Consider the following 57095-nt stretch of genomic DNA (forward strand, 5'->3'; position numbering starts at 1 on the left):
AGCTGCCAGAGAGGCTCCCGCTGAAACACCAATAAGTCCTGGATCCGCCAGTGGATTGCGAAACAAACCCTGCAGGATCGCGCCCGAAACAGCGAGGACTGCGCCTACCAGAAAACCAAGAACCAGGCGAGGGAGGCGCACATCCAAAAGCACCATGCTGGCAATCTCGTCCTCAAGATCACCCATCAGTACCGCCAGGATATCGGCTACAGAAAGCGGGTAGGCTCCGCTGCTGACTGAAACCACAGAGACCGCAAAAGCGGCCCCCAGGATCATCAGCAAAGCCGGCCCTTTCGCCATGCGCCCAGCGCCATCAATGACCATTTTGGGCAACTTGCCTCGCTTGCGCCAATACTCCCGCAACCTCTTCCATGGCTTGCGGTAGCCGTGGCCCAAAGCCCAGCAACAACATGCTGTCCCCCACGTAATGCTTGCCCTGCTTCCAGGCTTCCAGTGCTGACAGTTGAGGCCAGTCGGCAATATCAAACTGACCGGGTCGAGACTCGGCGATAACGATAGCGTCGGGTTCGGATGCCAGCAGTGCCTCACGGTTGGCGGGCTTATAACCGCTTACCTCGTCCATGGCATTGCTAGCCCCAAGGGCTTCAAGAAGCGCGTCAGCGGCAGTATCACGGCCAGCAATCATGACGCCATGATTCCCGGCAGCCATCAGAAACAGCACTCGCACTGACGAGGCTCCCGCCGTCGCGGCAATGCGTTCAACTCTGTGCTGCATGTCAGCAACCATAGCTTCAGCCGGCGCGCCCTTGCCAAGAATGCGACCAACCTCCCGAATACGCGCCATGGTATCCGCCGGGGACCGGGCTACGGGCAACTGAATGACCTCCACTCCAGCCTGTTTCAACCGCTCCAGGGTTTTATCTGGCGCAGCTTCTACAGTTGTCAGAAGCACGTCCGGCCGCAACGCCAGCACGCCTTCAAAAGGCAAAGCGCGCAAGTAACCCACCCTGGGCAGCGATTGAACTTCCGGAGGGTAGTTACTGGTAGTATCCACCCCCACCAGACTATCCTGTGCGCCCAAGGCGTAAACCGTTTCGGTTATGCTGCCATCGGCACTGACGATCCGGGGCTGTTCTGCTCGCGCCAGCATCGAAAACGACAAACAAGCGACACACAGGGCCCCCAGCAGACTCACTCGCATAGTGCGCTCTCCAGAGTCGCCACTTCACGCTGCCAGTCTGTAGACTCCGGCTGCCCTGGCTTACGTTTGCCAAACAAGGTGATCACTATGTCACCTTGTGCGTTATAACCCTCCAGAGATGTTACCGTGCCATCTGCCGACGGCCGACGCACAACGAACCAGTCGCGAATACCGTATGTATTGGCGTGCAGATTGAACCCTTTGTCCAGCACGTTCATCCATGGGCCAGTGCGCTTCAGGTTGCCCACCGTGCCGGTGAATATCTGGACAATTCCCGGGTTGCCCACAAACACCATAATCGGGCAATGGCTGGACTTAACCTGCTCCAGTATTGCGTCCAACGGCGAATGGGTTTCCAGTGTGGTGGCTTTCAGACGAGTAACCCACTCCTTACCAACAACCTCAACGGCCGTGAGGCGATCTACGTTGTTGCGCTTGAGCATGGCATGAAAGTGGTGAACATCTTTAAGTCCGGACCAGTCATTGCGTAAGGCAGCAACATCGACGGCCTCGGCATCAGCCCGCGGCTCACGAACGGGCGCAGCCAACAATTCTGGAAACGGCCGCTCCTTATCCAGGTAATTTCCCAGAAGACGGTCCCAGGCATCCCTGTTTGTCGTACTCGTTTTATAGATCTTGTGCAGGGCTTGCCCGTGGTCACTGAAAAACTGCAGACTTTCCCTGGTGATGTTTCCAACGGATTCCGTTACCAGATAGCCGTAGGCCCACTGGTTAAGAAACACCCGTATATCGATGTCACCCACCGCCAGCCCCATGGCCCCTTTCCCAGCGACGGTGAATTTCCTGAAACTAGCAGTGACTTCATGGACCACCTGGTCGTTGCGGGTAAGAATCATCACATCGCCCACATCATCCATTGCCGACAAGAGTCCGCCAAACACTGGCTTCAAGGGCTGAACGCCGTCTTCTCGACAGAGCAGTAGTTCCAGTTCACTGACACCAAGGACTTCAGCTGCATTGCGAATACGCAGTTTTGGCTGTTCCTCACGCAGGTGCTGCCAACGCTGGGCAAGAGACATTTCAGGTTGAGTCGCGAGTGCTTCCATCTCAATTCTCCCCGGTTGTCAGGTTGATTTCTTTCCAGCGGATTTCAGGCTGGCCACTGTTACCATCAGACCCGTAATAGTTGATGATCTGCATTGCGTATACCGGTGCTGAAGCATCTTCGGAATCACTGTCGATGAGGTATACCCGGAAGTTTGGCCATAGCTTGTGGGCACCCTGAAGGTTGTAGGCATACCAGCTACTGTCTGCAAACAGGCCACCTGTTGAGTCCGGGGCATACGCCCGTACAAGGGATTCACCAGTAGCATTATCAATCGTTGCGCTTGTGTAAGCTGACAGCTCTGCCCAGGGAATCGGGCCAAGCGCCCCGCCCTGGCCAGACCCGGACGGCCCACTGTTTGTCTTGAGGTACCACTCCCGGCCGGAAAAGCCGATCAGCACATCCCAGGTTTCAGAGGTAGCACAATCAACAGCGACACCGGCATCGAAATCGAAACAGGCATCGCCGCCATCGTATTCCGCAGGCTGCGTAAAGCTGACTGTTGAACCCGAAAGCTGGGTAGTGCCCGCAACTTGAACTTCAAACTCCAGGTTGAAGCTCTCAATGCCGCCCCCGGTTCTGGTCGGGAAATTAAAATCCAGAATTCGCATACGGGCATAGCTGTCCCCTTCAGCGGAACGAACCAGATAGCCTATATCGGGAACCTCAGAAATAACGCCTCCGTCGCCGTATACAGACCAGCCGTCGCCAAATGCATAGACCACATCATCGGAGGTCCAGCTTTCAGGGACAGGAAAAGAACTCTTCATATGATCCAGTTCCCCGTCGGCTGTCGCGCCAACAAACTTGTTCAGATCAGGATCCCCGGCCGCATCATAAAACTCAGCCTGTTCATCTCCTACCGCCCCCGCCACCCTGCCATTGCCAGAAGCCCCGGAGTTCAGCTGCACGCTGGTGCGGTTGAACGCCAGATCCCAGTCCCCGTCACTGGAGACCACCTCTCCTGTGGCCAGGTTCAGGTACTGGGTCTCGGCTCTGGCGTCAATCACTAGTTGGTTATAGTCGGTACCTGACTCTCCGCCATCATCCGCTTCTCCGTCTATCTGGTTATCACTGCCACCGCCACACGCGGCCATCACCAGGCCAAGAGCGGGAGCCAAATACTTCAGTTTGTGCTGATCCATGTCATGGTTCCTTATTGTTGAATTGAATATGGCTGTCATTGACTGCCAAGAGTCATAGAGAAGCCGGTATAGAGGAATCGCCCGGCAACTGGTTGGAAATCGTCAGGATCGGAGAAGTCACGCTGGGTATCGGCAAGGTTGTCTATGCCCGCAAACAGCTTCAGCTCTGGAAGTAGCCGGTAATTGAACTTCAAATCGATTGCGCTATAAGCGGGGGATTTGCTACCCAGAGAGGCATCCACGTACTCGGAGCTTTGGTGACGAGCCCTTACAGACCATGACAAACCCCGCAGGCCAGTATGACCATCGATAGAAGCCTGCAGCTGATGTCGGGGGCGGCGATTGAGGTCGTCCCCCGTTGCAACATCTTCCGTTTCAGTCCAGGTATACCCGGCAGAGACGCGCCAGTCTTCAGATATATCCCAGCCCACGGTGGACTCAAGCCCCCAGGTTCGGGCTTTATCAATGTTGCTGTAGTGGTAGACCTGAACATTATCCGAGCGGGCAGCCGTTGCATCCCGGTCTAAACTTGTCTGAATCAAGTCATCGATATCGTTGAAAAAACCGTTTACATCAAACCAGACCTTTTTCTCAAAATGACCGCCAATGCCAAGCTGATAACTAACAGATGATTCAGGCTCAAGCTCAGGATTACCGTTAACGATGTAGCCCAGCTGGCTGTGGTCAAAGCGATAATGGCGCTCTTTCAGGTTAGGTACGCGATAGCCCGAGCCAACGCCAACCCGAACGAAGCTGTCAAACCCCTCTCCATCCTCGAAATCGAGGCGGGCGTTGATCTTCGGGGCCAGGTGAGTACCAAAGTCTGAATCCCGTTGCCCGCGCAGGCCAGTGACCAGCTCCAGGTTGTCCAGAACAAACCAGGTATCCTGAACCCAGAGTTCATAACCCTCTCGGGAGAACTCTTCATTACCGGCGAGCTCGGAGATGCCATCCTTATACTGCTCAAGTGTTTCACGGCTCAGATCTGTGCCAACCTGGACGCTGTGGGCATCACCGATTGCTGCTTCAACATGCCCGGAAGCCTGGGAGAGGGAGCTATCTGCTTCTCGCTGGTCAAAGGTGCCTGCAACGGAAAATTTGGATGTATCATCACTCAATTGCTCGTGCAGCAACGCCCAGTGCCCACGCAACCCAGCACCGTTACCGTGATCCCCTGACAGGGTGGTTCTGAGCCGACGCACGTCTTCGTCTTTACCTTGATTAATGGTGCCCCCGGGAAGTGTACTGAAGCGGGAACCGGAGCTTTCATCAAACACTAACCCCGACCAGGTGAACTTGTTGCCCCCCTCCGGCCGCCAATCCAGACGCACCGTTGCATCGTTGCGATCGTACTCGTCCCCGGGGCGCGCCCAGGTTTCCGGCTCCGGATCGATGCCATCAGAGTGCTGGGATGACCCCGACAACCGCACACCCCAGCGTTCATTACCGGCAGAAACTGCCGCGCGGCCGCTATAACGTGCTGGGTCCCATTTATCACCAGAGGGGTTTTGGTCGCCGTAGGTACCGGCATCTGCGGAGAAGGTTCCTTTGATTCCTGAATCCACACGGCGGGTAATCACATTAACAACCCCACCCATGGCGGCACTGCCGTACTGTGCTGAAACGGCCCCTTTCACCACCTCAATCCGTTCGATGTCGAGTACCGCAAGCTGGCTCACATCGACGGCAGAGCCCGTGGTGGCGCTCAAAGGCATCCCATCCACCAGCACCAGCACACGGTCCGCATCAATGCCCTGCAACCACACTTCATAGCCCGGCTTGCCGTGTATTTCGCGCAATAGCAGGCCGGGTAAGTTTATAAGCGCTTCTTTGAGGTTCCGTGCATGAGTGTTTTCAATCTCCTTGGCGGTAACCACCTCCGTACGCACCGGGGTATCAAGAACCGTTCGTTCACTGCGGGTTCCAGTAACGACAAGCTCATCCAGATACCCGGCAGCATGGAGAGGTGTGGAGACTGCGATCACTGCAAGTATCGAGAGCGGATACAGCCCGGCATGTGGCCGACGACAAGCGGAAAATTCCAAAGCAAATCCTCGTAAGCGTTAATACGAATACGAGTAATTCTCATTCAATAGATAACTTAAATCAAGGACTTTGCGAATGAGATTCGTTTTTATTCCTGGATACCCATGAAAACGGTAGATTTTGGAGCGGTAGAAACGAAATAGCCCGGCGATTGCCGGGCTATTCGAAGAGCGGTTCAAAGGAAGGCAGGATCAGTGCGTCTTCTGCTCTTCCCCTGCTTCTCCAGTTGCCTCTTCCTGCTTGCGCTGGAGCGCCTGAGCATAAATGGCATCAAAGTTAACCGGTGCCAGCATCAATGCCGGGAAGCTGCCTTTGTTAACGACGCCATCGATAGCTTCGCGAGCATAAGGGAACAAAATCGTCGGGCAGTAAGCGCCCAGCATCTGGCCAAGCTGTGGCCCTTCGATGCCAGCCACGAGGAATACGCCCGCCTGCTGGATCTCAACAATATAAGCGACTTTTTCACCTATCTTCGCCGTAACCGTCAGAGAAAGTACAACCTCATACTGATTGTCACTGACTTTGTTGTGAGCGGTGTTCAAATCCAGGTTCACCTGAGGCTTCCACTGTTCCTGAAATACCACCGGCGAATTCGGCGACTCAAAAGACAGGTCCTTCACGTAGATACGCTGCAGGGCGAACTGCGCCTGGTTCTGGTTCTCACTGCCTGCGGCGGCTTGCTGATTCTCAGCCATGTTCAATCCTTTCCCTTTCGAAGAGTGGGCTCAAAGCCCATTATTATAGTTACATCTGCCGGAGCATTCTAATGCCTGGCGGCGCGCGGTTAGGTGAAACAGTGCGTCAGATCGGCGCTCAGATCAAGCTCCGTAGCTGCCCTTACTTTTTCACCAGCGGCAAGTTGCTGGCTTTCCAGTCACTGACTCCGCCGTTCAGGCGTACCACGTTAGCGTACCCTTCAGCGTTGAGCTGTTTAACTGCCATGGCGGAATGCTGGCCCATCTTGTCCGCGACGATAATCTGCTTGTCTTGATGCTTTTTCAATTCAGCGGCGCGACTTTTCAGACTATTCAGCGGGATATTGATCGAGCCAGTGATACGGCCCTCACCAAACTCTTTGCGGTCGCGTATATCAACCACTATCGCTTCGTCCCGGTTGATCAGGCTGACGGCGCCCTGAGCAGAAATCTTGGAGCCCCCGCGACGGGATTCCAGAATCAGGATGGCAACCAGAAAAGCCACAAAAAGCGACGCGAGAATGTAGTGGTTAACGACGAATTCAAACAACCGATCCATGAGGTTACCCTGACAATGAGTTTGGCGGGATTATACACAGCCTGCTCGTCAGACAGAAGGTAACGCGACAGGTGGCGACTGTGGCCTCTAAATGCGAAAATAGATAAGCTCGACTATTGGTTTCGTAAACTTACCAGCATTTTACTTCCGGATTGAATGATGACAGCAAAACGCAAGCCGACAGCATTGATTATTCTCGACGGCTGGGGCCATCGTGATCCCGCCGATGACAACGCCATCAGTAACGCAAAAACACCCTTCTGGGACAAGCTCTGGCAGTCCCGTCCAAAGGCGCTGATCAATACTTCAGGCATGTTCGTCGGGCTACCTCAGGGCCAGATGGGCAACTCGGAAGTCGGACACATGAATATCGGCGCGGGGCGAGTGGTTTACCAAAGCCTCACCCGCATTGATAAAGATCTGGAAACTGGTGCATTTAACGAGAACAAAGTTCTATGCTCGGCAATCGACAAAGCCGTAAGCAATGGTGGTGCGGTTCACCTGATGGGGCTGCTATCACCTGGCGGGGTTCACTGCCACGAAGACCACGTGCTTGCCGCCGCTGAGCTTGCCGCCTCGAGAGGCGCAAAGGAAGTGTATGTGCACGCATTTCTTGACGGCCGGGACATGCCGCCCCGCAGTGCACGCCCCTCTCTGGAGAAGGCTGCGGCAAAGCTTGAAAGCCTGGGTGTCGGCCGGGTGGCATCCATTGTTGGGCGCTATTTCGCGATGGACAGGGATAACCGCTGGGACCGGGTTGAAAGCGCCTATAACCTGATGACTCTGGGCGATTCCGAATTTACAGCAACCGACCCCATCGCCGGCCTCGAACAGGCGTATGAGCGTGGCGAAAACGATGAGTTTGTAAAACCGACCCGCATCCGGAATCCCGGCGAGCCTGAAGCTACAATCAACGATGGCGACGCAGTACTGTTCATGAACTTTCGCGCTGACCGCGCCAGGGAAATGACTCGCGCCTTTGTAGATGAGAGTTTCGACGAATTCGACCGCCGTAAGCACCCGAAACTGGCCGATTTTGTCATGCTTACCGAGTATGCGGCAGATATCAAAACCTCATGCGCCTACCCGCCAGAACAACTGGTCAATGGCCTTGGCGAGTATGTCGCCGGGCTTGGTAAAACCCAGCTTCGCATTTCAGAAACCGAGAAGTACGCGCACGTAACCTTCTTTTTCAATGGCGGGCTGGAAACACCCTTTGCCGGCGAAGACCGGATTCTGGTGCCCTCCCCAAAAGTAGCCACTTACGACCTGCAACCGGAGATGAGCGCGCCGGAAGTTACCGATAAACTGGTAGAAGCCATCAAGAGTGGCAAGTACGACCTTGTGGTGTGTAACTACGCCAACGGAGATATGGTCGGCCATACCGGAAAACTGGACGCAGCAGTCAAGGCGGCAGAATGCCTCGACGAGTGCGTGCGACGAGTCGTTGAGGCTCTGGATGAAGTTGGCGGCGAAGCACTTATCACCGCTGATCACGGCAACTGCGAGCAGATGGCCGATCCCGATTCGGGGCAAGCCCATACCGCCCACACTATTGGGCCTGTGCCACTGGTTTACACAGGCAATCGTAACGTAAGTCTGAAACAAGACGGCAGCCTGAGCGATGTGGCACCTTCGCTGCTGACGTTAATGGGCCTGGAACAACCGAAAGAAATGACCGGGCACAGCCTGGTCCAGATCGGTTGATTCAAAAGCAGGTCTTGCCATTGCGTCTGACTGCGCTACTGGCGCTCGCACTCATGCTTACACTGGGTGCAGCGCCGGCAGTATCCGAGCAAGAGGTTACACCAGCCCAGATTGAAGACCTCAAGGAACGCATTGAGGACATTGATGACTGGCTGGCAGATGCCGAAGACGATCGCTCCTCCCTGGAACGACAGCTGGCTGCGACCGAACGCACGATCAGCCGTTTAACCCGGGAGCGTCGAACCCTGCGCGAGCAGGTGAAAACGCAACAACGACGCCTCAACGAGCTCCAGGGAGAGGAGCGTGAGCTGACGCGAACACTGGAGCAGCAACGCGAAAGCCTCAAGCAACAGATCCGCACAGCCTGGATGGAAGGTGACGCGCCCGCTGTAAAAGTTCTGCTTAATGAAATTAATCCGGACAACATTGCCCGGACCATGACCTACTATGAATATCTCAGTCGCGATACCGTCGGACGGCTGGAAGACTTCCGCAAAAATTTACAGGAACTGAAAGCGACACAAGCTGCTGCGCAAAATACCCGCGCCGAGCTGGCAAAAACCGAGGAAGGCGTTATTGAGCGCCAGAAGAAGCTGCAAGCCTCCCGCGAGGAACGCGAGCAAACCCTGGCCGCACTTGAGCAGGACATCCGCAGCCGGCGTAACGAAAAAGTTGAGCTTGAATCGGATCGCAAGCGTTTGGAGAACCTGCTTTCGGAAGTACAGCAGGCCATTGCCAACATTCCGTCCCCCAACGAATCCCAGCCCTTCTCATCGCTCAGAAACAAACTTCCCTGGCCGGCGCAGGGAAAGGTCACCAGCGGGTTCGGCGACAAGTATGCGGATGGCAAGCTGAGAAGAAATGGCCTGATCATCCAGACCAACGAAGATGCAGAAGTAAAAGCCATTCATTACGGCCGAGTTGTGTTTGCTAACTGGCTCCGGGGCTTCGGACTTATAACAATTATTGATCATGGCGATGGCTACATGACACTCTATGGCCACAGCAGCAGCCTGTTTACCAGCCCTGGCGACTGGGTTGCCGCCGGAGAGGCCATTGCATTGGCCGGCCGCACCGGCGGCACGGACAACCCGGCGCTCTATTTTGAGGTACGCCATAACGGCAAACCGGATAACCCGGGGCGCTGGCTCGGCAAGTGAACCGTTGCAGGGCTGACAAACGCGCCCGCTGACGCCATACTGTCGGCAACAGGGAACTCCGCCCAACTTTCTGCTCAACTACCGGAATAACCACGGGATATGTGAATGAGACGGGTCCAAAGAACACACCAAGCCTTACCTTTGCGCTCTGCCATACTTGCCGCCTGTTTCATTACCTTTCCCGGACTGGCCTTCGCCCAGGACAATCCTTCAGATAGCACGAGGATTCTGGAAGGCATTCAGGATGGCGAGCGTGTTGAAATCACCCTGCCCGATCCGGAAAAGCAGTTGCCGCTGGATGACCTTCGGAAGTTCACTGAAGTTTTCAGTCGCATCAAGGCCGCCTATGTCGAAGAAGTGGACGACACACAGCTGCTGGAAAGTGCCATCAAGGGCATGCTCTCGGATCTGGACCCGCACTCAACCTATCTGGCACCGCAGGATTATGAAAAGCTCGAAGAAAGCACCTCCGGTGAATTTGGTGGCCTGGGCATAGAAGTCGGCATGGAAAACGGCTTCATAAAGGTTATCGCACCCATTGACGATACACCTGCCCAGCAGGCGGGCGTTCAGGCCGGTGACCTGATCATCAAACTCGATGAGAAACCGGTGAAAGGCATGAGCCTCGAAGAAGCGGTTCAGCTGATGCGCGGGAAGCCTGGCACAATACTCACTCTTACCATTATGCGTGAAGGTGAGAACGCACCCGTAGAAATTGACGTTGAGCGCGATGTAATCAAGGTCACCAGCGTTAAGAGCCGCATGATTGAAAACGGTTACGGTTACGTTCGTCTGACCCAGTTCCAGGCGGAGACTGGAGGACAATTCACCAAAGCGCTGACAGAGCTCAGGGAAGATCATGGCGGCACTCTCGACGGGCTGGTGCTCGACCTTCGAAATAACCCGGGTGGCGTATTACAGGCTGCTGTCGCAACGGCAGACGCACTGCTGGATGAAGGGCTGATTGTCTACACCGAAGGCCGGATTCAGAGCTCGCGCCTTCGCTTCAGTGCCAAAGACGGCGACATCATGGCTGGCACACCCATTGTTGTTCTGATCAACGGAGGCTCTGCGTCTGCGTCAGAAATCCTTGCGGGCGCTCTGCAGGACCACAAACGGGCTGTCATCATGGGCACCCAGTCTTTTGGCAAGGGCAGCGTGCAGACGGTGATTCCTCTGGATGAAACCCACGCTATCAAAATGACAACAGCGCGTTATTACACCCCCGATGGTCGCTCTATACAGGCCACCGGCATCAAGCCGGATATAGAAGTGCGGCCGGCAGAACTCAAGGAACTTGATAGCCGTCCATTCTTTACCGAGGCAGATTTGAGCGGCCACCTGATTGGCCAGGATGAAGATACGGAGAATAACAACAAAGAGCAGAAGACCGAGAACCAGGTCGTCTCCATCATCGACCGCGACTACCAACTGCGCTCAGCACTTAACCTTCTGAAAGGCCTGAACATCCTCGATCACAAGGGAGCGGACACAACACAGTGAAATCATCCATGATCCTGGCCCTGGCGGTTCTGATGAGCCTGGTCGCCGGCGCGGCGTCTGCCGAACCGGCATCACATGATGTCCCGCCAACCATCGCCATCATCATCGATGACATGGGGCATAACCTGCACGAAGGTGAGCGCCTGGCCAAACTGGATCAACCACTGACGCTGGCGTTTCTGCCCTATCGCCGGCATACAGACGCTCTTGCTCGCCTGGCACACGGTCGTGACAAAGAGATCATGCTGCACGCCCCCATGGCCAACACCCGGAATTTCGGCCTTGGCCCTGGCGGGTTAACGCCAGACATGGATGAGCAAAGCCTGACAACTACCTTGCGCCGCGCCCTGCAATCCATCCCCTATGTACAGGGGGTAAATAATCATATGGGCAGCCTGCTGACCCAGCAGCTCAGGCCCATGGACTGGGTGATGAAAGAACTGTACCGCTATCCGGTTTATTTTGTTGATAGCCGAACTATTGCGTCATCAGTTGCCGGTGAAGTTGCTGAGGCTTATCAGATCCCGACCATGACACGAGACGTGTTTCTGGACCATGAGCAAACAGAAGAGTTTGTCGACCAGCAGTTCAAAGAACTGGTCCGGCGGGCAAAGGAGAATGGCAGCGCAGTCGGCATCGGCCACCCACACACAGTGACCGTCGACTATCTTGAAAAACATCTTCCATTACTGGATGAACAAGGCATAGCCATCGCCACGATCAGCGGACTCTGGGCTATTCGGAACAACAATCAGAGGATGTTTGCTGAAGGAGAAAAGCAAACCATACGGCCTGCTTTCGCCAAAAAGAACTAATCCCGTACTTCGATTCCCTGGGCCTTCATAAAGGCTTTGGCTTCAGGAATTGTGTGCTCACCAAAGTGAAAAATCGAGGCCGCTAGCACGGCATCTGCACCGCCCCTGGTTACACCATCCGCCAGATGCTGCAGCTCGCCCACACCGCCTGAAGCAATCACAGGAACAATCACAGCATCGCTCACAGCGCGGGTCAGGCCCAGATCAAAACCGACCTTGGTGCCATCCCTGTCCATGCTTGTCAGCAATAGCTCGCCAGCACCCATTTCTACCATCTTGCGCGCCCACTCCACCGCATCCAAACCTGTTGGTTTGCGGCCACCATGGGTAAAGATTTCCCAGCGCAGCTCTTCGCCTTCAGCACTGACCTGCTTCGCATCGATAGCCACGACAATACACTGGCTGCCAAAGCGGTCAGCTGCTTCACGCACAAACTCAGGGTTGAATACTGCAGCAGTATTGATGGCTACCTTGTCGGCGCCTGCGTTCAACAGCTTACGGATATCATCCACGGTACGAACACCACCGCCAACCGTCAACGGAATGAATACCTCCGCTGCCATACGTTCCACCGTCTCATAGGTGGTGTCACGGCTTTCATGGCTTGCTGTGATATCCAGAAAAGTGATTTCATCAGCACCCTGCTCGTTATAGCGGCGGGCTACTTCTACAGGATCGCCGGCATCGCGGATGTCCACGAAGTTTACGCCTTTTACTACACGCCCTTTATCAACATCCAGACAGGGAATGATGCGCTTCGCCAGTGCCATATTACTTTATCCCTTTCAGCCCTTCAGGCTGTCACAAAATGCCTGGGCTTCTGCAACATCCAGAGTCCCCTCATAAATAGCACGACCGGTAATAGCTCCGACGATACCCTTACTGGCGACAGGTGCCAGGCGCTTCAGATCATCCATATTGGTTACGCCACCAGAAGCAATTACAGGAATGCCACCCTCTTCCGCCAGGGCAGCAGTAGCTTCTACGTTAACACCTTGCATCATGCCATCGCGGTTGATATCGGTGTAAACAATCGCTTCGACACCATCGTTGGCAAAGCGCTTGGCCAGATCCGTTGCCATCACTTCTGACACTTCCGCCCAGCCATCTGTGGCTACACGGCCGTCTTTGGCATCCAGACCCACGATAATGTGACCCGGGAAACGCTTGCACATTTCCGTTACAAACTCCGGCTCTTTGACCGCCTTGGTTCCAATGATCACCCACTGAACACCCGCTTTAAGATAGGCCTCAATAGTTTCAGCGGAACGGATGCCACCGCCAATCTGTATTGGCAAATCCGGGTATTTGCGGGCAATAGCCTGCACAATTTCGCCGTTAACCGGCTCGCCTGCAAAGGCGCCGTTCAGATCCACAAGGTGCAGCCGGCGAGCACCGGCCTCCACCCATCGGGTGGCCATATCAACCGGGTCACCACCAAACACCGTGGAATCTTCCATCCGCCCCTGGCGCAACCGAACACATCGGCCGTCTTTAAGATCAATGGCAGGAATAATCAGCATGTTCCGTTCCAGTCAGTAAAGTTCTTGAGAAGCTGCAGCCCTGCCCTGGCACTTTTCTCCGGGTGGAACTGCACAGCAAAAATGTTATCCCGGGCGACAGCCGCTGCCAAGTCAACACCGTAATGGCTACGCCCTGCGATGTCTGCATTACCTTCGGCCTCAGCGTAGTAACTGTGCACAAAGTAAAACCGGTCACCGTCGGGAATATCCTGCCAAAGCGGGTGTTCCTTGGCGTGGTACACCTCATTCCAGCCCATGTGAGGCACCTTCAGGCGCTCTCCATTCTCTACCAGGTTCTCACCAAAGAAGCGCACTTCAGAAGGAAAAAGGTTGATGCCGTCGACACCACCGTTTTCTTCACTGCGGGACATAAGCGCCTGCATACCAACACAGATACCCAGAAACGGGCGGTCACAGGAGACTTCGCGGACCAGTTCATCAACCCCATGGCGACGCATCTCCGCCATGCAGTCACGGATCGCTCCGACCCCGGGCAGAATTACCCGGTCAGCTTCACGAATCTGGCTTGCGTTGTCGGTTACCAGAACTCTGGTATCCGGGGCTACATGCTCTACCGCTTTGCGGGCAGAGTGAAGGTTCCCCATGCCGTAGTCGATGATGGCAACGGTTTTCATGGTCAGTAAGGTGTCCTTAAGTCGCTAGGAGCGTCGGGTTACAGCAGGCCTTTGGTCGACGGTGTGATTCCCGTCATGCGCTCATCCATTTCAATAGCCACACGCAAGGCGCGACCAAATGCTTTGAACACGGTTTCGATCTGGTGGTGGGTGTTTTTGCCCCGAAGATTATCAATGTGCATGGTCACCATGGCATGGTTGATAAAACCGCGGAAGAACTCTTCGAACAGATCTACGTCAAATCCACCCACTGTGCTGCGGGTATAGGGCACTTCCATAATCAGGCCCGGGCGACCTGAAAGGTCAATCACGACGCGAGAAAGAGCTTCATCCAGAGGGACATAGGCATGCCCATACCGGCGAATACCTTTCTTGTCGCCTACAGCCTGCTTGAAGGCCTGACCAAGGGTAATACCGATATCTTCCACCGTGTGGTGGTCATCAATGTGCAGATCGCCTTTGGAGACGATGGTCAGATCAACCATGCCATGACGGGAAATCTGCTCCATCATGTGGTCGAGAAACGGCACCCCGGTATCGAAACTGGATTTACCGGTACCGTCGAGATTGATTTCAACGCTGATCTGGGTTTCAAGGGTATTTCGTTCTACCCGAGCCTTACGTTCGGCCATGGGGACTCCGTAGCAGATTTAGGTGGCACAACGCCGGAAAACTTGATTCCGGGATTATACCTTTTATGCCCTCAGGAGTCCCACAACCGGGTTAATCGAAACGATAGTCAGTCTTGCTGCAATGAAGTCAGAAGGCCTTCTTCAGATTATTCATATACGTATCCACCAAGCTGTTGAATTCATGCTTGATAACCGGGCTGATAGCAAGCTTCAGCAAACCGGGTAGTGGCAGCGTGAGCTCGGCGCTGGTCTGGAATTTTGCGGTGGTCGCCTGGTCGCCTTTTGCCGTCAGTGTCCAGGAGCCGCGTACCACGCCATTACCTTCGCCTTTCACCGGCTCCCAGGTAATCTTACCGGCATCTTTGTCGGCGAAATACTTGCTCGCGTAGACAGACTGGATCGCGTGCTTGTCGATACCTACCTTGTCCATTTCCCAACGGTAGATGTTGTCGCCCAGATCCGTGAGTTTGTGCACTTTCGGAAAATGACTTGCGGAACGAGGCACATCGGCCAGCAACGCAAAAACCTCGTCATAGCTGCCCGGAATTTCAATCTCCCGGTTCAACTCAAGCGAAACAGTGATAGCCACAGCGAACTCCTTTTTTATTTGTACCAAACATTATAGCTGGAAAAGATTGAAAGCATTTTGGCGCAACACTACCGCATTGTCATACTCCTGCCCTGTTATTTTGTTAACCCTGCGTTATCCTTTAGCCTGTTCACACCCGGATTCGAGTTGAATCCAGAAAGCTCCGGCAACAGAAAGGAAGCCTGAATCATGAAAGCCATACGTTATGTGCTGATCGCCATCGTTGCAGTTGTTGTTCTCGCCATTGCCGCGATAGCTATTGCCATGGCCGTAATAGACCCGAACGACTACAAGCCACAGATCGAAAACGTTGTTGAGGAACACACCAACCTTGACCTCATTCTGGACGGAGATATCGGCTGGTCGTTTATTCCTCTCGGGCTGGAGCTGAATGATGTAGAAGCCACCCTCGACGGTGAACGCTTCATTGCACTCAATCAATTAGTGGCGCAAGTCGACTTCTGGTCTCTTATCGCCATGTCGCCCCAGGTCAGCACCTTTGTGCTGGACGGCCTGGATGCGAACCTGAGCATCAACGAACAGGGAGAAGGCAACTGGACGCGTATCATGCCAGAGCCCTCGACAGATGCTGCGCAACAGGATGTTGCCACCAAATCTGAAGATACGCCAGATTCGGAGGCTGAACAAGCCAGCGGCGAGGCACTTAACTTCAACGTCGACAACGTCCAGATCAGTAATGCGCAAGTGCACTACAGTGATCTGAGTACTGGCCAGGAAGTCACTCTCCAGGACTTCACCGTCAACGCCAGCAACATTACCCTGGGCTCCGAATTTCCACTGGAAATCGGTTTTCGTGTCGAGACAGCCCAACCACAATTCGCAGTGGACGGAAACATAGAGGTTCGCTTGGCGGCCAATGAAGCCTTGAACGATTTTGCTGTTTCCGGCCTGAACGCTGTGTTCGAGATGAGCGGCGAACCCTTGGGTGGCAAGTCAGTTACCGCGACATTGGAAGGCTCAGCGAAAGCCAATCTCGAAAACGAAACCGCAACCCTGAGCGACTTCACCGCGACCCTTGCCAACCTGACTCTTAACACCAATCTCGATGTCAGCGGCTTCGGCGACGAACCAACTCTCGAAGGCCAGGTCGCCATTGCCGAGTTTTCTCTCAAGGAACTGCTCGACAATCTCGGCCAGCCCGCCATCGAGACAACCGACGAGGGCGTTCTCGAGGCTATCGCGTTTTCCACAAACATTGGCGGTGCCGCAGGTAAGCCGGCGCTGTCTGATCTTGTGATCACGCTGGATGACACCACATTTAAAGGCTCGGGTAGCTATAACCTCGCAAACGGCGGCATCGTGTTTGATCTTCAGGGCGACAAGCTTAATGCTGACCGCTACCTTCCGCCGGCAGCAGAGGGAGACGCCACAGAAGCAACAACTGAAGCCCCGGCTCAAACAGCCGGCACAGGCCCTGAAGGCGACTTATTACCACTAGAGACCCTGCGCAGCCTGCTGTTGGATATCGACTTCGGGTTGGGAGAGTTGATCGTAAGCAACCTGAGCATTAATGAAATCAAGGCCAGCACAACTGCCAACAATGGCCTGCTGAAAGTGGACGAATTCAGCGGCAAGCTTTATGAAGGTGGCTTTGATGCCAACGTCACCATCGACGCACGCACCGACACCCCGAAGTGGACCGTCAACTCTGATGTGAGCAACGTTCAAACCCTCCCGCTGCTGGTAGATCTCGCAGAGGTCACCATGCTTTCCGGTGGCGCCAACCTCAAGGTTAATGCGACCACCTCAGGAAACCGCATCTCCGTTCTGCGGGATCAGGCCGATGGGCAGGTCAGTTTTAATCTTGCGGAGGGTGAGTTCCGCAATATGAACCTGACCCGTATGGCTTGTCAGGGAATTGCCCTGGTCAACGGGGACGAACTCACCACCACCGACTGGGGTGAAACAACACCGTTCAATGACATGCACGGCACTCTGGACATCAACGGCAACGTCTTCGATAACACAGATCTGGTCGCGTCTTTGGCGGGCATGCGGCTGGAAGGCAACGGAACTGTCGACTTGAAGCAGACCCTCGTGGATTACGAGCTTGGCCTGCGCATCGTAGGCGAAATCCATAGGGATAATGCATGCCGGGTAACCGAGTACGTGGAAAATGTCGTGATGCCTGTTGAGTGTCGCGGTGATTTCTCGGAAGGCGCTGCCAGCCTTTGTTCTTTTGACGGCTCCCGCTTCCGCGATACATTGAAAGACATTGCGGAAAACGCTGCACGCGCAAAGGCTCAGGAAGAAATCGATGAGGCCAAAGGCAAAGCTGAAGAAAAAGTCCGCGAAAAGCTGGAGGAACAGCTTGGCGAAGGCGCGGGCGACTCAGTAAAAGACGCCCTGAAAGGCCTGTTCAAGTGACATCAGGCAGCTTCGCCGAAAACCTTCTGACATGGTACGACCAACACGGCAGGCACAACCTGCCGTGGCACCATGACCGCAATGCCTATCGAGTGTGGGTTTCTGAAATCATGCTTCAGCAAACCCAGGTGGCAACCGTTATCCCCTACTTTCAGGCGTTCATAGAGCGCTTCCCGGATGTGCAGTCTCTGGCCGAGGCACCGGTTGACGACGTGCTCAGCCATTGGTCCGGGCTAGGCTACTACGCCCGGGCGCGTAATTTGCAGAAAGCCGCTCAAACCGTTATGGAGGATTTTGGCAGCACTTTCCCCGGTACCCAGGAAGAACTCGAAAGCCTCACCGGCATCGGCCGCTCTACTGCAGCTGCGATCATCGCTCAAGCATTTGGCAAGCGCGCAGCCATACTTGACGGCAATGTGAAGCGGGTATTGGCCCGTTACCATGCCGTTCCCGGGTGGCCTGGCCAAACCTCAGTGCTGAAACAGCTCTGGGAACATGCTGAGACACATACCCCGAATGAGCGGGTTCGAGACTATACCCAGGGCATCATGGACCTGGGTGCAATGGTTTGTACCCGCAGCCGCCCAGCATGCCACGACTGCCCTCTACACGGGGGTTGTACCGCCTACGCAAGAAAAGAAATCAACCTCTACCCCGGTTCCAAGCCTAAAAAAGCCAAGCCTGAAAAAACAACCTGGATGGTCATCCTTGAAGATCACGAAGGCCGCATTCTACTGGAACGGCGACCGCCCAGTGGAATATGGGGCGGCCTGTGGAGCCTGCCGGAACTGGACCCAGCCTTCGGCCCAGATGAACTTCAGGAGGCCTGCGAGCAAAAGCTCGGGCTGGACTGCGACGAGCCGGAATTAATCAGCGGCTTCCGCCACACATTTTCCCACTACCACTTACACATCCAGCCCGCCAGGTTGGGCGTGACCGGGCAGAACACCCTGAGAGATGACGGACAACAGAAATGGCTGCACAGACACGAAGCTCTGAGCCTGGGCTTGCCGGCACCGATCCGTACACTGCTCACAAACCCGGAACAAGGCACCCTGCCTGGATAACAGCGCACCCGCACGCTCAGTCGGCACTATCTGTTATCATCCGGCCAATCGCACATCGCACTTATCAAGACAGGAGCGAATATGAGCCGCACAGTTTTCTGCCGCAAGCACCAGAAAGAACTTGAAGGCCTGGACTTTCCGCCCATGCCCGGCGCAAAAGGCCAGGACATCTACGAGAACATCTCCAAACAGGCCTGGGAAGAGTGGCAACACCAGCAAACCATGCTGATCAACGAAAAGCACCTCAGCCTGATGGATCCGAACACCCGCAAATACCTGCAGGCGCAGATGGAGCACTACTTCAACAATGAGCCTTTCGACAAAGCCGAAGGCTACGTGCCGCCGGAGCAATAACGCCGGATTGATCAAAGCCTGACCAAGCCTGAAAAGATTCAGAAATTTTTCCGGACCGGCCTTGACTCACTACCCCGAAACCGGTTTAATAGCGCCCCGTTGCACAGCAGTATAGCAACTTGCCCGGATAGCTCAGTTGGTAGAGCAGAGGATTGAAAATCCTCGTGTCGGTGGTTCGATTCCGCCTCCGGGCACCATTAAGAATTCAGATGAAACCCGCCTTGTGCGGGTTTTGTTGTTTCTGTGCTCCACGTTTTCTCTCTCGCTACAAAGCAGTAGGCGAAAAATAGGACCCAACCCCATCTCCGGCTACCCCCAACTAGAACCAAGGCTTCCGTCGCAATAAGACAAAAAAGTGTCGTATTAGAGCAATGCTTTTTTTAATCAGCCGATGTAACGTCAAGCTACTAATAAAAAGAAAGGGGCCAACAATGGCTGATCACTATGTAGCTTTCTCTATCCCGTTTTTTCTACTGTTCATTGCCCTGGAATCACTCTTCTTCTGGCGAAAAAGCCGAACCAGGCTGCGGCTGAACGACAGCCTTACCAACATGAGCTGCGGCATTGTTACGCTGGTTTTCGAGCTTTTTACCAAAGGTGGGCTGCTCCTGTTTTTTGCCTTTCTGTCCAACAGTTTTGGCCTGATTGAATGGAGTATGAGTTCGCCCTTCACATGGATTCTGTTTTTCTTCGTTTTCGACTTTTTCTACTACTGGGGCCACCGCCTGTCTCACACTGTGAACTTTATGTGGAGCGGTCACCTGCCTCATCACCAGAGCGAAGAGTACAATTTCACTGTCGCTCTGCGGCAAGGTGCATTTCAGGACACCCTGATGTTCCCCGTATTTATTCCGATGGCTTTGATGGGCTGTCCGGTCGAAGTATTTGCAACCGTGCTGGTGCTGAACAAGATCTTCCAGTTCTGGATACACACTCGCTCCATTAGTCGCATTCCTCCCATTGAAGGCATTCTCAACACGCCCTCAGCCCATCGCGTACACCATGCGGTTAATACCCGCTACGTCGACAGGAACTACGGCGGTGTAATCATGCTATGGGACAAGCTTTTCGGCACCTGGGCTGAGGAGAGTGGAGACGAACCCTGTATTTTTGGCGTGCGCAAACCCTATCGAAGCTGGGACCCGATATTCGCTCATGTGGATTGGTGGGCAAGACTGTGGAAAGACGCCGTGAATACCCAAAGATGGCGAGATAAAATCAAACTCTGGTTCATGCCAACGGGCTGGCGCCCCGCAGATGTTGAGGGATCCGATCCCTGGCAGCCCTATGACATCGAAAACTATAAAAAATACGACCCTGACGCGAGCTTCTGGAATAAAGCCTTCGCAGTCGCCCTATTTTTGGCAACCCTCCCCCTGATCAGTCATCTGCTGGTTGAGCAGTTCAATTTGTCTGTGTGGGAAAAGGCGGGGCTTGCTGGAGTAATACTCACATGTCTCTATACCTGCGCTTATCTGCTCCAGGGAAGCCGGAAGCAGGCATGTAATGAAGCACCTGAGAAGGCAGGTTATTAAAGCCGGGAAACAAGAGAAGAACGGGCGAAGGATTTTCGTAAAACCACCTCTCAGGCAGCCTTGCGAAAGTCCTCCATCCGTACACTCTTGTCACGTCTCCGGCTATATTTGCTTTTATCTTCAACTACCCGCATCTGGTATTTCGGGGTTTTAAGGTCCCGCTGCACCGCACTATGCTTTGTGGGCTTTGCCTTTCTTTTCGCCATCGAATATCTCCTTCAGCTGATGGTTTCTACGCCCGGATTATAGCACCTGAGATTTTTTCCCGAGCGTAAGGAGTAACACCCATGCGTTGCACGGCGTCTCGGGCACCTTCCTATTACCTCGATAACCCGGACACCCTTGCTCTCGCCAGCCTCAGGTCGCTGAGACCTACAAGTACGATACCCAGGCCAATCATGAAAAACCCGAACAGGTCGTGATAGCCCGGCATTTCCCCCAAAAGAACCGCTGAGGAAAGCAGCCCGACCGCAGGGACCGCCGCAGAGCTCAGCGACATAGTGACAGCGGGCAAAGAACGGATAGCCCCGACTTGTGCAGCGACGCACACACCGGAAGCCAGGGCGCCACTGAACAGGATATTGACGAGGAATGCGGGTTCCCAACGTATGCCGGATGTATCTTCAACAAGCAGAGAGAAGGGTATGAGAAACACAAGAGAGGACAATAACTGCCAGGGAATGAGCGAAAGAACATTGCCATGCCACTGGTGCTTGCGGACGTGAATCAAGCCCGCTGTCCAGACCAGCGTAGCCAGCACAATCAGTGATCCACCCAGCAAGGTACCTTCAGATCCCCAGTCAACATCCAGAGGATTAAAAATGGCCATCAGCCCCACCAGCCCAAGTGCTGTTCCGACAACCCTTGGAGCGGTCAGCCGCTCTCCCAGGAACATTGCCGCTGCGGGAACCACCCATATGGGTGAGGTGTAAGCCAGTATCGCGGCCCTGCCCGCGGGCATAAACTGCATGCCCAGAGTCACCAGAGTGATAAAGCCCATGTTCTGGAGAAGTCCCACTGAAAACACTACAGGAATATCCGCACGATGAGGCACCCTAAGAATGCCCATAGCCGCGGCTGTCAGAAACATGGTGATGGTTCCAATGATCATTCGCAGGGTGGTGTAAAGCAGCGGAGAGCTGTATTCCAGCCCAATCTTCATAATGGGGAAATTGATTCCCCAGGTCAGAGCGGTAAAAGCCAGGAGCAGGTACCCGTTACGCCAAGCGTAGCTGGCACCCGCTGCGGGCATGGGTTGGGCGGGTTGCGACATCTTCAGTGCTCTACCTTGAGCGCACTTTCATGCCAGTTTCGCAGAGCCCTGTCAGACATCCAGACCATCGCTGCAAACAACAGAATCCCGGTCAGCGTGATCAGAATCAGCGCTGCGAACATTTTAGGAATCTGCAGGTTGTAGCCTGACTGCAGGATCATGTACGCAAGACCCGCTTTGGACCCACCTGTGCCTGCGACAAATTCGGCAACAACCGCACCTATCAGGGCCAACCCGGAACTGATCCGCAAGCCACCAAAGAAGTATGGCAGCGCACCGGGAATCCGCAGGCGCACCAGTTCCTGCCAGCGGCTGGTCCGGTACATACGAAACATACTCAACAGGTTGGGATCAACACTGCGCAGCCCCAGGGTGGTATTGGAAATGATGGGAAAAATAGCAACAATCACTGCACAAATGGTCAGTGCCCAGGTCGTGTCGTTTACCCAGATAATAATCAAAGGCGCAATGGCCACTACGGGCGTTACCTGCAAGAGTACCGCGTAGGGGAACAGGCTGACCTCAATCCATTTGCTTTGCACAAACAACAAAGAGGCTGCGACACCCAGCACCACAGCGATTACAAAGGCCAGAAAGGTAACTTTCAAGGTCATCAGCAAAGCGTTAAACAGAGAGCTGAAGTCATTCACCAGCGACTGCACGATATCCACAGGGCTGGGCACCAGGTATTTGGGTACATCGAACGCCATGACGCTGACCTGCCATAGCAAAAGAACCAGAACCCCTACCACCAGAGGTGCAGCAATCTGGACAAACCGTTCGTTCCGTATCAGTGGAGTACTCATCAGTGACTCTCCTCCTTGTTCTCACCCATGGCACTGGCGCGCTCAAGGGCCTGCGACACCTGCCGGCAGTAACCGGCAAACTCCGTCGACATCCGAAAATCCGGGGATCGTGGATAAGGCTCATCAATCTTGATGTCATCCACAATCCGCCCCGGGCGTGCAGCCATTACAACCACCCGACTGGACAGATACACCGCCTCATATACGCTGTGAGTGACAAACACGATGGTCCAGCCGTTCTCTTTTCTGAGCTTCAGGACATCGTCGTTGAGTTTGTTTCGAGTCATCTCGTCAAGAGCACCAAACGGCTCATCCATCAACAACAGGTTGGGCTCGGTAACCATGGCCCGGGCGATGGAGGCACGCATTTGCATGCCGCCGGAAAGCTCTCGGGGAAAGCTCTCATCAAAGCCTTTGAGCCCTACCATTTCGAGAGCGTCATCAACTTTCTTCTCTGCATCAGCCGAGCCACCCTTATGCTCAAGATCCAGTGGCAGCCGTACATTCTTACGTACCCGAGCCCAGGGCATCAGCGTGGCATTCTGAAAAACAAAGGCCAGCTTACGGCCCTTACCGCCAACTACGTCGTAGTCTTGCTCCCACCACTTTACGGTGCCGGTAGTCACTTCACCCAAACCGGCCATGATGCGTAACAGCGTGCTTTTACCACAACCAGAAGGGCCCAGAAGGCTCACAAACTCCCCCTGCTTTACCGCAAGGCCAGCCCCTTTAAGAGCAACCGTGCCATTGCTGTAAACTTTGTTAACCCCTTCCACCTGCAGTATCGGACGTGGCGCCGCCCCCTCCGAAACACTGGCTTCGATTTCCGGTTGCGGTTCTGGAGCCGCCTTCAGCGGCGTAACCTTATTAGCTGTCATCGTAATGTCTCCGCAGACAGCCGGGCCTGTTTCTGCCCGGCATCAGGATATGTGGTGCGTATGAGCTTAAGGCAGCACCGGTGACTCGGGCAGGAACTCCAGCGTGTAGACCTTGCTCATGTCGAGATCGGCCGATGCCAGGCCTGCCTCTACCATGAAGTCCTTGATCCTGGTCCAACGCTCTTCAGTCATTACGCCAATGCCTTTGGTTTGCGCATCGCCACCGGTGACAAGTTCATATTCCTTTATTTTTTCCAGGCCGTAAGCGAGCTGTTCCGGTGTCATTTCCGGGTTCTCTTGCCGGATCAACTCGTTGCCTTTTTCGGGGGACTCCAGGTAGCTTTTCCAACCTTCCATGCTGGCTTGTACAAAGCGTTTCACCACATCGGGACGCTCCTCGATCATATCTGTGGTGGTTTCAATAGTGGTTGCGTATGGAGGGTAGCCATAATCTGAGAGAAGGAAGACATTAGGCTCTATCCCGCCTTTCGCGATCGCAAATGGTTCGGATGAAAGGTACCCCTGCTGCACGATGTTTTCGTTCGTCAAAAATGGCGCCACGCTGAAGGTATAAGCGCGGACCACGTCGTCCTCAAATCCGTATTCAGCTTGCAGCCATGGCCAGAACGTTGAGTGGGCAAATGTTGCGAGGTAGATCGGCAAGCCGTCCTCTTTGATTTGCTCGATGGATTCAACGTGCGGATGTGCAATCAGTGACTGGGGATCACCCTGCATGGACGCCGCAACGGTTTTCACAGGCAAGCCTTTTTCAACGGCGTTCACGTTACCAATGGGGTAACCCATCAGCAGGTCATAACGCCCGGAAACCAGCAATTGTGTGCCGTTCACCTGGGGTCCACCCATTTTGATCTCCACATCCAGCCCGTGGTCCTCATAAATACCGGTGGCGAGGGCCTGGTAAAAGCCACCGTGTTCGGCCTGGGCATACCAGTTGGTTCCGAACACGACCTTGTCCAGCTCTTCGGCGGATACCGACGAAAGCGCTACCAGGCCAGCCAATACCAAGGAGCCAACAGAGGCTGCTCTGAATTTATTCGTCATGGGTACTCTCCTGAGTTAGAGGGTTGCATCATATTTAATTGACCATTTGATCAAGTTTTAAAGCAACCCTCGTGCCACTCGGCGAATCACACAAAAAACACATAGTTTCAGTAGCTTGGACAGACTTCCAGCAGCATTGAATGCACCACGCTGAGCCAGTTCTCAGCCAACTGCTCTGGTTTTGTGCGCACCGAAGCCCACGCACCACCATCAGTCCCTTAGAAACAGCAAGACAAGAAAAAGAAAAGCCGCCCGAAGGCGGCAAAAGGACACAACATTCTGGATCTGGATTCAGGGCGTCAGGTTGAATAGGCAGCCAGCTCAACGGATGCCGGCTCTGGCTCTACCCAACCGGAAAGCCGGGCAACCCGGGCCCCCAGGGCACGGGCGATGGCCAGTTCGTTATCATCTACTCCGCGCGTGCCATCAAAGCCGGTCACTGTGGTGGCACCGTATGGCGATCCGCCCTTTTCCGTTTGCACCAACTCCGGAACACTATGAGGCACACCCGCCAATACCATTCCGTGTTGTAAAAAGGGCAGCAACAGGGTTAATAACGTGATCTCGTTACCTGAGTGCATTCCGCCCGTGGATGTAAAGGCCGCTCCAACCTTGCCGATCAGAGCGCCCTGTCGCCAAAGGGGCGCCACCTCGTCAATAAACGCGCGCAGTGGTGTACTCATCAAACCGTAACGGGTGGGCGACCCCCAGATAATACCGCGAGCCCACTCAAGGTCTGCAGCGGTCGCCTGGGGCAGGTCTCTGTATTCTTTCTGGGCGGCGATAAAATCAGGCCGCTCCATATCCACACTGAATTCAGGCTCGGTAATGGCCACTCTGCACAGGCGAACCTCGGCACCTTGAGCAACAACGCCATCAGCAATAGCCCTTGCCAACGCCAGTGTGCTCCCGTACCGGGAGTCAACAACCACGGTTACACGGCTTGGGGTCATAACGCTTTCATACTCCGTGGTTTTGCCAAAAGGTTTCGTGCACTTTCGCGGCTTCACGCTCCAGCACCGGCCCTATGACTTCAACTTCCCGCTGACCCGATGCAAATACCTGTCGGCAAGGCAGGTCGAGGGTCGGATTTTCGGGATGATTACCTGTGATCATCTTCAACTGATGCTCGCTGAGCCCATAGACCAGCCGCCCCAAGCCGGCCCAGTAGGCAGCGCCGGCACACATGCAACACGGCTCAGCAGAAACATACATGGTGCACTTAGCCAGGTAATCCGGCCGCCAGGTCTTGCTTGCGCGGGTCATCAGCACTCGTTCTGCATGGCCTGTCATATCCTGATCAGGCAGGTAGGCATTGCCCTGCTCCATAACCACATTGCCGTCGCCATCAACCAGCATGGCAGCAAAGGGATGAACGCCTTCTGCGGCGAGTGAATCGGCTGCCTCAAGCACCCTTCGCATCATAACCAGATCGGCATCATTCAGTTTTTCAAGTTCTGACATATCCTAAATCTCGATGTATACCCAGGGGCCTTACTTTTTAGGCAGGCTCCAGGGGAAGAAAATTTGCTGCGTCCATTGCACCGACTTGAAGAGCAACAGACTCACTACCGCCAGGAAGAACAGGCCGGCAAACGCCTGGGGAATCCGGAAGAAGGATGTGGAGAACTGTATGAAGTAACCCAACCCCTCTTCTGCAGCCACGAACTCCGCAACCACCGCGCCAATAATTGCCAGGGTGATTGCAACCCGCAGCCCGGTGAAAATATGGGGAATGGCATAAGGAATTCGGATCTGCCATGTCTCACGGCGAGTGGGCGCATCCAGTGAACGGCTCAGCTCTATCAGTTCCGCCGGCGTCTCGTTAATACCCGTGGCCGTAGATACAACCAGTGGGAAGAAAGTGAGCAGGCAGGTAATCAGCACTCTTGATGGATCATCAGAACCCATCAAAACGATGATCAAGGGCGCGACTGCAACAACGGGTGTGGACTGGATGACTACCAGCAACGGATAGAGCGTGCGAGTCAACAACTCTGATCGCATCATGGCAATCGCAATGGGGACGGCTACCAGAATGGAAACCAGGAACCCCATCAAGGCCACCCGAAGAGTTGCCCACAAGTGCGTCATCCAGCGGCTGAACTCCACGTTGAAGAAAGCATCAACAATGGCCGTTGGTGCCGGCAATACGTATTCCGGCAGAGAAAACACCCGGCACACCAGCTCCCACAACAGGATAAGTGCAACGAAAAACAACCAGGGCGCAGCTGCAAGCAGAAGGCGCCTGGTTTTCGGATCAGGCTGCTTCAGGCTCATAAATATGCTTCCTCAGTCGTTCTGTGAGTTCCGCGAACCGGGGCTCGGAAATGGTATGCCGGGTCCTTGGCCGGGGCAGATCGACATCCAGCATCTCCAGCAAGGTTCCAGGCCGCTTGCTCATCACCAGAACCCGATCCGCGAGCAGTACCGCTTCTGCAATCGAGTGCGTAATGAACAAAACAGTTTTGGGGTTTTCCTCCCAGATTTTGAGCAAATCAAAGCCAATCTGTTCCCGGGTCATGGCATCAAGCGCAGAGAAAGGCTCATCCATCAAAAGAATATCCGGGTTGAGCAAGAGCGCCCGGACAATACCCACGCGCTGCTGCATACCGCCCGACAACTCGTCGGGCATTTTACTGGCGAAACTTTCGAGGCCCGCCATTTCCAGCAACTCATCCGCTCGCTTCTCGTCTTCACGACTATAACGGCCATACTTGTGTTTGAGCGGAAAGAGCACATTCTTCCGGACATTCAGCCAGGGCAACAAAGTCGGCTTCTGGAACACGATGCCAACATCATCCCGTGGGCCATCGACTTGGCGACCAAACACCGAGACCTCCCCCTCGCTCGGCTTAAGCAAGCCAGAGATCATTCGCAGCAGTGTCGACTTTCCGCACCCGGACGGGCCGACGACTGCTACAAACTCATGCCGCTGGATATCCAGGTCGACACCGGTGACCGCCATCGGCGTTTCCGGGTCCGGGTCGTACCTGTGCCCGACTCCGGAGAGCCGGACAAAAGAACGGTTAGTGGCGGGTTCAGTCATACTTACAGCGCCTCAAGCAGCGTACGGTCAATGACGGTTTCCGGGGCGAGTGCATCCTCGTCCAGCTTTTCTGCCTGAGCCACACGGCTCCAAGTCAGGGCGACACGCTCTTCAGTAAGCGCTCCCAAGCCATCACGCTCACTCACTTCGTTGACCACCAGTTTCATGGAGTCACCAATCTGCGCAACGGCCACATCAACTTCCACCTCGGGCACCATGGCGTGCAGGGCTTCGGCAGCTTTCGTCGGGTCATCACTGGTGAGTTTCAGAGATTTGTCGTAAGCGCGCATGAAACGCTTGGCCACGTCCGGGCGCTCACTCAGGAATTTATCGGCAGCAACAATTGACGAAGAGTAGAGTTCAAGACCAGCATCAGACCAGGGCAGCACAACCAGTTTGTTGCCGGTTGTTTTGGCCTGTTTGTCAAAGAGGGCGATATTGGTCACCCAGGCAATAATGGCATCCGTACCGCCGTTCATCAGCATTGGCCCCAGGGCGCCCGGGTCTGCTTTCGTCAACTTAACAGCGTCTTCCGGCAGATCATTATCTTTCAGCACCAGCGGCAAGAACGCGTTGGAAGAAGTGAACGGCGAGGTGGCAACTTTCTTACCCTCAATATCCGTCACTTTACTGATGCCACTGCTCTCAAGTGTAAAGAAGGCATGGGGTGCGCGATTGAAAATACTGTAGACCGCTTTTACCGGGAGACTGTCATCCTGGGCTTTAGCAGCCATCAAGGCGCCAATATCAGCACTGCCGATGTCGGCTTGCCCGGTCGCAATCTTGGTGATGGCATCGGTAGAGCCACGACCACTTGCGATACGGACTTCCAGCCCCTCATCTGCAAAGAACCCCTCCTGAACACCAAGGTAAACCGGAGACTTATCCCCTCCTGGCAACCAATCCAGTTGGTAAACAACCTTATCGGCCGCCAATACAGACTGGCTCAACAACCCACCAGCCAATGAAGCTGCAATCAGAAACGAACGAGTGATACGTTTATGCATTTGCTTTCCCCTTCTACGGTTTACGCTCTAAGTTTTTTGATCATTCGGTCAGGTTTTATTAGATAAAGCAAAGGCCAGGCCAGATTGCAAAACCGGACTTCAGAAACAGCTCGGTGATCAGCGCTCACCCTTCAGCAGGCTTCAATTAACGGGCCAGTTTGGACCGCCAACCCCAAATGCCACTAACTCACAGAACCCACGTTCAAGCCCCATCCATCAACAAAAGATACGCCCAAAACTAGTGCGAGATTGCGCGAAACGCCCTCATTTGATGCCCCTTGAGCCCCACCCCAGAAGAGCTTGAAACCCTCAAGCACGGGACTACTCACGATTTCAAGGCTGCTGAGGCCAATTGCATCACTGGCACACTTTGTGAATTACTGACCAGATGGACAGAATTACTTGAAACCCGGAGTGACATCATGAGCATCAATAGCGAATCAGGGGCTTCACTGCCTATTATCGATTTGTCGTTGCTGGCAGGAACCGACCATCAACGACAACAGCTGGCCCAATCACTGGCCGACGCGTGCCTGCATACTGGCTTCTTCTATGTCAGCCACCACGGTATTTCCGAAACCTTGATCAAGCGTGTATTCGAGGAATCTCAAGCCCTGTTCAGCCTGCCAGGCGCTGACAAAGAAGCCATCAACAAAAGCTTCTCCAAGGCAAACCGTGGGTACGAACCTCTGAAAGGCCAAACACTGGAGCCTGGTTCACCACCGGACCTGAAAGAGGGCTTTTACATCGGTGAAGAGCTGGACAACTCAGACCCACGGGTAGAGGCAGGTCGCTTCAATATGGGAGCCAACCAGTGGCCCCGGACCCTGGCAGACTTCCGTGGCACCATGATGGAATATTTCCAGGGGATGAATGAGCTCAGCGGCCGGATCATGGAGGCACTGGCTTTGTCACTCGGGCTGGATGAAGATTTTTTCGCGGATTTCTGCCGGCAACCACTCTCAACCCTGCGATTGCTGCACTACCCGCCCCAACCGCCGAATCCGGCTCCCGGAGAGAAGGGCTGTGGAGCCCACACTGACTTTGGCGGCATTACCGTGCTGCTACTGGATGACAAACCCGGGCTGCAGGTGTGGGATGCAAAGGCCGACGAATGGATCAATGCTGAGCCGATTCCCGGCACCTTTGTTGTCAACCTTGGCGACATGATCGCTCGCTGGACCAACGACCGTTATCGCTCCACCTTGCACCGGGTGGTCAACACCTCTGGCGCAGAGCGCTACTCTGTGCCTTTTTTCTTCACCGGCAACCCGGATCACGAAGTCAGTTGCCTGCCTACTTGTCTGGATGAGGGCGACCAGCCCCATTACCCACCCACAACCGTGGAAGCTCACTTGATGGACATGTACCGGAGGACTTATGCCTGATGCACCGATCACTGCGGTACTGATTCATGGCGCCTGGGCTGGCGGCTGGGTATGGGAGACAATTACGCCCTACCTTGAAGAACGGGGGTTCCGGGTTTTGGCCCCGGACCTGCCCGGATGTGGTCCACGGCTGGGCAATCCGGCTGAAGCGTCTCTTGACCAGTGTGTGGCGGACCTTGAAAAAAAGCTTGAGAAGGTTGGAGGCCAATTGTTACTGGTTGGCCATTCCGGCGGTGGCGCCGTGGCTACACAACTCGCTGAATCCATCGCTGAACGCGTAATTGGCGTTGCTTATCTGGCAGGTATGATGTTGCCGTCAGGTACTGGCTTTGGTGAAGTGGTGGAGGAAATAATAAAGGACTTCCCTGAGGCCTCAGGCATAGGTCCTTTCCTGGACTGGGAGGCTGACGGCCAGGTGTCACGGGTACAGGCGCCTGCCATCCGGAACATTTTCCTGCAGGACGTCAGCGCTCAGGTAGCGGAGCAAGCTACCAGCCGATTTACACCCCAGGCAGAAGGTAGCCGGGCGCTAGTCCCCATCTGGAGCCAAGCTCGCTTCGGGCGGCTGCCCAGGCTCTACATCGAAGCCTTGCAAGACCGCTCGGTTATTCTACCGGTCCAACGACGTATGCAGCAGCTCGTGCCCGGTGCCAGAGTGGCCTCACTGGATACGGGCCACGTTCCACAGGTAGCCGCACCCGAGGCTGTCGCCGACGCTCTAACAGAGTTCGTATCAGGACAGGCAAACAAAAAGGGGTGACCTCAGCGGTCACCCCTTTTTTATTCAGCTAACACTCAGTCAGCATAGACGGCTTCAATGAACGAAAGATCAAACGCCTTCTCATACTCAAGATCCTCAGGCAGAGTACCCGCGGCCACCATGTCGTCAAAGAATGTCTCCCAGCGTTCAGCTGTCATCATGCCATAGCGCCCACCCTCGGCGGCATCAGAAAGCAGCATATTTTCTTCCTGCATTTTCGCGTGCGTATAGGCAAGCAGCTCATCCTGCATCTCCGGGTTATCAGCCTTGATCAGCGCATTGGCCGGCTCAGGGTTTTCGAAGTATGCCTTCCAGCCCTGCGCCGTTGCCGTCACCATTTTCTGTACGACTTCGGGGTTTTCCTCAACCATTTCGCGAGTTGTATCCAACGTAGCTGCGTATGCTTTCCAGCCATAGTTGGCCAGCAAAAGACTCTTACCTTTTACACCTGCCTGCTCCAGGAAAAAACCATCGTTGGTTACATAACCTTGCTGGATGGCCTGCTCATCTCTGATGAACGGCGCAAAGCTGTAGTCATAGGCCTGCAACTGTTCATCGGTATAACCGTATTCGGTTTTCAGCCAGGGCCAATAGGCAACGCGGCCCGCCGTAGGCACACGCATGGGCTTACCTTTCATGTCCTCTAACGAGTCATTGCCCACCTCTTCATGGACCACAAGTGATTGGGGGTCTTTCTGGAAGAAAGCCGCCACTGTGACCAGAGGAATACCCTGATTCACGGCATTAAACGACTGCAAACTGTATCCCATGATGAAATCCATGGAGCCGCCCATCAGCAATTGCACGTTGTTCACCTGAGGCCCACCCATTTTGATAGTGACATCCAGCCCCTGCTCCTCATAGAGCCCCATGGCTTTGGCTGCATAGAAGCCGCCGTGCTCAGCCTGTGCGTACCAGGTGGTAGATACAGTAACCGGGATAAGTTCTTCTGCATGGGTCAAGCCGGAGATGGCACTGAGCGACAAGGTAATACCAGCCGCCAGGGTTTTAAGTTTGTTCATAGTGATTCCTCGGTTTCCGGGCTTGATGCCCCGTAAGTGTTGGTAAGCTTCTCGTGCAAGTGCTGGCCCGCTGAAATCGGACCGTATAAGGGGGGCGCGTCTACCGCAGTGCAGCTATCGATGCAGGCTATTTCTGCAGACTTGTTCGGATGACAGAAAAAGGCGATGGAGTAGCGGTCTTTGCGGCGGTTCTCAGGGGCCACATTCACCCGGTGGGGGGTTGAGCAAAACACATGGTTGGTCCACCGATGCATAAGATCGCCCGTGTTGACCACAACGGTTCCGGGAATCGGTGTCGCCCGTAGCCATTCTCCGCCGCGAGTACGAACCTCCAGCCCGCCGACTGCATCCTGGAATAGCAGCGTAATACTTCCGTAGTCGGTATGGGCTCCTGCCCGGCTTTCACCATCTTCGGGCTCAAACCCTTCAGGCAATGGCGGGTAATGCAACAGTCGCAGGGTATGGTCGTGCTCGTTATGAGCCTCTACAAAGAAGTCAGCCGGCAGGTCGAGAGCCAAAGCAAACGCCTCCAGTACGCGACCAGCAGTCTGGGTGCACTCCGCCAGAAACCCGCTCATGACCGACTCAAATTGCGGCTGACCAACGGGCCAAAGGTTTTTGAACGCACCTGGTTCCGGGCGTTCCGGTGCCAGGTTGAAAGCCTCTTTCAGGTCGCCCGGACGCGTGGGGTCCAGCTTTTCCCGCTTGATTCCAACATAGCCCCGGTTACTCTCGGCATTTTGCCAGGCGACCTGCTGCTTCAGCTCAAGGGGCAGATTAAAAAACGCTTCGGATGTGGCGAATGCTTCCGCCAGCCTGGCTTGCGGCATGCCACAACCGGACAAGTAAAAGAAACCCCAATCCTTGCTGGCTTGACGCATCTGCGCTGCCACTGCCTCACGATCCGCTTCGGTTCCATCAAGGAACGGCGCGAAATCAATTACAGGTATTTCCTGCTCATCGCCTGCCATGTTCTCTCCTGCTGAATTCACAATTTGCTATCCATCTGGTCAATATATTTGCAACAGACGTGCCATATGAAAACCCCCTAAAAACCGCTCTTAACAGGGTATTTTCAGAGAAGACCTGCATCATTAAAGTGCAGGCGCTCCATTTTCTGACCATTTCGTCAGGCTTTTATAAAGAAAAATGAGGCATTACTATTGCATGTGAATAAGCCACAAATTCTTTGCACGGGAAAACGCCAGCAATGACAGACACTCTGCTACTGAAGAACGCCCGGGTTATCGCCACCATGGACGATGACGAGCGCGAAATTGAAAGTGGCTACATCCTTGTCCGGAATAACCGGATTGAAGCAGTGGGGCCTCAAAACGAGTGCCCGCAGGATGCTGACCGCACAATCGACCTGAGTGGCCACGTAGTCATTCCAGGCCTCATCAACACTCATCACCACATGTTCCAGTCGCTCACACGGGCCTTGCCGGCAGCTCAGAACGGCGAATTGTTTGACTGGCTGAGCGCACTCTTTCCCGTATGGCGAAACATCACTCCGGAGATGCAGCGGGCCGCGAGCCGCACGTCCATGGCCGAACTCATGCTGTCCGGCTGCACCACCGCAGCCGACCATGCCTACCTGCACGTCAATGGCATCACTCTGGATGACAGCGTGCAGGCCGCCACCGAAATGGGCATACGCTTCCATGCCGCCAGGGGCGCCATGAGCCTTGGTCAAAGCCAGGGCGGCCTGCCACCCGATGAGCTGGTGGAGTCCGACGAGCGCGCCATACTGAAAGATATGCAAAGAGTGGTTGAAGACCACCACAACTACAGCCCCGACGCGATGGTCCGGGTGGCGCTGGCCCCTTGCTCCCCGTTCACGGTGACCAAGGACCTGATGCGTGAAGCGGCCACCATGGCCAGATCATTGAAGGTAGGGTTGCACACCCATACTGCGGAGAACTGGAAGGACCTGGCATTCAGCATGGAGCGTTATGGCATGACGCCCACGGAATTCTCCGAGGATGTTGGCTGGGTGGGTGAAGACGTGTGGCACGCCCACTGCGTCCACCTTGATGAGCCGGGAATTGCCCTGTTTGCCCGCACGGGTACCGGGGTGGCTCACTGCCCCTGCTCCAATATGCGCCTGGCTTCCGGTATCGCTCCAGTGCGAAAAATGCTGGACGCCGGCGTGAAGGTTGGCCTGGGTGTGGACGGCAGCGCCTCCAATGACAGCGGAAACCTGCTCGATGAAGCCCGGCTGGCCATGCTCTCAGCACGGGTAAGGGACCAACAGCCAGGAGCTATGACGGCCCGCGAAGCCCTGCGTATCGCCACCCGCGGTGGCGCAGAGGTTCTGGGACGAGGCGATGCTCTGGGGCGGATACAGCCCGGCTACTGTGCCGACATAGTCGCTTTCCGTACTGACGACATTGCCATGGCCGGTGGCCAGAGCGACCCTATTGCCTCTCTGGTGTTCTGCACACCTCCACGGGTGCACTGGAGCATCATCAACGGTCGTGTGGTGATCGAGGAAGGTCAGCTTATTACCCGATCGCTGCCCCATATTATCGAGGAGCAGAACCGAATGGCCGGGCAACTGCTTTTATAACCAACCGCGCTGTCAGGCCCGTATGGACCTGACAGCGTCTGCCGGTCATCACTGGGATTTCAGTTGGTGATAGCCACGATCGAAATAGACCAGGCTGCCAACCTCGTCCTGCTGTCGCACACCGACGACTTCGCAAAACAGGATGTCGTGGGTTCCCACGCTTACCCGCTTACTGATCATACAATCGAAGCTGATAAGAGCGCCCTCCAGTACCGGCGCACCGGTCACCGCCGTGCTCCAGTTGGCGGCAGCGAACCGCTGCTCCATTTCGGACTTGCCGCCAAAAATACCAGACAGGTCTGATTGGCTGTCAGCAAGGGTGTTTACGCACAGGCTCTCGCTGCTGCTGAATGCGTCGTATACAGAAGCTCCCCGGTTCAGGCAAACCAGTAAGGTCGGAGGTTCATCACACACACTACATACTGCCGTTGCAGTAAAACCTGCGCGGCCAACGGGCCCGTCAGTAGTAACAACGTTAACGGCGGCGGCCAGAGTCGACATGGCATCGCGGAACGTCTGTTTGTCGACCTGCGGTGGCATGGCCAGAACCTCACGAAGTTGCTGTTGTGGTTTCATGGTTTTCTCCTGTCAGGACAGACGGCAGGCGTCGGCGAATTCAAGGCGCGACAACCTGTCATAAATTTTTTCCGGATTGCCATAACCCAGATTGATCAAAAGGTTCGATTTCCAGGTGGTTCCGGCGAAAAAAGCCTCGTTCACTTTCGAAGGGTCAAAGCCGGACATGGGTCCGGTATCCAGGCCCAGCGAGCGAGCAGCCAGTATCAGATAAGCCGCCTGCATGGAGCTGTTCCGGAAAGCGGTTTCATAAGCCATTTCCGGGCTGCTGGTAAACCAGCTGCGGGCATCGCCATGGGGAAACAACTCGGGCAGGCGCTCGTAGAATTCTTCGTCGTAAGCCACGATCACCGTAACCGGCGCCGTCATGGTTTTTTCGCGGTTGCCGCTGGACAGGCACGGCTCCAGCTTTTGTTTGCCGTCATCACTGCGAACGAACTCAAAGCGAGCCGGGCAGCAGTTGGCCGAGGTTGGGCCCATTTTTACCAATTCATAGAGCTGCTTCAGAGTTTCATCAGTTACCGGCCGGTTTTGCCAGCCATTGTGCGTACGGGCCTCGAAAAATAGTTGATCGAGTGCCCTGGTTTCCAGCTGCTGGCTCATAGAACCTCCTGATTTACTTTGGCTTCTGTGGGTAGGCGGTGTTTGCGCAGGTGGTTTAGCATCAGAGTGTTAAAGCGTTCCGGCTCCGTAACATTGATCGCATGCCCACCCGACGGCAAAAGCTTCACGCTGGACAGAGGCAACCGGGCAGCCAGTGTCTGGGAACAAGTCCAGGGGACAAGAGAGTCATCCCGGGTCGCCAGAACCAGCGCATCAACCCTCACCTCGGCCAGCTCTTCCGGGGTCATTTTCCATGTCTGCAGAGCATGCATACGGCGCAACAGATTTTCCTGGGGAGGAAAGCCAGCAAGCTGGTGGGTAATCTCCTGGTCCAACCATTCGCTGTTCTCGGCAATCCAGACCGGCGGGTAAAGGAATAGCGGCTGGGCTTCCAGATAAGCCTCTGGACCATTACTTAACAGCAGTTTCCGACGAACAGAGAAACATCGGCGCGAAAAGGCATTGGGTTCAGCCCAGGCATTAATCAGCAACAGACTTCCAAGCCGCCCTGGTGAAAGCCGCGCCAACTCAAGGCCTATCAACCCTCCGAGTGCATGCCCAATAAAATGCACCGGGCCTGAAGCCGTAGTTTCCAGAAGCGCATCCAGCTCGGCAGCCATATCCTTTACAGTATAGAATTTCGGCACCTCGCCACCGCTGCGACCGGTACCAAACTGGTCATAGACCAGAACCCGGTAGCGCTTGGCAAGCTCTGGCACCTGGGAAGCCCAGTAGCTACCTGAGCCCCCCAGACCAGCACTAAGCACGACGGTTTCACCATCGTCGGGACCCAAGGATTCCCAGTAAAGCGCCCCCGCAGTGCCACTCATATTATTTACCTACGTGCGCGATGCTGGCGATCTCTACCAAAGCATCCGGTTTTACCAGCTCGCACTTGATACAGTATCGGGCAGGTTTCTCACCCGGAAAATACTCAGCGTATACCTTGTTGACAGCCGCGTAGTTGTCCCAGTCCGTTACCATGATCATGTTGAACGTGACGTCATCCATGGTGCCATTCGCGGCTTCGACAACACCTTTAATTGCCTCAAGCACGTGCCGGGTTTGAGCTTCGGCATCGCCCACATGAACCACATTGTTGTCCTTGTCGAACGGCAGGGTTCCGGAAACATAAAGGATGTCGTTGGCCATGGAGCCAGGCACATAGGGCGCCAGCGGCTTGCCGCTGCCTTCAGGAATAATGGATGTTTTTGGCATGATAAATCTCCGTTGTTTAAGCAGGTATGGTTTGGGATGGCGTGGTTTTAGCCGTTTCGCTCAACGAGCCAAACGTGTTACAGAAATCATCGGTGCTGGACACCCAACCGAAAAAGGTCTCAATGTTGTACAGTGCAGCTTGCTGAATAAACTCTGGACCTGCCTGGTAGGTTGCGTCCGCGAGCACGACACCGAAATACTCCAGGAAGAAGCCATCACGCAGAGTGGATTCCACACAAACGTTAGTGGCAATCCCGGTGAAGACCAGATTGCGGATACCACGGCTGCGCAGGATGCTGTCAAAAGCCGTGTTGAAAAAGCCACTGTAACGGGGCTTGGGTATAACGATGTCTCCGGTCTGCGGCTGCAGTTCATCAACCAGGTCATAATCCCATGTACCCTTGGCGAGCATGCTGCCATTCAGTTCCGGTGCTTTGCGCATGGCCTTCAGAGCATTGGACTTGTACCAGTTTGGAGAGCCCGGCCCACCCGCCTCCACGTACTCGGAGTCCCAGCCGTTCTGGAAAAAGATCACGGGAATACCGGCAGCCCTAGCCGTGGCAATGGCACGCTTGATTTGCTGGATAACCGGCCCGGTTGCAGACACATCGAAACCAGCCTTGTCCAGATAGCCACCAATGGTGGAGTAGGCGTTTTGCATATCAACGACCACCAGCGCAGTCTCACTGGCACGCATGTGCAAGGCTTCCGGTTTACCCGGCAGTTCAAGTGCCGTTTCGTTACTGGTGTTCAGGGCATAACCTGACTTTTCAATCGCTATGTTGCTCATACCGCCTGCTCCAGTTCGTCATTGACATGGACGCGGCTCTTCATCAATGGCTGGATATACTTGCCAAAGTCTTCAATGCCCTGAACAAAATCATCAAAGGTGAGCATGACACCACTGACCCCATTCACAGTGGACACCTCATCCAGCATCCGGGCAACATTCTCATAGGAACCAACCAGGGTGCCCATGTTGATGTTCACCGCAGACGTGGGGTCTGACATCTGGCGAATGTTGGTATCGGATTTCGATTTTTTGTCTGCCGCACCCTGCTCCCCTAGCCAAGCTACCGCTTCTTCGTCCACACCTTCCTTGTAATGTTCCCAGCGCGCACGGGCAGCTTCGTCGGTTTCATCTGCGATGATCATGAACAGAGCAACCGAGCTGACATCACGGTCGGACGTTTCCATTGCCTTCACCAGGCGGTCTACCGTCGGGGCAAAAGCAGTCGGAGTATTTACGCCCTTGCCAAAGCAGAAGTTGTAGTCGGCATACTTCGCGGTGAACGCCATGCCGGCTTCGCTTTGACCGGCGCAGATAACCTTCATGTCTGCCTTGGGTACAGGGCTGACCCTGCAATCGTCCATCTTGAAATGCTCACCTTTGAAGTCACTGCGACCAGTGGCCCAGAGATCCCTCAAAACTTGGGCATACTCGCCCAGATAATCGTAACGGGAGCCGAAAAATTCATCTCCTGGCCAAAGGCCCATCTGGGAGTATTCCGGTTTCTGCCATCCGGTCACCAGGTTGACCCCGAAGCGCCCGTCCGAAATAGAATCAATCGTGGAGGCCATTCGGGCCACGATGGCAGGCGGCATGGTAAGTGTTGCAGCCGTAGCAAACAGTTTGATCTTGCTGGTAACAGCCGCCAGCCCGGCCATCAGAGTGAACGACTCAAGGTTATGTTCCCAGAACTCCGTTTCGCCACCGAAGCCCCGCAGCTTGATCATCGACAATGCGAAGTCAAAACCGTAATTTTCGGCTTTCTGAGTAATCTCCTTGTTCAGTTCAAAGGTTGGCATGTACTGCGGTGCATTCTTTGAGATCAACCAGCCATTGTTGCCGATAGGAATGAAGACTCCGATATTCATCTGTTCGCTCATCTGTTCCACCTCACAGTTCCGGTTTTAAGGTGCCTCATGGAACAGCACCCTTTCCGACAACCGCAGCATAATATCGGCCATAATTTGTTTTATATCTGATTTTCAGATACTTGCATGATTCAAGAAAACGCTTTCAGACCAAACGGTCTGCTTTAGAGCACTTGGTTTGTGCAGCGCGTTCGCTTTTGGGGCAAGATCAAGGAAATGATTAAAGGTCCTATCCATGGAAGATTCCGGTGCTAGAATGATCGCCACATTCAGACAGCGGATAGTGGAGAGCCACGTGAGTGCCAGCACCAGAGGCAAGGAGCCAGCCCGACAAGCCAGACGCAAGCAGCAACGGGTACCCTCTGCTGCATCGTTGAGCAGACGACTGCGCAATAGCGAAAGAAAGCGCGCTGTTATTCTTGAAGCGGCACTGGAGACTTTTTCCAAGTATGGGATACATGGAGCAAGCATCGAACAGATCGCTCTACAGGCAGATGTGTCGAAAACCAACCTGTTCTATTACTTCACTAATAAAGAAGAGCTTTACGTCAGCGTACTGCGAAACCTACTGGATCTATGGCTGAAGCCACTGAGAGCTTTCACGGAAGACCAGGACCCGATTGAGGCTATTCGTGACTACCTCAGGGTCAAACTGGAGTTCTCCCGAGACCACCCAGCAGAATCCCGCCTTTTCTGCATGGAGGTCATGCAGGGCGCCCCCCTGATGCTGACAGAATTGCAGCAGCCGCTTCACGATCTGGTCGAGAACAAAATTGCAGTTATTCAAACATGGATAGATCAAGGCAAGCTGTCCGCCGTGGAACCTTACCACTTGATTTTCTCACTCTGGGCAACGACTCAGCACTACGCAGACTTTCGGGTTCAGATCGAAGCTGTCGCCGGGAAGACCCTGGATGATCCTGCATTTTTCACAGAGACCCTGAAGAGCCTTGAGACCATCATTCTCAACGGCGTAAGCCCTCGATAGATCGTCTGACCCATCTCCGATGGGGCGCCCGCCCCCATTTTGTGCTTAAAGCTCCGCCCAACCCAAAACCATGCACTCTAATCTAGACCATTTGATCCGCACGAAAGCACCCAAAAAACCTAAGACCATGGTTTACATGTGATTTTATAAACTGGCACACATGCTGCAGCCTCTTTTCTGGAGCGAGATCCCTTTTTGTCCTGGCCAAAACCAGGCCCTTCTCGCAATAACCTGACTGAAAGGAGGGTGTCACCCATGCAGTTGCAACACGTACCAACTATTGATCTTGCCCCATACTTCGAGGGCACCCCCGAAGGTAAGCAGAAGGTTGCCAAGGAGGTCGACAGAGCCTGCAAAGATATTGGGTTCCTCGTGATAACCAACCATGGCATTCCCAAGGAGCTGGTAGACCGCGTTTACTCACTGAGCCAACAGTTTTTTAACGAACCCATGGCTGAAAAGCGCAAAGTGGACCGCCCCAGTCCGGACATGGTGCGCGGTTATAGTGCGGTCGCAGAGGAAAGCCTGTCCTACTCTATGGAAGAAGCCGCACCGGGGGATCTGAAAGAATCATTCTCCATCGGTCCGACCGACGTACCTGACGATGAATACCATCGCGGCCCGGCAGCCGGCCCCCACTTCGCACCGAATGTCTGGCCCGAAACCATCGAAGGCTTTAAAGAAGCCTACGCCGAGTATTTCGATGCGATGAGCAGCCTTGCGCGCTCACTGATGCGCATCTTCGCCCTTTCCCTGAAGCTCGACGAACATTTCTTCGACGATAAAATCGACAAAGAAATCAGCATGCTACGGACCCTAAGCTACCCCAACATGGGAACCAATATTGAGGAAGGCCAGATGCGTGCAGGCGCCCACACCGACTACGGCAGCCTGACCATCGTAAAACCGGATAACTCTCCGGGCGGCCTTCAGGTGTGCAACCAGAACGGAGACTGGGTGAGTGTGCCTTACGCTGAGGACAGCTTCGCGGTCAATATTGGCGATCTCATGATGCGCTGGACCAACGATCAATGGATTTCTACCTTGCATCGTGTCGTCAACCCGCCGCTGGAAGCAAATACTGCTCACCCTCGCCAGTCCATCGTTTTTTTCCATCAGCCCAATTACGACGCCATGATCGAATGTCTGCCCAGCTGCCTGGGTGAAAATGGCCAGGCAACCTACCCCCCAGTCAGTTCCGGCGATCACCTGAAATCCAAATTCGTTAAACAGACCACTTTTGGTGGGACCCAGGAGGTAGCCTGAAATGAGCACACTTTCTTATGTGAACATCTTTGCCGAAGACATTGAGGGCCTGAGCGTCTTCTACCGGGACCTGTTCGGCTTCAAAGAAATCCCCGAAATCCGTTCGCCCATTTTCCGTGGGCTGGACACAGGTCGCTCCTGCATCGGCTTTAACGCAATAGACGCCTACGAGTTGTTGAAACTGGATGACTACTCAGACACCAAAGGCTGCAAATTCCTTCTCAACATAGATGTCGACAGCCAGGAAGAGGTGGATGAGTTCGTGCCCAAGGCGCTGGGCGCAGGCGCCACTCTCATCAAAGAGCCCTACAAAACCTACTACAACTGGTATCAGGCCGTGCTCCTGGACCCTGAAGGTAATGTTTTCCGAATCAATTACATGATGTAGACCTGCCTTACCAACCCAAAGGAAATAACGCGATGAAAAAGCTACTACTCAGTGCCGGTTTTGCACTGGCCAGCTTCTTTGGCCTGACGAACGTTGCTAACGCCGAGGGCCTGACTCTCGACGGGCCGCCTAAGGTTGCCATGATATACATCTCCCCAACCAACGATGGTGGCTGGACCCAGGCGTTCGACGAAGCACGTCTGCGCCTCGAGGAAGAGCTGGGAATCAAAATCCAGTATGTAGAAAGCGTTCCTGAATCTGCATCAGCTATTCGCCCGGCTGTAGAGCGGTTTATCAAACGCGGTACCAATATCGTTATCGGTACCGCTTTCGGTTACTCCGACACCTTCAAGTCGTTATCTGAAGACTATCCAGATGTTGCCTTCCTGAATGGTTCCGGTACGACCAACGGTCCCAATCTGCTGTCGTTCTATGGTCGTACCTACGAAAGTCAGTACCTCTGCGGCATGGCTGCAGGCGCTGCATCAGAAACGGGCAAACTGGGCTTTGTTGCCGCGAACCCGTTTGGACCAGTCAACTGGACCATCAACGCCTACGCCATGGGTGCCCGTGAAATGAACCCAGATGCAACCGTTTCTGTGGTCTATACCGGAGCCTGGAATGACCCCACCAAAGAGCGCTCTGCAACCAAGGCTCTGATCGACCAGGGCGCGGATGTTATCGGTCAGCATGTGGACACACCGACACCGCAACTGGTTGCTCAGGAAAACGGCGTTCTGGGTACAGGCCACCACCGTGATTTCCGCGAGTTTGCCCCGGAAGCCACCATATGTTCTTCCGTCTGGGTCTGGGATCGTTTCCTGAAAACAGAGCTGGAAAAAATCATTGCCGGAAACTGGGTACCTGAACCGCACGGTGCGCTTCTGTCCATGCAAGAAGGTGGAACGGATATCGCCTGCTGCGGCAAGAACATCGACAAGCAGGAAGAAGCCAAAATCATGGCCGCTCGTGACGAACTCCTGAAAGGTGAACTGGAAGTCTACGCAGGTCCAGTTGTCGATCTGGACGGAAATGTCCGTGCTGCCGAAGGGGAAGTCCTCCCGGACGGCGCCCTGTGGCAGATGGACTGGTTTGTTGATGGAGTTATTACCCAACAATGAGTAAACAGAACGCGATCCAGCTGAGCGGTGTCAGCAAGACCTTTGATGGTTTCAAGGCTCTTACCGACGCCGACTTTACCGCCAAGTGGGGAGAGGTTCATGCCCTTCTGGGGGAAAACGGAGCCGGCAAGTCGTCCCTGATGAACATAGTGGCCGGTTTGTATGGCCCCGAAGGCGGATCGTTGTTCATTGATGACAACCCGATAAAACTCAAAGGCCCCAAGGAAGCAGCCAAGCTCGGCATTGGTATGGTGCACCAGCATTTCAAACTGGTGATGCCCTTTACCGTTGCTGAGAACATTCTACTGAATCTGGGGCACATCCAGACGTCAGGGCTTTACCGGGAACGCCTGCGCCGGGTGTCTGACGACATCCGTGCCATGGCGAAACGCATCGGGTTTGAAATCGACCCCGATACTCGCGTTGATCAGTTATCCATCGCTGAGCAGCAGCGGGTAGAGATTCTTAAAGTGCTACTGGCCGGAGCCAAGGTCTTGATCCTTGACGAACCGACAGCAGTACTCACTGAAGAAGAGGCCGAGCGGCTACTGACCACTGTGCAGGGCTTTGCCCGCGAGGGTGCAGCCGTTATTTTGGTGACGCATAAAATGAACGACGTTCTGCGCTACGCGGACCAGGTCACCATCATGCGCGCCGGTCAGACAGTCAAAAGCCTCAAACCTGATTCCGTGTCCGTTGACGAGCTGATCAGGCTTACCGTGGGCGAATCCACCTCTGACCAGTCGGCTACACCTGAGAAGCGCGCACCCGGGGCGCCCTACCTTCAGGTAAAAGGCCTTACCAGCACGGGCGCGCCACGTGCACTCAATCACCTGGACCTCACCCTGAATAAGGGCGAGATCTATGGGCTTGCAGGCGTCGGCGGCAATGGCCAGAGCGAACTCGCCAATGCCCTGATGGGCATCCCCGAACCGGTAGAAGGACAGATGGAGATCGCCGGAGAAGGAGACCTGGCCGGCTTCGATGCTGCCAGAAGGCGCGCCATAGGCATTGCCTCCATACCTGCCGACCGCTATGGCGCTGCACTGGCAGGTCCCCTTTCGATTGCAGACAACTTTGCTCTGGGTGACATTCATTCCGGCCGTTATGGCCCATTCTGGTACCTGAAAACCCGGGCTATCGAAGCGGACGCCGCAGAAGCGGTACGCCAGTTTGATGTTCAGGGCGTTCGGTCCCTGAAACAGAAAGCCGCCCTGCTTTCCGGCGGCAATGCCCAGAAGCTGGTTATCGCCCGGGAATTCAACCATCCACCAAAGCTGGTTCTCGCTCACAGCCCTAGCCGTGGCCTGGATGTAAAAGCCACGGAAGCCGTCCGGGACAGATTGCGGGCAGCGCGGGATGACGGTGCGGCAGTACTCCTGATCAGTGAGGACCTGGACGAAGTCATGGCCATGGCGGACCGGATCGGCGTCATGTCCGCCGGCCGAATCGTGGCCGAATTTTCACAGCCGGCTGACCGCCAGGCCATCGGACAAGCAATGGTGAACCATGTCTGATTTTGCATTACGGCGCCCCCTGCTTAACCGCAGATATGCTCTGGAAGTTCGCCAACAGATGGCGTGGCCATGGCAGGCCCTGATTCTCGGAGCATCAATGATTCTGGGCTTACTGTTGTCCGGCGCCATACTGGTTGTGGCCGGCGTACCCGCAGGTGAGCTACTGAACGAATTTGTAATCCTGACCCTGTTTGATGCCCAAAGCCTCAAGTCCGTCTTATTTCAGGCATCGCCACTCATCATGGTTGGCCTGGCTGGCTGCCTCGCGTTCCGGGCCAAGTTCTGGAACCTGGGTCTCGAAGGTCAGATGATTTTTGGTGCCATCGGAGCCACCGCAGTGACTATCTGGGACATCGGCAGTCCAGGTATGCGTCTCCCCCTGATGATGGCTGTTGCCATGGTAGGCGGGCTACTCTGGGCCGTGGCCCCGGTACTGCTCAAGCTCAAGCTGCAGGTCAACGAGATAGTCTCGACATTGATGCTGAACTACATCGCCATCAATGTCCTGCTGCACCTGATGTACGGGCCCTGGAAGGACCCGAAAGATGCCTTCCCCTATTCCCCCAAGTACGACAGCTTTGAACTCTTGCCAGAACTTGGCAGCGGCCTCAGTCTTTCGATCCCTATCGCTATAGTGATTGCGCTGATCGTACTCTGGTTCGTCAACATCTCCCGGGCCGGCCTGTACCTTCGCTTTGTGGACAAAAGCCCCAAAGTGGCCGGAGCAGTCGGGGTTCCGGTGGCAAAAACCATTTTGATTGCGGTTCTCTTCTCCGGCGCTCTGGCCGGGCTCGCAGGCCTGATGGTCGCCGCCGGGCAGGAAGGCCGTCTTACACACTCCTTTTATGTAGGCTACGGATTCTCCGGAATTCTCATCGCGTTTCTGGCACGGAATAACCCCATCGCCGCCACCTGTGCCGCGCTGTTGATTGCCACTCTGTTCGTATCAGGCCGCAGCCTTCAGGTGTTCTACCAGATCCCGTTTGCCATGGTGCAACTCATACAGGCCGTGCTGGTGATCTGCGTTGCTTCTTCGGACTTCTTTATCCGTCATCGTATCCGCCGCGTTCAGGGAGGAGACTGACCATGGATCTGATTACCAGCTGGATAGGTAACATTCCTGAATTCGCCGTTCCATTTGCCCTGGCTGCTCTGGGGCTCATTATCACCGAGAAATCCGGTGTACTGGCTCTCGGTGCGGAGGGGTTAATGCTGGTGGGTGCCGTTATCGGTGTCGGTGCCGCCCTTACCGTTGACAATACCGCTGTTGCCCTGGCGATCGCCATGATTGCAGCCAGTGTGGTCTCTCTTTTATTTGCTCTTATGGTGCTGGTTATGCGCATCAATCAGGTCATTTCAGGACTGGTGCTGGTGTTTTTCTGCCAGGGGCTGACCACACTGACAGGCACACTGATGGGCTGGACCAACCAGCCGGTTTCCGGGCTGGGAGCCATAGCACTCTGGCCGCTGTCCGAGCTGCCATATGTGGGCCGCTTCTTCATACAGAATGTTGTTGTTTATCTGGTCCCGGTGATCTTCGTGGTCGCGGTCTGGGCTCTTAACAGAACAACCCCCGGCCTGCGGCTACGAGCGGTTGGCGAGAACCCACAGGCTGCAGACGCTGCCGGCATCTCAGTGCTGGGTTATCGTTTGGCGGCGATCATGATTGGTGCCGCCCTGATCGGTCTTGCTGGCGCTTTCATCGCCGTACTCAGCAACAAGCTCTGGATATCCAACATGACCGCCGGCCGCGGCTGGATTGCTGTCGCCCTGGTTATCTTTGCCCGCTGGTCGCCCTGGAAAGCACTCGCCGGCGCCCTCCTGTTTGGCTGTATTGAAGCACTGATACCGCAACTCGCTGCATCGGGTATCAAACTGCCCCAGTACTTCGTCTTCATGGCACCCTATGCAATTACCCTTGGCGTAATGATCTGGGTGGCCGCTTCGAAGCGAGATAGCAGCAGTCAACCAGGAGCTCTCGGAACGCCCTTTATCCGGGAAGAACGCACCTGACCCACTCCTCAACCAACCCTGGAGAAAACATTGAACAAAATCCTATTTGTGACCGGTGCCACGTCGGGCTTCGGGGCGGCCATCGCACGCAGGTTCGCGCGGGACGGCTGGGACCTGGTCATCTGCGGACGGCGTACTGAACGCCTGCACATACTGGCCGACGAACTGGGTGCAATAACGCAGGTTCACCCGTTAAAACTGGATGTACAGGACGCCGACGCAGTGCGGCAGGGCATCGAATCCTTGCCAGCCAGCTTTCGTAACGTCCATACACTGGTCAACAATGCCGGGCTGGCACTGGCACCTTCGGCCATGCAGGATGTCGAGTTGGCAGACCTGCACACCATGATCAACACCAATATCACCGGCGTGGTTAACGTCACACATGCATTGCTTCCTGCCTTGATCCGGACCGGTGCCGGAGCCAACATCATCAACATAGGTTCAACCGCAGGTGAATGGCCCTACCCGGGCAGCCACGTTTACGGTGCCAGCAAAGCGTTCATCAAGCAGTTTTCATACAACCTCCGGTGCGACCTGCCCGGTACAGGCGTGCGAGTAACCGACCTGGCTCCGGGCATTGCGGAAACCGAATTTTCGATAGTGCGGAACAATGGAGATCAGGCAGCTTCCGACTCTGTGTACCAGGGAACTGTCCCCCTGTCCGCCAGCGATGTGGCTGAGCAGGTCGCTCACATAGCAAACCTGCCGGATCATATAAATATCAACAGGGTTGAAATGGTACCGGTGCGTCAAGCCTGGGGGCCCTACGCCATTCATCGCGACGCAAGCGCAGAACAACCGGGCGAAACCAGACAAAACTAATAAATTACGGCCGGACAGTTTGTTCGGCCTTCATACTTCAGGCCTTGTCCTGACGGTGATCGTAGGTTGCGTTAAGCCGCGATGCCAGATACTCCGCACAGGTTACCGGCTCGTATTTCGGCGCCTGATCCGGTACCACGTCCCTTGGGTCAACAATAGACTCCGGGTTCACCTCCAAAAAGAAAGCAATCGCGTAACGCTCCCTGGCCGGCGGCCTGACCCTGTGGGGCGTGGAGACGTATACATCGTTGCTCCAGCGCATCAGACAATCACCGATATTACACACGAAGGCTCCGGGCACATGGGGCGCCTGAATCCAATCCCCTTGTCGGTTGAGAACCTCCAGTCCTGCCACCTCATCCGTTGCCAGTATGGTGACATTGCCATAATCCGAGTGAGTACCTGCGCCTCCATCTTCCCGGTCCGTGCTCCCCGCAGTCGGCGGGTAATGAAGCATTCGCAGCGTCGCAATCGGCAGGGTCAGGTGCTGGGTGAAGAAGTTTTCGTCCAGCCCCAGGTCTAGACTGAAGCCACGGTGAATCGTGCGCCCCAACTCCAGACAGTGATCAAAATAGTTCAGGGCCTGCTCCCTCCAGCCCTCGATTGGCGGCCAGAAATTGACACCCCGGAAGGGTTTGCCAGCCAGCACATCCGGATGATCTTCAGGGAAGTCCGTTCCGATGTTAAAAGCCTCTTTCATATCTGCACCCGATTCCGGGTTCAGTTTCTCGTCGGCCATGGCCACATAACCCCGGTTGTGCGGCGAACGCTTGATTGACATCGCCTCCTTTTCACCCAAGGGCAGTTCGAAGACCGTCCGGGCCAAGGCAAAGGCGCCTTCGCAAACCGTTTGGGGGATACCGTGATCGGTCACGTAGAAGAAGCCTACATCCCGGCAAGCACGGCCCAGTTCCGCCGCAGTGGCCCGGCGTTTTTCCGGGTCATCGCTACGCAGGCCGCTCAGGGAAATAATCGGTAGTGAAGACATAGGGTTGCTCCAGTGTAATTGGGTTCATCAAACCATTGCTGCGCGGGTATGTGAGAGCTTGTCGCACGCGGCGAACAGCGCCAGCCCCTGGCGCTGTGCCTCAGTAATGACAGAAGATTGGGTGACTAGAGTCGCCTCGCCATTATCGATCAGACGAGCCCCATCCACCCACACCCCGGCCACATTTGAGCTGCTGGCAGCATAAACCAGGTTCCACAACAGGTTACCGCCTTGCTCACTCACGCTGACCGGCGTCATGTTGGCTTTGCCAAGGTCGAGCAATAACAGGTCCGCCTTCTTGCCTACCTCCAGAGAACCGATCTCATGATCCAGCCCCAGGGCTTTGGCGCCATTGATGGTGGCCATGCGCAGAATCTGGTCGGCGGGCAATGCGGTGGCATCCAGGCGGGTAGCTTTCTGAATGAGGGAGGCAAACTTCATCTCCTCAAACATGGTCAAACTGTTATTACAGACAGGGCCATCGGTACCTAGCCCCACCGTTACGCCGGCGGCCAGCATTTCGGGCACCCTCGCCACACCACTGGCCAGTTTGGCGTTACTCACCGGGCAGTGGGCAATACTGGTTCCTGTATCCGCCACACGGGCGACTTCTTCATCGTTCAGCCACACGCAATGGGCCAACAGGGTCCGCTCGCCCAGGATTCCGTAGTGATCCAGCATCGCCAGTGACCGCCGACCCAGCTCCGCGGTCACCGCCCGCTCTTCCTCTTTCTGTTCACTGCAATGGGTGTGAATGCCCACGCCGTACTCCCGGCTCAGCTGCGCAGCCTCCCGATAGGCGTCTTCCGTACAGTAAAACAGGTGTTCAAGCCCCATCCAGACGCGGATGCGGCCGTTCTGAGTTTCATGGTGGCTGTGGATCAACTGACGGTTTTCCTCCCGGGTGGAAAAGAAATCTTTGCCAGGCTTATCGGCAACGTAGGGTGCCAGCTGCACCCGAAGGCCGAGCTCTCCCGCGGCATCAGCACAACGGTCCATGTAGCGGAACATGTCCATAACACAGGTAGTGCCGGACTGCAGAGCTTCCAGATAACACAGACGCGCAGAGTGATAGGCGAACTCTTCTGTCATGGCCCGGTGTTCCAACTGGTACCAGGGCAGCCACTCCATCAACGGCATATTTTCAGTAATGCCTCGCATGAGGCTGGAGTGGGAGTGGCAATCGATCAGACCTGGCAATAAAGCGTGGCCTCGTGCATCGATCACTTCACAGTTCTCGGGGATGTTTACCTCCCGGTCGTCTCCTGCCTGGGTAATCACTCCATCTTGCACCACCAGGGTCCCGTCGGGAATCACCCGGTTGCGGGGATCAACAGTGAAGATCGCGGCGTGACGGATTGCAAAGCTGGACATACAGGCTCCTGCACTTTCTGACCATTTGATCAATTTTTGAAAGCAATCGTTGTGCCACGCTCCGACACTGACTTGACGGGCCTGAGCACAACAAATAGCAAGCCTTGATGCACCGGCAACGACCATTTCACTTCACTTTGCACCATAACCAATCAGCTTTCTTGACTGCCTGATCATTAATTATCTGATATTCCAACCGTTAGCCATGCCCCAGAATCGCTGGCATATATCCTGCAGAGCTGACTATGGGAATTTCCGGGCCGAGAGAACCTCCTGGATCAGACTCCTGAGTCAAGATGACATTCCTCTGTCATAACGCCTTACTGGCGTACGGTTCTCTTGAGATTCTGGAGGAATGCTATGCCTTCCACACAAAACGATGTGCTGGTGTTAAAAGGAGGCCGGGTCATCGACCCGGCTAACGGGTTCGACGGTATTGCAGACGTAGTAACCAGGGGTGACACCATTATTGCCGTGGGCCCGGATGCAGGCCAACAATACCCTGACGCGCAAATCCGGGACACGAGCAACAAAGTGGTGACCCCGGGGCTGATCGATATCCATACTCACTGCTATACGGGGCTGGGCGATTTTTGCTTGCCAACAGACCTGATGGGCGTCGATTCGGGCGTGCCAATCATGGTCGACGCAGGTACCACCAGCAGCACCATTTTCGGGTTGGCCCGAAAAGGCATCATTGACCACCCGGATACCAAAACAAAGATCTTCGCACTGCTCGACCCGTCGCAGATCTATCTGGCTAACAAGACGTTCATCTGCCACTACCTGCGCATCGCCGATGATGAGCGCAATATCGATGTTGAGGCCGCCAAAAAGGTGGTGGACGAGAACCGCGATGTCATCGTTGGATTCAAAGTTCGGGCGACTATTACCGACGACCCGGACCGTTCACCATTCCTGGAAGCAGCCCATCAGATTGCTCCGGATCTGCCCATCATGATCCACCTTGGCGCCTTTCCTCACACGCCGGTGCTGGACACGGAAAAACTGCTGTACAAGCTGCGCAAGGGCGATATGATCACCCACGCCTGCCGTGGCGGCGGTGGCCAACTCGACCAGAAAGGTGAGCCGACCAAAGCCTACAAAGACGCCTACGAGCGCGGCGTACTCATGGATATCGGGCACTCCGCCGGGGATTTCCACTTCCGCACTGCGCGGAGGCTGATCGAGCGGGGTTACCTGCCAACGACCATTTCCACCGACCTCAACGTGTTCAACGTCGACGGGCCGGTGTACTCGCTGTCCACCACCATGTCCAAGATCTGGGCACTCGACGTGCCACTGGGGCAGGTCATCGCCATGACCACCATTAATCCTGCCCGAGCTATCAACCAGCAGGACCGCTATGGATCGCTGAGCGTCGGGCGGCAGGCTGAAGTGAGTGTGCTGGATATCGAAGAGGGGCCTTGCACCCTGTCTGACGGCAACGAGGAACTCATCGCCCAACGCCGGCTACGCGCAGTAGGCTGCCTTCGCAACGGCCAGTGGTATGACGCCATCCACGACCAGAAGCAGAACTCAGACTTGAAGGTGGCGGTATGAGCAGCACTACAGCCATGCAGGAACCGGCTGTCGATCCGAAAGTTTTCTATAGCAGCCTGGTACGAACCCTTGAGCTGCGGCGGGACTCCCTCTCCGAACCGGAAAAGAGCTTTGGCGGCTACCAGCCTCTGGATCGGGCAGAGCTTCTTGAGTGGCTGAAGTTCCAGTGCTGGTACGAGCAGGAAGCCGCCGGCTTCATTGGCTCCTGGTTACGGGACACCCCGGAACCGGAGGTGTTTGTTGGCCTGTGTCAGCAGGTCGCTGATGAAGGTAAACACTACAAGCTGATATTGTCCCACTTGCAATCTCTGGGTGCTTCCATGGAGGACTGGTCACCGGAACCGGAATGGGTTGAGTGGGTCAGTGAATTCTACGCCAGTGGCGATGACACTCTGGAACGGGTGGCAGCTCATAACATTACCGGAGAACTGGGCGCTATGGACGCTTTCGATGGGCTACTGCCACGCATCCCGGACGCCACCCGGGCCATGCTGGAGAAGATCATCCCTGATGAAAAGTTCCATGTTTCTCTGGGGCGTATGGCCGTGCACCGCTATGCCACCACCCAGGACCGGCAGGCTCGTGTTGAGGCGCGGGTGCTGAAGGCATTCGAGCTGGAACAGAAGGGCAGGTTGGCTTTCGAACGCCGACTCGGCGCGATCCGTGAACAGGCAGTCAACGATTCTGCTGAACAGGCGCCTGCAAAGGGTGACGATGCACCAACCGCCCAATGGGTGTGCCAGGTCTGTGGCTGGATCTACGACGAGACGGTGGGCGATCCGGATTCCGGCATTGCACCAGGAACACCCTTCGAGGATATTCCGGACGACTGGGTGTGCCCGGAATGTCTGGTTACCAAGGATGACTTTGTTCTGCTGTCAGTCTGAGGCAATCCGTTACAGAGAAAAGCTAACCAGGAGGGCGCTTTAACGCCCTCCTGCCCTTCCCAACTGCAGTCATACCGGCGTTGCAACACCCTTCCGGTTCGTGGCAAGCCAGCGCTCACGACGAGTCAGTAGTCGTTCCGCTGCCTGGTTGCCCTGTTCGATATAGGCCGGCATATCGCCACTAAGCAGTATCTGGTTCTCGGCCAGTATTTTCCCGGCCACCATGGTCATGGTCACATCACCACCCAGCACCGAGTGCACCAGATTGTGATGCAGGTTCTGTAACTTCCCTTGGGGTATGAACGGCGTCATCCGGGCTGTATCGGCAGCCACGGCAATCACATCCGCCTGCTTGCCGGCCTCCAACGAGCCGATTTCCCGTTCCATACCCAGAGCTCTTGCCCCTTCGATGGTGGCCGCTCTCAGAACATCCCAGGATTTCCAGGCTGCAGCGTCCATGGCCCGCAGCTTGGCCAGCAGCGAGGCGATTTTCATCTCCTCGAACATGTCCAGGTTGTTGTTTTCCTTCTCACCATCGGTACCGATTCCCACGGCAATGCCGGCAGCGATCATGGCTTCCACTGGAGCCGGACCACTGGCGAGTTTCATGTTGCTTGAGGGGTTGTGCGCAACGCCGATGTTGTTATCCGCCAACAGCTGTAGTTCGTCATCATCGAGCCAGACGCAATGCGCGAGCAATACCTGTTCCGGCGACAGTAGCCCCAGTTTTTCCAGGGACCGGACCGGGCTCATACCGTGCCGCCGCATAGCTTCAGGAATTTCACTCTGGCTTTCGTTTGAGTGGGTGTGTAACCCGGTGCTGTAATGATTGCAAAGGTCTACCGCCCGCTGGCAGGCAGCCTCGGTTGCGTAGAACTGATGTTCCAGCCCCACCCATACATTAACGCGACCGCCTGCTCCACCATGCCATTGCGAGATCAGCGCCTCGTTATCATCCAGGGTGTCGAAATAGTCGTAACCTGGCGCCTCACCCACATAGGGCACCATCACCACGCGATTGCCCAGGGCTTCGGCTGCCCGGGCGGAGCCTGCCATGTACCGCCACATATCCACCGATGTCGTAGTACCCGCCAAAAGGCTTTCCGAATAGCATAACCAGGAGGCCGCTTCCGCCTCGTCGGGCTGGAGCACACGGTGCATTGGATCAATGTATTGCTGCAGCCACTCCCACACGGGCAGCTCCTCGGCGGTACCACGCAGCAGACCGGAATGGCTGTGGGTATTGATCAGTCCCGGCATCAGTATGGCTCGGCCATAATCCCTGACTTCAGCATCCGGCGCGCGCTCACACAGCGTTTGGCGATCCCCCACTGCCTCAATAGTGTCACCCATCACCAACACCGCGCCGTTCTGAATAACGGAGTTGTCCTCGGTCGTAGGCAGTACGGCGTCCGCACACAGCAGGAGTCGGCGATTACTCGCAGAGGAAATAGTCATAAGGGTTCTTCCGATAATGAGGGCCCCCGGCCAACCGCTTCGTCCGGACAGCAAGAGGCCGAAAGTTGATCGATAGCGCGCCTGAGGCCGCCATAGCCGGTACAGCGGCAGAGATTACCAGCCACAGATTCAGCCAGATCCACCGGGCTGCCCTGCCGGTGCTGCCGTAAGCCGGCGACAAGTGAGACGGCAAAACCAGGTGTGCAATAGCCACACTGCAAGGCGCTCTCACTTGCCAGCGCGTCGCGGACGGAGAGGAAGTCAGGGTCCTCGCCCAGGCCCTCCACGGTTTCCACATGATGACCTGGCAACTGCCAGGCCATCACCAGGCAGGACGGCACAGCCCGACCGTCAAGCAGTACCTGACAGGCTCCACAGCGTCCCACCCGGCACCCGGCCCGGGCGGACGTGATCTGGCCAGACTCCCGCAGGATATCCAGCAACGTCTCGGCACTCGCTGCTGCTCGGGTTATCGTTTCACCATTCAGCTTAAAACTGAGGTTTTCCTGTGCCGGCATTTCTGGCACCTGATAATGATCACTCATAGTGCCTGCTCCTGTGCAGCCATCCCCACCAGCAAGTCTCCGGGGTCTACCGGCAGCCGCCGGATCCGGACACCGGTTGCCATTTCAATCGCGGCGGTAATAGCAGGTGCCACTGCCTCGATACCCAGCTCGCCTACACCCCTTATCGGGAAAGGGTCGTCCTCTGGTGTGCTGTCCAGAACATCAACGCGCTGGACAGGAGCATCGTGAAAGGTGGGGATAAGGTATTGGTCCAGATTATCTGCCAGGTAGCAGCCATCGCGGGTAGTCATGTCCTCGGTCAGGGCCATGCCCTGCCCCATGACAGCGGCACCCTCGATCTGCCCCAGATAACCGGGCGGGTAGATCACACGTCCGGCGGCGGTAACATGGTGAAGATCCGTCACCCGGACCCGACCGGTGAGACGATCCACGGCCACCCGGGCTACTGTAGCGATCTGCAACTGCAGATAACGGCCCACGGGCTGCTCAGCGTCCGGCGCCACCGGAAAATCCTGACTGGCGCTGGCGCTTAGCTCATCAAGGTTGACGCTCGCTGCCAGTTCCCGATAGCTCAATACCTGATGATCATTGAAATAAAGACCTCCTGGCCCGAACACCAACCTGTCTTCCGGGTGGCCGCTCAATCCGGCAGCATGTCCGCGTACAAGGTTCATCCAGCCCGGCAGAATCCTGGCCAGTACACCATGTACCAGCACGGAACTGCGGGATGCACTGGTGGGCCCTGAATCCGGCCCCCGGGAGTTTCCCAGCGCTACTTCCACATCGGTCTCCCGGCAACCCACTCCATTGCAGACGGACTGGATGATGGACTCGACAATGTTCTGGCCATAGTCCGAGAAACCGAATTCCACGCAGATATGACCTGCAGGTGACAGGCTGATACGCCCGCCACCACTGTCAGGCAAGCCATCTCCCAAACCATTACCCTGAGCGCCCATGGCCATTCCTGTGCCGGTTAGCCAGCGACCCGTACCAGCGTCATGGCAGCGCCAGAGAGGAGAAGCAACGGCCGCAGCAAGCACCTCTGCGGGTGGTGCGGTCCAGCGTACAGTCTGGTCACGGCTACCAGCATCGCCAGGGGAGCGCAGGTTGATCTGGCGAAACGCTGAGGGCTCCATACCAAGCTTGCCCGCCAATGCATCCAGCTGCGATTCCACCGCGAACGTGGCCTGATTGCCGCCAAAGCCCCGGAAAGCACCACATACGCCATTGTTGGTATAAACCAGGCGACCGGACACCCGATACGCCTCTATTCGATATAACGGCGCCGTGGCGTGGTCCAGATAGTTTTCCAATACTGCAGGCCCCAGACTGGCGTAGGCGCCGGTGTCCAGAACTGCCTCTACTTTATGGGCCAGCAACCGCCCTGCCGCGTCACACCCGGTGGTCATTTTTACCGTCACCGGGTGGCGCTTGATGCCAGTCCTGCAGGATTCGAACCGGTCCAGATGGATCATCACCGGGCGGCCGGTTTTCAATGCAAGCAACCCGGCAGCCGGCTGCACGGTGAGCTCGTCCTTACCACCGAACGCCCCACCTGTGGCCGTGGACTCAACCGTAACCTGGTCATGGGCAAGACCAAGAATATCCGCCAGTTGTTCCGCATCCCGATGGCCAGACTGGCAACCTACCCGGAACAACACACCGCCGTTATCATCCGGAATGGCAACACCACCCTCAGTCTCCATAAACGCGTGCATCTGGCGAGGAGTCTGATAATGATGTTCAACAATCACGGTGCATCGGGAAAAGGCGTCTTCAAGGTCACCCCGTTCAAGGGTTTCCCGGGCCAGCAAATTGCTGCCACCGTGTTCTTCATGGGAATTATGGAGAGCCACCTGCTGCTCGGCCAATGCAGCATCACTGACCACGGGAAGAGGCTGGTAACCCACCTCTATGACATCCAGCGCTGCCAGGGCCTGCTCCGGAGTGTCCGCCGCCACAGCGGCAATCGAATCGCCTTCGTAACGCACCCGCTCATCACAAAACACCGGCTGGTCCCGGATCACTATGCCGAAGCGATTCGGTCCCGGCACATCGGCGGCACTGACCACCGCATGCACACCAGGCATTTCTCTAGCTCGGGAGATATCCACCCCGGTGATACGGGCATGGGCGTGAGCACTGCGCAGAATGGCGCCATGCAATAACCCGGGGAGATGTCGCTGGTCAGTGGTATACGCCAGACGACCTTCGATGCGCGGGGTCAGGTCCATCCGTGAGGTAGCGTTACGTACCCAGTCGCCGTCCAGAGTCACAGAACTTCCGATGGGCCCAGATGGTTTTTCAGGCTTCAAGGCTCACCTCCGCCAATCCAAACTCCAGCATCCGGCACACGGCGAGTCGTAACTGGGTGCATTGCCAGCCCAGAGCTTCCAGTTCGCTGTCGATCACTGTCGCCAGGTCGCCAAGCTCCCGAACACCTTGGTCCCGGAGCATGGCTTCAGTAACCACCAGCCGGCCGGCTCCGCCTTCACCACACACCGCCAGCCGAAGCTGCTGTCCATTATGGACACAAGCCACGGTGGCCCGGGTGGGGCTAAAGCGCTCCCGATAGCCGAGCTTTTCCACAAAGAATCTCCAGTCACGGCAGTCCGGCAGAGTCACAGATCTGAGCAAATCGCCGGCCGCACGATCCAGACACCATTGGACCAGAGGCCGCCCACCCGTTCCTTTGCCAGCCAAAACGTCCACCTCAGCGTCCAGCGCAAGTGCCAGAGCGGACAAATCCCCACCAGCAAGCAAATTACCGCCAACCGTACCCAGATTGCGCACGCCGGGCCCAGCTACACGATTCAGCAAACCCACCAGCGGCGGTAGGTACACGGACGTTAAGGGGTGCCGGGCAAGCTCGTCCAGAGTGGTCAGCGCGCCAATAATGAGACCGCCGTCCGTCTCCTGAACACCAAGAAACCCCGGCCAGTCAGGATTCAGCGCCACCAGTTGCACGGGCCACTGCCGGTCGCGCTCACACGCAGGCTGCAACCAGGTGCCCCCAGCGATGTAAGGCGCCCGAAAACGTTTGGCAAAACTGACCGCCTGACGAGGCGACTCCGGGCGCATAACCCGGACCGCCAGCCTTTCGGTAACCAGGTTGTTCACAGGTTCCACTCAGTCGCTGCCCACACCGGAGACATCCGGATACCGGGCCATAATGTCGTGAATGGCTTTGGTGCCAACAAACTCAGTGGTATAGCCTTTGGTGGGATCGACTGTCTCACCGATCAGATCCAGGCTAACCAACTGCTGATAAATATCCTGCCAACGCTCGTCGGTCATGATGCCAATACCCGCTTTGAGAGCATCGCCAGACAGGACAATGCCTTGCTCATCCATTTCCCTGAGAGAATGTGCAAGTTGCTCCGGGCCCTGGTTCTCATTCAAACCGTGAATGTATTCATTCGTGGCTGTCGGGTCCTGCAGGTATTGGTACCAGCCCTCAATGGTCGCTTCTACAAACTTGCGGGCAACTTCCGGACGCTCTTC

Annotated in this window: 58 protein-coding genes and 1 tRNA gene (2 of these 59 running past the window's edge); 22 read left to right on the forward strand and 37 right to left on the reverse strand. The window is 55.5% G+C overall.

The window, feature by feature from the left end; translation table 11 throughout:
• The 7 genes from Q4501_RS13015 to Q4501_RS13045 all read right to left on the reverse strand — a co-directional run.
• Window positions 1-324 carry the beginning of an iron ABC transporter permease gene (locus tag Q4501_RS13015; protein ID WP_303596840.1) on the reverse strand. The gene continues 711 nt to the left of window position 1, outside the view, so 324 of the gene's 1035 nt are visible here — the first part of the coding sequence; the start codon lies at window positions 322-324; its stop codon lies beyond the left edge, outside the window.
• Window positions 314-1162 (reverse strand): hemin ABC transporter substrate-binding protein, encoded by an 849-nt coding sequence (locus Q4501_RS13020; RefSeq protein ID WP_303596674.1) that lies wholly within the window; start codon window positions 1160-1162, stop codon window positions 314-316. The genes Q4501_RS13015 and Q4501_RS13020 overlap by 11 nt, the downstream gene beginning before the upstream one ends.
• The gene (locus Q4501_RS13025; protein WP_303596675.1) at window positions 1153-2229 is read right to left on the reverse strand and encodes a hemin-degrading factor; all 1077 of its coding nucleotides are present in this window, start codon (window positions 2227-2229) and stop codon (window positions 1153-1155) included. The genes Q4501_RS13020 and Q4501_RS13025 overlap by 10 nt, the downstream gene beginning before the upstream one ends.
• Before the next feature lies 1 nt (window position 2230).
• A complete protein-coding gene (locus tag Q4501_RS13030; protein ID WP_303596676.1) occupies window positions 2231-3373 on the reverse strand; it encodes an HmuY family protein in 1143 nt (380 codons plus the stop codon).
• Window positions 3374-3408: 35 nt separating this feature from the next.
• Window positions 3409-5418, reverse strand: coding sequence for a TonB-dependent siderophore receptor (locus Q4501_RS13035; protein WP_303596677.1), 2010 nt, complete (start codon window positions 5416-5418; stop codon window positions 3409-3411).
• Window positions 5419-5610: 192 nt separating this feature from the next.
• Window positions 5611-6114 carry a protein-export chaperone SecB gene (secB, locus tag Q4501_RS13040; protein WP_303596678.1) on the reverse strand — a complete coding sequence of 168 codons (504 nt, stop codon included), beginning with the start codon at window positions 6112-6114 and terminating at the stop codon, window positions 5611-5613.
• Window positions 6115-6256: 142 nt separating this feature from the next.
• The gene (locus Q4501_RS13045; RefSeq protein WP_303596679.1) at window positions 6257-6673 is read right to left on the reverse strand and encodes a rhodanese-like domain-containing protein; all 417 of its coding nucleotides are present in this window, start codon (window positions 6671-6673) and stop codon (window positions 6257-6259) included.
• A gap of 159 nt (window positions 6674-6832) precedes the next feature.
• Between Q4501_RS13045 and gpmI the strand changes: the two genes are divergently transcribed.
• The 4 genes from gpmI (at window position 6833) to Q4501_RS13065 (ending at window position 11858) form a co-directional block, all read left to right on the forward strand.
• Window positions 6833-8380, forward strand: coding sequence for a 2,3-bisphosphoglycerate-independent phosphoglycerate mutase (gene gpmI / locus Q4501_RS13050; protein WP_303596680.1), 1548 nt, complete (start codon window positions 6833-6835; stop codon window positions 8378-8380).
• Between the two features lie 20 nt (window positions 8381-8400).
• Window positions 8401-9540: a murein hydrolase activator EnvC gene (locus Q4501_RS13055; RefSeq protein ID WP_303596681.1), complete on the forward strand. Its 1140-nt coding sequence runs from the start codon at window positions 8401-8403 to the stop codon at window positions 9538-9540.
• Window positions 9541-9645: 105 nt separating this feature from the next.
• Entirely contained in the window at window positions 9646-11043 is a 1398-nt protein-coding gene (locus Q4501_RS13060) for a S41 family peptidase (RefSeq protein WP_303596682.1), read from the forward strand.
• Window positions 11044-11075: 32 nt separating this feature from the next.
• On the forward strand, window positions 11076-11858 hold the full coding sequence (locus tag Q4501_RS13065; protein WP_303596841.1) for a divergent polysaccharide deacetylase family protein: 783 nt from the start codon (window positions 11076-11078) through the stop codon (window positions 11856-11858).
• Here the strand turns inward: Q4501_RS13065 and hisF are convergent.
• From hisF to Q4501_RS13090, 5 genes are all read right to left on the reverse strand, one after another.
• Window positions 11855-12628 carry an imidazole glycerol phosphate synthase subunit HisF gene (hisF, locus tag Q4501_RS13070; RefSeq protein WP_303596683.1) on the reverse strand — a complete coding sequence of 258 codons (774 nt, stop codon included), beginning with the start codon at window positions 12626-12628 and terminating at the stop codon, window positions 11855-11857. The genes Q4501_RS13065 and hisF overlap by 4 nt on opposite strands.
• 15 nt (window positions 12629-12643) lie before the next feature.
• Window positions 12644-13381, reverse strand: a complete 738-nt coding sequence (gene hisA, locus Q4501_RS13075; protein WP_303596684.1) for a 1-(5-phosphoribosyl)-5-[(5-phosphoribosylamino)methylideneamino]imidazole-4-carboxamide isomerase — start codon at window positions 13379-13381, stop codon at window positions 12644-12646.
• Window positions 13375-14016 (reverse strand): imidazole glycerol phosphate synthase subunit HisH, encoded by a 642-nt coding sequence (hisH, locus tag Q4501_RS13080; RefSeq protein ID WP_303596685.1) that lies wholly within the window; start codon window positions 14014-14016, stop codon window positions 13375-13377. The genes hisA and hisH overlap by 7 nt, the downstream gene beginning before the upstream one ends.
• 38 nt (window positions 14017-14054) lie before the next feature.
• On the reverse strand, window positions 14055-14648 hold the full coding sequence (hisB, locus tag Q4501_RS13085) for an imidazoleglycerol-phosphate dehydratase HisB (RefSeq protein WP_303596686.1): 594 nt from the start codon (window positions 14646-14648) through the stop codon (window positions 14055-14057).
• A gap of 127 nt (window positions 14649-14775) precedes the next feature.
• Window positions 14776-15237 (reverse strand): SRPBCC family protein, encoded by a 462-nt coding sequence (locus tag Q4501_RS13090; RefSeq protein ID WP_303596687.1) that lies wholly within the window; start codon window positions 15235-15237, stop codon window positions 14776-14778.
• Window positions 15238-15426: 189 nt separating this feature from the next.
• Here Q4501_RS13090 and Q4501_RS13095 point away from each other — a divergent pair, with 189 nt between their 5' ends.
• The 5 genes from Q4501_RS13095 to Q4501_RS13115 all read left to right on the forward strand — a co-directional run bounded on the left by Q4501_RS13095 (window position 15427) and on the right by Q4501_RS13115 (window position 20581).
• On the forward strand, window positions 15427-17625 hold the full coding sequence (locus tag Q4501_RS13095; RefSeq protein ID WP_303596688.1) for an AsmA family protein: 2199 nt from the start codon (window positions 15427-15429) through the stop codon (window positions 17623-17625).
• A complete protein-coding gene (gene mutY / locus Q4501_RS13100; protein WP_303596689.1) occupies window positions 17622-18692 on the forward strand; it encodes an A/G-specific adenine glycosylase in 1071 nt (356 codons plus the stop codon). The genes Q4501_RS13095 and mutY overlap by 4 nt, the downstream gene beginning before the upstream one ends.
• Before the next feature lie 81 nt (window positions 18693-18773).
• Entirely contained in the window at window positions 18774-19046 is a 273-nt protein-coding gene (locus Q4501_RS13105; RefSeq protein ID WP_303596690.1) for an oxidative damage protection protein, read from the forward strand.
• 121 nt (window positions 19047-19167) lie between these two features.
• A tRNA-Phe gene (locus Q4501_RS13110) sits at window positions 19168-19243 on the forward strand.
• 234 nt (window positions 19244-19477) lie between these two features.
• On the forward strand, window positions 19478-20581 hold the full coding sequence (locus tag Q4501_RS13115) for a sterol desaturase family protein (RefSeq protein ID WP_303596691.1): 1104 nt from the start codon (window positions 19478-19480) through the stop codon (window positions 20579-20581).
• 50 nt (window positions 20582-20631) lie between these two features.
• On the opposite strand, the gene Q4501_RS13120 is transcribed toward Q4501_RS13115, so the two are convergent.
• The 10 genes from Q4501_RS13120 to Q4501_RS13165 all read right to left on the reverse strand — a co-directional run bounded on the left by Q4501_RS13120 (window position 20632) and on the right by Q4501_RS13165 (window position 28656).
• Entirely contained in the window at window positions 20632-20787 is a 156-nt protein-coding gene (locus Q4501_RS13120; protein ID WP_303596692.1) for a hypothetical protein, read from the reverse strand.
• A gap of 113 nt (window positions 20788-20900) precedes the next feature.
• Entirely contained in the window at window positions 20901-21854 is a 954-nt protein-coding gene (locus tag Q4501_RS13125) for a DMT family transporter (RefSeq protein ID WP_303596693.1), read from the reverse strand.
• Between the two features lie 2 nt (window positions 21855-21856).
• Window positions 21857-22660, reverse strand: a complete 804-nt coding sequence (locus Q4501_RS13130) for an ABC transporter permease (protein WP_303596694.1) — start codon at window positions 22658-22660, stop codon at window positions 21857-21859.
• Window positions 22660-23538, reverse strand: a complete 879-nt coding sequence (locus Q4501_RS13135) for an ABC transporter ATP-binding protein (protein ID WP_303596695.1) — start codon at window positions 23536-23538, stop codon at window positions 22660-22662. Before Q4501_RS13135 ends, Q4501_RS13130 begins: the two co-directional genes overlap by 1 nt.
• Window positions 23539-23604: 66 nt before the next feature.
• Entirely contained in the window at window positions 23605-24600 is a 996-nt protein-coding gene (locus Q4501_RS13140) for an ABC transporter substrate-binding protein (protein ID WP_303596696.1), read from the reverse strand.
• Window positions 24601-24899: 299 nt separating this feature from the next.
• Window positions 24900-25553, reverse strand: a complete 654-nt coding sequence (wrbA, locus tag Q4501_RS13145; RefSeq protein ID WP_303596697.1) for an NAD(P)H:quinone oxidoreductase — start codon at window positions 25551-25553, stop codon at window positions 24900-24902.
• Window positions 25554-25560: 7 nt separating this feature from the next.
• Window positions 25561-26025 (reverse strand): nucleoside deaminase, encoded by a 465-nt coding sequence (locus tag Q4501_RS13150; RefSeq protein ID WP_303596842.1) that lies wholly within the window; start codon window positions 26023-26025, stop codon window positions 25561-25563.
• A gap of 69 nt (window positions 26026-26094) precedes the next feature.
• Window positions 26095-26880: an ABC transporter permease gene (locus Q4501_RS13155; RefSeq protein WP_303596698.1), complete on the reverse strand. Its 786-nt coding sequence runs from the start codon at window positions 26878-26880 to the stop codon at window positions 26095-26097.
• Complete coding sequence (locus Q4501_RS13160; RefSeq protein WP_303596699.1) at window positions 26861-27649, reverse strand: ABC transporter ATP-binding protein; 789 nt, start codon at window positions 27647-27649, stop codon at window positions 26861-26863. Before Q4501_RS13160 ends, Q4501_RS13155 begins: the two co-directional genes overlap by 20 nt.
• Window positions 27650-27651: 2 nt before the next feature.
• Window positions 27652-28656: an ABC transporter substrate-binding protein gene (locus Q4501_RS13165; RefSeq protein ID WP_303596700.1), complete on the reverse strand. Its 1005-nt coding sequence runs from the start codon at window positions 28654-28656 to the stop codon at window positions 27652-27654.
• A 422-nt stretch (window positions 28657-29078) separates the two neighbouring features.
• Here Q4501_RS13165 and Q4501_RS13170 point away from each other — a divergent pair, with 422 nt between their 5' ends.
• The gene (locus Q4501_RS13170; RefSeq protein ID WP_303596701.1) at window positions 29079-30044 is read left to right on the forward strand and encodes an isopenicillin N synthase family oxygenase; all 966 of its coding nucleotides are present in this window, start codon (window positions 29079-29081) and stop codon (window positions 30042-30044) included.
• Window positions 30037-30804: an alpha/beta fold hydrolase gene (locus Q4501_RS13175; protein WP_303596702.1), complete on the forward strand. Its 768-nt coding sequence runs from the start codon at window positions 30037-30039 to the stop codon at window positions 30802-30804. Before Q4501_RS13170 ends, Q4501_RS13175 begins: the two co-directional genes overlap by 8 nt.
• A gap of 35 nt (window positions 30805-30839) precedes the next feature.
• On the opposite strand, the gene Q4501_RS13180 is transcribed toward Q4501_RS13175, so the two are convergent.
• Together Q4501_RS13180 and Q4501_RS13185 are read right to left on the reverse strand one after the other, a co-directional pair.
• Window positions 30840-31826 carry an ABC transporter substrate-binding protein gene (locus tag Q4501_RS13180; RefSeq protein ID WP_303596703.1) on the reverse strand — a complete coding sequence of 329 codons (987 nt, stop codon included), beginning with the start codon at window positions 31824-31826 and terminating at the stop codon, window positions 30840-30842.
• Window positions 31823-32797 carry an isopenicillin N synthase family oxygenase gene (locus Q4501_RS13185; protein WP_303596704.1) on the reverse strand — a complete coding sequence of 325 codons (975 nt, stop codon included), beginning with the start codon at window positions 32795-32797 and terminating at the stop codon, window positions 31823-31825. The genes Q4501_RS13180 and Q4501_RS13185 overlap by 4 nt, the downstream gene beginning before the upstream one ends.
• A 239-nt stretch (window positions 32798-33036) precedes the next feature.
• On the opposite strand from Q4501_RS13185, the gene Q4501_RS13190 reads away from it, so the two are divergent.
• On the forward strand, window positions 33037-34398 hold the full coding sequence (locus tag Q4501_RS13190) for an 8-oxoguanine deaminase (protein ID WP_303596705.1): 1362 nt from the start codon (window positions 33037-33039) through the stop codon (window positions 34396-34398).
• A 48-nt stretch (window positions 34399-34446) separates the two neighbouring features.
• On the opposite strand, the gene rutF is transcribed toward Q4501_RS13190, so the two are convergent.
• Genes rutF through rutA form a run of 6 tightly spaced genes read right to left on the reverse strand, consistent with a single transcriptional unit; the run spans window position 34447 to window position 38673 of the window.
• Window positions 34447-34938 (reverse strand): NADH-dependent FMN reductase RutF, encoded by a 492-nt coding sequence (rutF, locus tag Q4501_RS13195; RefSeq protein ID WP_303596843.1) that lies wholly within the window; start codon window positions 34936-34938, stop codon window positions 34447-34449.
• Window positions 34939-34986: 48 nt separating this feature from the next.
• Window positions 34987-35577 (reverse strand): malonic semialdehyde reductase, encoded by a 591-nt coding sequence (locus tag Q4501_RS13200; RefSeq protein WP_303596706.1) that lies wholly within the window; start codon window positions 35575-35577, stop codon window positions 34987-34989.
• A complete protein-coding gene (gene rutD, locus Q4501_RS13205; RefSeq protein WP_303596707.1) occupies window positions 35574-36407 on the reverse strand; it encodes a pyrimidine utilization protein D in 834 nt (277 codons plus the stop codon). The genes Q4501_RS13200 and rutD overlap by 4 nt, the downstream gene beginning before the upstream one ends.
• Before the next feature lies 1 nt (window position 36408).
• On the reverse strand, window positions 36409-36795 hold the full coding sequence (rutC, locus tag Q4501_RS13210; RefSeq protein ID WP_303596708.1) for a pyrimidine utilization protein C: 387 nt from the start codon (window positions 36793-36795) through the stop codon (window positions 36409-36411).
• A 16-nt stretch (window positions 36796-36811) separates the two neighbouring features.
• On the reverse strand, window positions 36812-37585 hold the full coding sequence (rutB, locus tag Q4501_RS13215) for a pyrimidine utilization protein B (protein ID WP_303596709.1): 774 nt from the start codon (window positions 37583-37585) through the stop codon (window positions 36812-36814).
• A complete protein-coding gene (rutA, locus tag Q4501_RS13220) occupies window positions 37582-38673 on the reverse strand; it encodes a pyrimidine utilization protein A (RefSeq protein WP_303596844.1) in 1092 nt (363 codons plus the stop codon). The genes rutB and rutA overlap by 4 nt, the downstream gene beginning before the upstream one ends.
• Window positions 38674-38968: 295 nt before the next feature.
• On the opposite strand from rutA, the gene rutR reads away from it, so the two are divergent.
• The 8 genes from rutR to Q4501_RS13260 all read left to right on the forward strand — a co-directional run bounded on the left by rutR (window position 38969) and on the right by Q4501_RS13260 (window position 46791).
• On the forward strand, window positions 38969-39661 hold the full coding sequence (rutR, locus tag Q4501_RS13225; protein ID WP_303596710.1) for an HTH-type transcriptional regulator RutR: 693 nt from the start codon (window positions 38969-38971) through the stop codon (window positions 39659-39661).
• A gap of 255 nt (window positions 39662-39916) precedes the next feature.
• Window positions 39917-40927 carry an isopenicillin N synthase family oxygenase gene (locus Q4501_RS13230; protein WP_303596711.1) on the forward strand — a complete coding sequence of 337 codons (1011 nt, stop codon included), beginning with the start codon at window positions 39917-39919 and terminating at the stop codon, window positions 40925-40927.
• Window position 40928: 1 nt separating this feature from the next.
• On the forward strand, window positions 40929-41315 hold the full coding sequence (locus tag Q4501_RS13235; RefSeq protein WP_303596712.1) for a VOC family protein: 387 nt from the start codon (window positions 40929-40931) through the stop codon (window positions 41313-41315).
• Window positions 41316-41347: 32 nt separating this feature from the next.
• On the forward strand, window positions 41348-42436 hold the full coding sequence (locus tag Q4501_RS13240; RefSeq protein ID WP_303596713.1) for a BMP family ABC transporter substrate-binding protein: 1089 nt from the start codon (window positions 41348-41350) through the stop codon (window positions 42434-42436).
• Window positions 42433-43953, forward strand: a complete 1521-nt coding sequence (locus Q4501_RS13245; protein WP_303596714.1) for an ABC transporter ATP-binding protein — start codon at window positions 42433-42435, stop codon at window positions 43951-43953. The genes Q4501_RS13240 and Q4501_RS13245 overlap by 4 nt, the downstream gene beginning before the upstream one ends.
• On the forward strand, window positions 43946-45037 hold the full coding sequence (locus Q4501_RS13250; RefSeq protein WP_303596715.1) for an ABC transporter permease: 1092 nt from the start codon (window positions 43946-43948) through the stop codon (window positions 45035-45037). Before Q4501_RS13245 ends, Q4501_RS13250 begins: the two co-directional genes overlap by 8 nt.
• Before the next feature lie 2 nt (window positions 45038-45039).
• Entirely contained in the window at window positions 45040-45966 is a 927-nt protein-coding gene (locus Q4501_RS13255) for an ABC transporter permease (RefSeq protein ID WP_303596716.1), read from the forward strand.
• Between the two features lie 30 nt (window positions 45967-45996).
• The gene (locus tag Q4501_RS13260; protein WP_303596717.1) at window positions 45997-46791 is read left to right on the forward strand and encodes an SDR family NAD(P)-dependent oxidoreductase; all 795 of its coding nucleotides are present in this window, start codon (window positions 45997-45999) and stop codon (window positions 46789-46791) included.
• A 37-nt stretch (window positions 46792-46828) separates the two neighbouring features.
• On the opposite strand, the gene Q4501_RS13265 is transcribed toward Q4501_RS13260, so the two are convergent.
• Window positions 46829-47779 (reverse strand): isopenicillin N synthase family oxygenase, encoded by a 951-nt coding sequence (locus Q4501_RS13265; protein ID WP_303596718.1) that lies wholly within the window; start codon window positions 47777-47779, stop codon window positions 46829-46831.
• Between the two features lie 27 nt (window positions 47780-47806).
• Entirely contained in the window at window positions 47807-49153 is a 1347-nt protein-coding gene (locus tag Q4501_RS13270; RefSeq protein ID WP_303596719.1) for an amidohydrolase, read from the reverse strand.
• A gap of 360 nt (window positions 49154-49513) precedes the next feature.
• Here Q4501_RS13270 and Q4501_RS13275 point away from each other — a divergent pair, with 360 nt between their 5' ends.
• Window positions 49514-50716 carry an amidohydrolase/deacetylase family metallohydrolase gene (locus Q4501_RS13275; protein ID WP_303596720.1) on the forward strand — a complete coding sequence of 401 codons (1203 nt, stop codon included), beginning with the start codon at window positions 49514-49516 and terminating at the stop codon, window positions 50714-50716.
• A 734-nt stretch (window positions 50717-51450) separates the two neighbouring features.
• On the forward strand, window positions 51451-51603 hold the full coding sequence (locus tag Q4501_RS13280; RefSeq protein ID WP_303596845.1) for a rubredoxin: 153 nt from the start codon (window positions 51451-51453) through the stop codon (window positions 51601-51603).
• A 69-nt stretch (window positions 51604-51672) separates the two neighbouring features.
• On the opposite strand, the gene Q4501_RS13285 is transcribed toward Q4501_RS13280, so the two are convergent.
• The 5 genes in view from Q4501_RS13285 to Q4501_RS13305 are tightly spaced (at most 9 nt apart) and all read right to left on the reverse strand, a layout consistent with a single transcriptional unit that may run on beyond the window.
• On the reverse strand, window positions 51673-53061 hold the full coding sequence (locus tag Q4501_RS13285; RefSeq protein ID WP_303596721.1) for an amidohydrolase: 1389 nt from the start codon (window positions 53059-53061) through the stop codon (window positions 51673-51675).
• Entirely contained in the window at window positions 53058-53606 is a 549-nt protein-coding gene (locus Q4501_RS13290; protein ID WP_303596722.1) for a (2Fe-2S)-binding protein, read from the reverse strand. The genes Q4501_RS13285 and Q4501_RS13290 overlap by 4 nt, the downstream gene beginning before the upstream one ends.
• Window positions 53603-55906 carry a xanthine dehydrogenase family protein molybdopterin-binding subunit gene (locus tag Q4501_RS13295; RefSeq protein WP_303596723.1) on the reverse strand — a complete coding sequence of 768 codons (2304 nt, stop codon included), beginning with the start codon at window positions 55904-55906 and terminating at the stop codon, window positions 53603-53605. Before Q4501_RS13295 ends, Q4501_RS13290 begins: the two co-directional genes overlap by 4 nt.
• Window positions 55896-56711 carry an FAD binding domain-containing protein gene (locus tag Q4501_RS13300; protein WP_303596724.1) on the reverse strand — a complete coding sequence of 272 codons (816 nt, stop codon included), beginning with the start codon at window positions 56709-56711 and terminating at the stop codon, window positions 55896-55898. Before Q4501_RS13300 ends, Q4501_RS13295 begins: the two co-directional genes overlap by 11 nt.
• A gap of 9 nt (window positions 56712-56720) precedes the next feature.
• Window positions 56721-57095 carry the 3' end of an ABC transporter substrate-binding protein gene (locus Q4501_RS13305; RefSeq protein ID WP_303596725.1) on the reverse strand. Its footprint extends 702 nt past the window's final position, so 375 of the gene's 1077 nt are visible here — the last part of the coding sequence; the start codon falls outside the window, past its right edge; the stop codon is at window positions 56721-56723.

Source organism: Marinobacter sp. 2_MG-2023 (assembly GCF_030546935.1).
GTDB lineage: Bacteria > Pseudomonadota > Gammaproteobacteria > Pseudomonadales > Oleiphilaceae > Marinobacter.

What these genes read in the sequence shown, in the direction of transcription:
- Q4501_RS13125 (WP_303596693.1), bottom strand. Translation starts at nt 21,854, where the DNA reads ATGTCGCAACCCGCCCAACCCATGCCCGCAGCGGGTGCCAGCTACGCT.
- Q4501_RS13165 (WP_303596700.1), bottom strand. Translation starts at nt 28,656, where the DNA reads ATGCATAAACGTATCACTCGTTCGTTTCTGATTGCAGCTTCATTGGCT.
- Q4501_RS13275 (WP_303596720.1), top strand. Translation starts at nt 49,514, where the DNA reads ATGCCTTCCACACAAAACGATGTGCTGGTGTTAAAAGGAGGCCGGGTC.
- Q4501_RS13095 (WP_303596688.1), top strand. Translation starts at nt 15,427, where the DNA reads ATGAAAGCCATACGTTATGTGCTGATCGCCATCGTTGCAGTTGTTGTT.
- hisF (WP_303596683.1), bottom strand. Translation starts at nt 12,628, where the DNA reads ATGGCACTGGCGAAGCGCATCATTCCCTGTCTGGATGTTGATAAAGGG.
- Q4501_RS13290 (WP_303596722.1), bottom strand. Translation starts at nt 53,606, where the DNA reads ATGAGTGATCATTATCAGGTGCCAGAAATGCCGGCACAGGAAAACCTC.
- secB (WP_303596678.1), bottom strand. Translation starts at nt 6,114, where the DNA reads ATGGCTGAGAATCAGCAAGCCGCCGCAGGCAGTGAGAACCAGAACCAG.
- Q4501_RS13230 (WP_303596711.1), top strand. Translation starts at nt 39,917, where the DNA reads ATGCAGTTGCAACACGTACCAACTATTGATCTTGCCCCATACTTCGAG.
- rutF (WP_303596843.1), bottom strand. Translation starts at nt 34,938, where the DNA reads ATGCCACCGCAGGTCGACAAACAGACGTTCCGCGATGCCATGTCGACT.
- Q4501_RS13265 (WP_303596718.1), bottom strand. Translation starts at nt 47,779, where the DNA reads ATGTCTTCACTACCGATTATTTCCCTGAGCGGCCTGCGTAGCGATGAC.
- Q4501_RS13130 (WP_303596694.1), bottom strand. Translation starts at nt 22,660, where the DNA reads ATGAGTACTCCACTGATACGGAACGAACGGTTTGTCCAGATTGCTGCA.
- Q4501_RS13255 (WP_303596716.1), top strand. Translation starts at nt 45,040, where the DNA reads ATGGATCTGATTACCAGCTGGATAGGTAACATTCCTGAATTCGCCGTT.
- Q4501_RS13175 (WP_303596702.1), top strand. Translation starts at nt 30,037, where the DNA reads ATGCCTGATGCACCGATCACTGCGGTACTGATTCATGGCGCCTGGGCT.
- Q4501_RS13285 (WP_303596721.1), bottom strand. Translation starts at nt 53,061, where the DNA reads ATGACTATTTCCTCTGCGAGTAATCGCCGACTCCTGCTGTGTGCGGAC.
- Q4501_RS13030 (WP_303596676.1), bottom strand. Translation starts at nt 3,373, where the DNA reads ATGGATCAGCACAAACTGAAGTATTTGGCTCCCGCTCTTGGCCTGGTG.
- Q4501_RS13120 (WP_303596692.1), bottom strand. Translation starts at nt 20,787, where the DNA reads ATGGCGAAAAGAAAGGCAAAGCCCACAAAGCATAGTGCGGTGCAGCGG.
- Q4501_RS13250 (WP_303596715.1), top strand. Translation starts at nt 43,946, where the DNA reads ATGTCTGATTTTGCATTACGGCGCCCCCTGCTTAACCGCAGATATGCT.
- hisB (WP_303596686.1), bottom strand. Translation starts at nt 14,648, where the DNA reads ATGGCCGAACGTAAGGCTCGGGTAGAACGAAATACCCTTGAAACCCAG.
- Q4501_RS13060 (WP_303596682.1), top strand. Translation starts at nt 9,646, where the DNA reads ATGAGACGGGTCCAAAGAACACACCAAGCCTTACCTTTGCGCTCTGCC.
- wrbA (WP_303596697.1), bottom strand. Translation starts at nt 25,553, where the DNA reads ATGACCCCAAGCCGTGTAACCGTGGTTGTTGACTCCCGGTACGGGAGC.
- Q4501_RS13160 (WP_303596699.1), bottom strand. Translation starts at nt 27,649, where the DNA reads ATGACTGAACCCGCCACTAACCGTTCTTTTGTCCGGCTCTCCGGAGTC.
- Q4501_RS13190 (WP_303596705.1), top strand. Translation starts at nt 33,037, where the DNA reads ATGACAGACACTCTGCTACTGAAGAACGCCCGGGTTATCGCCACCATG.
- Q4501_RS13140 (WP_303596696.1), bottom strand. Translation starts at nt 24,600, where the DNA reads ATGACGAATAAATTCAGAGCAGCCTCTGTTGGCTCCTTGGTATTGGCT.
- hisA (WP_303596684.1), bottom strand. Translation starts at nt 13,381, where the DNA reads ATGCTGATTATTCCTGCCATTGATCTTAAAGACGGCCGATGTGTTCGG.
- Q4501_RS13270 (WP_303596719.1), bottom strand. Translation starts at nt 49,153, where the DNA reads ATGTCCAGCTTTGCAATCCGTCACGCCGCGATCTTCACTGTTGATCCC.
- rutD (WP_303596707.1), bottom strand. Translation starts at nt 36,407, where the DNA reads ATGAGTGGCACTGCGGGGGCGCTTTACTGGGAATCCTTGGGTCCCGAC.
- Q4501_RS13185 (WP_303596704.1), bottom strand. Translation starts at nt 32,797, where the DNA reads ATGGCAGGCGATGAGCAGGAAATACCTGTAATTGATTTCGCGCCGTTC.
- Q4501_RS13135 (WP_303596695.1), bottom strand. Translation starts at nt 23,538, where the DNA reads ATGACAGCTAATAAGGTTACGCCGCTGAAGGCGGCTCCAGAACCGCAA.
- rutB (WP_303596709.1), bottom strand. Translation starts at nt 37,585, where the DNA reads ATGAGCAACATAGCGATTGAAAAGTCAGGTTATGCCCTGAACACCAGT.
- rutC (WP_303596708.1), bottom strand. Translation starts at nt 36,795, where the DNA reads ATGCCAAAAACATCCATTATTCCTGAAGGCAGCGGCAAGCCGCTGGCG.
- Q4501_RS13065 (WP_303596841.1), top strand. Translation starts at nt 11,076, where the DNA reads ATGAGCCTGGTCGCCGGCGCGGCGTCTGCCGAACCGGCATCACATGAT.
- Q4501_RS13180 (WP_303596703.1), bottom strand. Translation starts at nt 31,826, where the DNA reads ATGAACAAACTTAAAACCCTGGCGGCTGGTATTACCTTGTCGCTCAGT.
- Q4501_RS13245 (WP_303596714.1), top strand. Translation starts at nt 42,433, where the DNA reads ATGAGTAAACAGAACGCGATCCAGCTGAGCGGTGTCAGCAAGACCTTT.
- Q4501_RS13025 (WP_303596675.1), bottom strand. Translation starts at nt 2,229, where the DNA reads ATGGAAGCACTCGCGACTCAACCTGAAATGTCTCTTGCCCAGCGTTGG.
- Q4501_RS13045 (WP_303596679.1), bottom strand. Translation starts at nt 6,673, where the DNA reads ATGGATCGGTTGTTTGAATTCGTCGTTAACCACTACATTCTCGCGTCG.
- Q4501_RS13150 (WP_303596842.1), bottom strand. Translation starts at nt 26,025, where the DNA reads ATGATGCGAAGGGTGCTTGAGGCAGCCGATTCACTCGCCGCAGAAGGC.
- Q4501_RS13115 (WP_303596691.1), top strand. Translation starts at nt 19,478, where the DNA reads ATGGCTGATCACTATGTAGCTTTCTCTATCCCGTTTTTTCTACTGTTC.
- gpmI (WP_303596680.1), top strand. Translation starts at nt 6,833, where the DNA reads ATGACAGCAAAACGCAAGCCGACAGCATTGATTATTCTCGACGGCTGG.
- hisH (WP_303596685.1), bottom strand. Translation starts at nt 14,016, where the DNA reads ATGAAAACCGTTGCCATCATCGACTACGGCATGGGGAACCTTCACTCT.
- Q4501_RS13020 (WP_303596674.1), bottom strand. Translation starts at nt 1,162, where the DNA reads ATGCGAGTGAGTCTGCTGGGGGCCCTGTGTGTCGCTTGTTTGTCGTTT.
- Q4501_RS13170 (WP_303596701.1), top strand. Translation starts at nt 29,079, where the DNA reads ATGAGCATCAATAGCGAATCAGGGGCTTCACTGCCTATTATCGATTTG.
- Q4501_RS13105 (WP_303596690.1), top strand. Translation starts at nt 18,774, where the DNA reads ATGAGCCGCACAGTTTTCTGCCGCAAGCACCAGAAAGAACTTGAAGGC.
- rutA (WP_303596844.1), bottom strand. Translation starts at nt 38,673, where the DNA reads ATGAATATCGGAGTCTTCATTCCTATCGGCAACAATGGCTGGTTGATC.
- Q4501_RS13155 (WP_303596698.1), bottom strand. Translation starts at nt 26,880, where the DNA reads ATGAGCCTGAAGCAGCCTGATCCGAAAACCAGGCGCCTTCTGCTTGCA.
- Q4501_RS13240 (WP_303596713.1), top strand. Translation starts at nt 41,348, where the DNA reads ATGAAAAAGCTACTACTCAGTGCCGGTTTTGCACTGGCCAGCTTCTTT.
- Q4501_RS13235 (WP_303596712.1), top strand. Translation starts at nt 40,929, where the DNA reads ATGAGCACACTTTCTTATGTGAACATCTTTGCCGAAGACATTGAGGGC.
- Q4501_RS13200 (WP_303596706.1), bottom strand. Translation starts at nt 35,577, where the DNA reads ATGAGCCAGCAGCTGGAAACCAGGGCACTCGATCAACTATTTTTCGAG.